General features: G+C 63.3%; 50 protein-coding genes and 1 tRNA gene. 38 read left to right on the forward strand and 13 right to left on the reverse strand.

Annotated features, from left to right (window positions below; translation table 11 throughout):
* The 5 genes from tig to L0G76_RS00965 form a co-directional block, all read left to right on the forward strand.
* Positions 1 to 1,316 (forward strand): trigger factor (gene tig / locus L0G76_RS00945; protein WP_304355560.1); only part of this gene is annotated, 1,316 nt, incomplete at its 5' end.
* A gap of 262 nt (positions 1,317 to 1,578) precedes the next feature.
* Positions 1,579 to 2,175: an ATP-dependent Clp protease proteolytic subunit gene (locus L0G76_RS00950; protein WP_304355606.1), complete on the forward strand. Its 597-nt coding sequence runs from the start codon at positions 1,579 to 1,581 to the stop codon at positions 2,173 to 2,175.
* A 26-nt stretch (positions 2,176 to 2,201) separates the two neighbouring features.
* Positions 2,202 to 2,843: an ATP-dependent Clp protease proteolytic subunit gene (locus L0G76_RS00955; protein ID WP_092101615.1), complete on the forward strand. Its 642-nt coding sequence runs from the start codon at positions 2,202 to 2,204 to the stop codon at positions 2,841 to 2,843.
* Between the two features lie 254 nt (positions 2,844 to 3,097).
* Positions 3,098 to 4,384: an ATP-dependent Clp protease ATP-binding subunit ClpX gene (gene clpX / locus L0G76_RS00960; RefSeq protein WP_304355561.1), complete on the forward strand. Its 1,287-nt coding sequence runs from the start codon at positions 3,098 to 3,100 to the stop codon at positions 4,382 to 4,384.
* Positions 4,385 to 4,397: 13 nt separating this feature from the next.
* Positions 4,398 to 5,687 carry an MFS transporter gene (locus L0G76_RS00965; RefSeq protein WP_304355562.1) on the forward strand — a complete coding sequence of 430 codons (1,290 nt, stop codon included), beginning with the start codon at positions 4,398 to 4,400 and terminating at the stop codon, positions 5,685 to 5,687.
* 125 nt (positions 5,688 to 5,812) lie between these two features.
* Here the strand turns inward: L0G76_RS00965 and L0G76_RS00970 are convergent, their stop codons facing one another.
* Positions 5,813 to 6,502 carry an AIM24 family protein gene (locus L0G76_RS00970; RefSeq protein WP_304355563.1) on the reverse strand — a complete coding sequence of 230 codons (690 nt, stop codon included), beginning with the start codon at positions 6,500 to 6,502 and terminating at the stop codon, positions 5,813 to 5,815.
* 140 nt (positions 6,503 to 6,642) lie between these two features.
* Positions 6,643 to 9,288 carry a valine--tRNA ligase gene (gene valS / locus L0G76_RS00975; RefSeq protein ID WP_304355564.1) on the reverse strand — a complete coding sequence of 882 codons (2,646 nt, stop codon included), beginning with the start codon at positions 9,286 to 9,288 and terminating at the stop codon, positions 6,643 to 6,645.
* A gap of 138 nt (positions 9,289 to 9,426) precedes the next feature.
* Here valS and L0G76_RS00980 point away from each other — a divergent pair, with 138 nt between their 5' ends.
* From L0G76_RS00980 to ndk, 6 genes are all read left to right on the forward strand, one after another.
* Positions 9,427 to 10,623, forward strand: a complete 1,197-nt coding sequence (locus L0G76_RS00980) for an acyltransferase (protein WP_304355565.1) — start codon at positions 9,427 to 9,429, stop codon at positions 10,621 to 10,623.
* Between the two features lie 141 nt (positions 10,624 to 10,764).
* Complete coding sequence (locus L0G76_RS00985; RefSeq protein WP_304355566.1) at positions 10,765 to 11,520, forward strand: SDR family oxidoreductase; 756 nt, start codon at positions 10,765 to 10,767, stop codon at positions 11,518 to 11,520.
* A gap of 313 nt (positions 11,521 to 11,833) precedes the next feature.
* Positions 11,834 to 15,100: an isoleucine--tRNA ligase gene (gene ileS, locus L0G76_RS00990; RefSeq protein ID WP_304355567.1), complete on the forward strand. Its 3,267-nt coding sequence runs from the start codon at positions 11,834 to 11,836 to the stop codon at positions 15,098 to 15,100.
* Complete coding sequence (locus tag L0G76_RS00995) at positions 15,097 to 16,485, forward strand: bifunctional folylpolyglutamate synthase/dihydrofolate synthase (RefSeq protein WP_304355568.1); 1,389 nt, start codon at positions 15,097 to 15,099, stop codon at positions 16,483 to 16,485. Before ileS ends, L0G76_RS00995 begins: the two co-directional genes overlap by 4 nt.
* Positions 16,486 to 16,488: 3 nt before the next feature.
* Positions 16,489 to 16,854, forward strand: coding sequence for a DUF4233 domain-containing protein (locus L0G76_RS01000; RefSeq protein ID WP_304355569.1), 366 nt, complete (start codon positions 16,489 to 16,491; stop codon positions 16,852 to 16,854).
* 82 nt (positions 16,855 to 16,936) lie between these two features.
* Complete coding sequence (gene ndk / locus L0G76_RS01005; RefSeq protein ID WP_304355570.1) at positions 16,937 to 17,350, forward strand: nucleoside-diphosphate kinase; 414 nt, start codon at positions 16,937 to 16,939, stop codon at positions 17,348 to 17,350.
* Between the two features lie 91 nt (positions 17,351 to 17,441).
* Here the strand turns inward: ndk and L0G76_RS01010 are convergent, their stop codons facing one another.
* The gene (locus L0G76_RS01010; RefSeq protein WP_304355571.1) at positions 17,442 to 18,092 is read right to left on the reverse strand and encodes a vitamin K epoxide reductase family protein; all 651 of its coding nucleotides are present in this window, start codon (positions 18,090 to 18,092) and stop codon (positions 17,442 to 17,444) included.
* 287 nt (positions 18,093 to 18,379) lie between these two features.
* Here L0G76_RS01010 and L0G76_RS01015 point away from each other — a divergent pair, with 287 nt between their 5' ends.
* The gene (locus L0G76_RS01015; protein ID WP_304355572.1) at positions 18,380 to 21,481 is read left to right on the forward strand and encodes an Rne/Rng family ribonuclease; all 3,102 of its coding nucleotides are present in this window, start codon (positions 18,380 to 18,382) and stop codon (positions 21,479 to 21,481) included.
* 110 nt (positions 21,482 to 21,591) lie between these two features.
* Here the strand turns inward: L0G76_RS01015 and L0G76_RS01020 are convergent, their stop codons facing one another.
* A complete protein-coding gene (locus tag L0G76_RS01020; protein ID WP_304355573.1) occupies positions 21,592 to 22,701 on the reverse strand; it encodes an SPFH domain-containing protein in 1,110 nt (369 codons plus the stop codon).
* 142 nt (positions 22,702 to 22,843) lie between these two features.
* Here L0G76_RS01020 and L0G76_RS01025 point away from each other — a divergent pair, with 142 nt between their 5' ends.
* The 12 genes from L0G76_RS01025 (at position 22,844) to L0G76_RS01080 (ending at position 32,859) form a co-directional block, all read left to right on the forward strand.
* The gene (locus L0G76_RS01025; RefSeq protein WP_304355574.1) at positions 22,844 to 24,376 is read left to right on the forward strand and encodes an alanine/glycine:cation symporter family protein; all 1,533 of its coding nucleotides are present in this window, start codon (positions 22,844 to 22,846) and stop codon (positions 24,374 to 24,376) included.
* 97 nt (positions 24,377 to 24,473) lie between these two features.
* The gene (locus tag L0G76_RS01030) at positions 24,474 to 24,788 is read left to right on the forward strand and encodes a chorismate mutase (protein WP_304355575.1); all 315 of its coding nucleotides are present in this window, start codon (positions 24,474 to 24,476) and stop codon (positions 24,786 to 24,788) included.
* A 176-nt stretch (positions 24,789 to 24,964) separates the two neighbouring features.
* Positions 24,965 to 25,273, forward strand: a complete 309-nt coding sequence (gene rplU, locus L0G76_RS01035; protein ID WP_304355576.1) for a 50S ribosomal protein L21 — start codon at positions 24,965 to 24,967, stop codon at positions 25,271 to 25,273.
* Between the two features lie 13 nt (positions 25,274 to 25,286).
* A complete protein-coding gene (rpmA, locus tag L0G76_RS01040) occupies positions 25,287 to 25,538 on the forward strand; it encodes a 50S ribosomal protein L27 (protein ID WP_009884168.1) in 252 nt (83 codons plus the stop codon).
* An 82-nt stretch (positions 25,539 to 25,620) separates the two neighbouring features.
* Complete coding sequence (gene obgE / locus L0G76_RS01045; protein WP_304355577.1) at positions 25,621 to 27,183, forward strand: GTPase ObgE; 1,563 nt, start codon at positions 25,621 to 25,623, stop codon at positions 27,181 to 27,183.
* Positions 27,180 to 28,346, forward strand: a complete 1,167-nt coding sequence (proB, locus tag L0G76_RS01050; RefSeq protein WP_304355578.1) for a glutamate 5-kinase — start codon at positions 27,180 to 27,182, stop codon at positions 28,344 to 28,346. Before obgE ends, proB begins: the two co-directional genes overlap by 4 nt.
* A 3-nt stretch (positions 28,347 to 28,349) precedes the next feature.
* A complete protein-coding gene (locus L0G76_RS01055) occupies positions 28,350 to 29,639 on the forward strand; it encodes a glutamate-5-semialdehyde dehydrogenase (protein WP_304355579.1) in 1,290 nt (429 codons plus the stop codon).
* A 151-nt stretch (positions 29,640 to 29,790) separates the two neighbouring features.
* A complete protein-coding gene (locus L0G76_RS01060) occupies positions 29,791 to 29,955 on the forward strand; it encodes a hypothetical protein (protein ID WP_304355580.1) in 165 nt (54 codons plus the stop codon).
* 1 nt (position 29,956) lies between these two features.
* Positions 29,957 to 30,562 carry a nicotinate-nucleotide adenylyltransferase gene (nadD, locus tag L0G76_RS01065; protein WP_304355581.1) on the forward strand — a complete coding sequence of 202 codons (606 nt, stop codon included), beginning with the start codon at positions 29,957 to 29,959 and terminating at the stop codon, positions 30,560 to 30,562.
* Positions 30,555 to 31,859: a hypothetical protein gene (locus L0G76_RS01070; protein ID WP_304355582.1), complete on the forward strand. Its 1,305-nt coding sequence runs from the start codon at positions 30,555 to 30,557 to the stop codon at positions 31,857 to 31,859. Before nadD ends, L0G76_RS01070 begins: the two co-directional genes overlap by 8 nt.
* Before the next feature lie 44 nt (positions 31,860 to 31,903).
* On the forward strand, positions 31,904 to 32,266 hold the full coding sequence (rsfS, locus tag L0G76_RS01075) for a ribosome silencing factor (RefSeq protein WP_304355583.1): 363 nt from the start codon (positions 31,904 to 31,906) through the stop codon (positions 32,264 to 32,266).
* Positions 32,263 to 32,859 (forward strand): histidine phosphatase family protein, encoded by a 597-nt coding sequence (locus L0G76_RS01080; RefSeq protein ID WP_304355584.1) that lies wholly within the window; start codon positions 32,263 to 32,265, stop codon positions 32,857 to 32,859. Before rsfS ends, L0G76_RS01080 begins: the two co-directional genes overlap by 4 nt.
* Before the next feature lie 94 nt (positions 32,860 to 32,953).
* Here L0G76_RS01080 and L0G76_RS01085 read toward each other — a convergent pair whose 3' ends face one another.
* Positions 32,954 to 34,084, reverse strand: coding sequence for a glycosyltransferase family 4 protein (locus L0G76_RS01085; protein ID WP_304355585.1), 1,131 nt, complete (start codon positions 34,082 to 34,084; stop codon positions 32,954 to 32,956).
* A gap of 151 nt (positions 34,085 to 34,235) precedes the next feature.
* Between L0G76_RS01085 and L0G76_RS01090 the strand changes: the two genes are divergently transcribed.
* Genes L0G76_RS01090 through L0G76_RS01115 form a run of 6 tightly spaced genes read left to right on the forward strand, consistent with a single transcriptional unit; the run spans position 34,236 to position 40,221 of the window.
* A complete protein-coding gene (locus tag L0G76_RS01090; RefSeq protein ID WP_304355586.1) occupies positions 34,236 to 37,310 on the forward strand; it encodes a DUF4040 family protein in 3,075 nt (1,024 codons plus the stop codon).
* Complete coding sequence (locus tag L0G76_RS01095) at positions 37,307 to 37,639, forward strand: sodium:proton antiporter (RefSeq protein ID WP_304355587.1); 333 nt, start codon at positions 37,307 to 37,309, stop codon at positions 37,637 to 37,639. Before L0G76_RS01090 ends, L0G76_RS01095 begins: the two co-directional genes overlap by 4 nt.
* The gene (locus L0G76_RS01100) at positions 37,636 to 39,153 is read left to right on the forward strand and encodes a monovalent cation/H+ antiporter subunit D family protein (RefSeq protein ID WP_304355588.1); all 1,518 of its coding nucleotides are present in this window, start codon (positions 37,636 to 37,638) and stop codon (positions 39,151 to 39,153) included. The genes L0G76_RS01095 and L0G76_RS01100 overlap by 4 nt, the downstream gene beginning before the upstream one ends.
* Positions 39,150 to 39,551, forward strand: a complete 402-nt coding sequence (locus L0G76_RS01105) for a Na+/H+ antiporter subunit E (RefSeq protein WP_369696153.1) — start codon at positions 39,150 to 39,152, stop codon at positions 39,549 to 39,551. The genes L0G76_RS01100 and L0G76_RS01105 overlap by 4 nt, the downstream gene beginning before the upstream one ends.
* Positions 39,548 to 39,808, forward strand: a complete 261-nt coding sequence (locus tag L0G76_RS01110) for a monovalent cation/H+ antiporter complex subunit F (protein ID WP_304355589.1) — start codon at positions 39,548 to 39,550, stop codon at positions 39,806 to 39,808. The genes L0G76_RS01105 and L0G76_RS01110 overlap by 4 nt, the downstream gene beginning before the upstream one ends.
* Entirely contained in the window at positions 39,808 to 40,221 is a 414-nt protein-coding gene (locus tag L0G76_RS01115; protein WP_304355590.1) for a cation:proton antiporter, read from the forward strand. Before L0G76_RS01110 ends, L0G76_RS01115 begins: the two co-directional genes overlap by 1 nt.
* On the opposite strand, the gene L0G76_RS01120 is transcribed toward L0G76_RS01115, so the two are convergent.
* Positions 40,218 to 40,940 carry an alpha-ketoglutarate-dependent dioxygenase AlkB family protein gene (locus L0G76_RS01120; protein WP_304355591.1) on the reverse strand — a complete coding sequence of 241 codons (723 nt, stop codon included), beginning with the start codon at positions 40,938 to 40,940 and terminating at the stop codon, positions 40,218 to 40,220. The two genes, L0G76_RS01115 and L0G76_RS01120, sit on opposite strands and share 4 nt — an antisense overlap.
* A 17-nt stretch (positions 40,941 to 40,957) precedes the next feature.
* Positions 40,958 to 42,166, reverse strand: a complete 1,209-nt coding sequence (locus tag L0G76_RS01125) for an NAD(P)/FAD-dependent oxidoreductase (protein WP_304355592.1) — start codon at positions 42,164 to 42,166, stop codon at positions 40,958 to 40,960.
* A gap of 138 nt (positions 42,167 to 42,304) precedes the next feature.
* On the opposite strand from L0G76_RS01125, the gene L0G76_RS01130 reads away from it, so the two are divergent.
* Together L0G76_RS01130 and L0G76_RS01135 are read left to right on the forward strand one after the other, a co-directional pair.
* A tRNA-Ala gene (locus L0G76_RS01130) sits at positions 42,305 to 42,377 on the forward strand.
* A gap of 37 nt (positions 42,378 to 42,414) precedes the next feature.
* On the forward strand, positions 42,415 to 42,762 hold the full coding sequence (locus L0G76_RS01135) for a DoxX family protein (RefSeq protein ID WP_304355593.1): 348 nt from the start codon (positions 42,415 to 42,417) through the stop codon (positions 42,760 to 42,762).
* Here the strand turns inward: L0G76_RS01135 and helR are convergent.
* Positions 42,754 to 44,910, reverse strand: a complete 2,157-nt coding sequence (gene helR / locus L0G76_RS01140) for an RNA polymerase recycling motor ATPase HelR (RefSeq protein WP_304355594.1) — start codon at positions 44,908 to 44,910, stop codon at positions 42,754 to 42,756. The two genes, L0G76_RS01135 and helR, sit on opposite strands and share 9 nt — an antisense overlap.
* A gap of 159 nt (positions 44,911 to 45,069) precedes the next feature.
* Here helR and L0G76_RS01145 point away from each other — a divergent pair, with 159 nt between their 5' ends.
* Positions 45,070 to 45,312, forward strand: a complete 243-nt coding sequence (locus L0G76_RS01145) for a family 1 glycosylhydrolase (RefSeq protein WP_304355595.1) — start codon at positions 45,070 to 45,072, stop codon at positions 45,310 to 45,312.
* 50 nt (positions 45,313 to 45,362) lie between these two features.
* On the opposite strand, the gene L0G76_RS01150 is transcribed toward L0G76_RS01145, so the two are convergent.
* The 4 genes from L0G76_RS01150 to L0G76_RS01165 form a co-directional block, all read right to left on the reverse strand.
* Entirely contained in the window at positions 45,363 to 45,914 is a 552-nt protein-coding gene (locus tag L0G76_RS01150) for a YdeI/OmpD-associated family protein (RefSeq protein WP_304355596.1), read from the reverse strand.
* 76 nt (positions 45,915 to 45,990) lie between these two features.
* A complete protein-coding gene (locus tag L0G76_RS01155; RefSeq protein WP_304355597.1) occupies positions 45,991 to 47,463 on the reverse strand; it encodes a 3-hydroxyacyl-CoA dehydrogenase NAD-binding domain-containing protein in 1,473 nt (490 codons plus the stop codon).
* On the reverse strand, positions 47,460 to 48,371 hold the full coding sequence (locus L0G76_RS01160; protein WP_304355598.1) for a beta-keto acid cleavage family enzyme: 912 nt from the start codon (positions 48,369 to 48,371) through the stop codon (positions 47,460 to 47,462). The genes L0G76_RS01155 and L0G76_RS01160 overlap by 4 nt, the downstream gene beginning before the upstream one ends.
* Positions 48,368 to 49,258 (reverse strand): TetR family transcriptional regulator C-terminal domain-containing protein, encoded by an 891-nt coding sequence (locus L0G76_RS01165; protein ID WP_304355599.1) that lies wholly within the window; start codon positions 49,256 to 49,258, stop codon positions 48,368 to 48,370. Before L0G76_RS01165 ends, L0G76_RS01160 begins: the two co-directional genes overlap by 4 nt.
* A gap of 201 nt (positions 49,259 to 49,459) precedes the next feature.
* On the opposite strand from L0G76_RS01165, the gene L0G76_RS01170 reads away from it, so the two are divergent.
* Complete coding sequence (locus L0G76_RS01170; protein WP_304355600.1) at positions 49,460 to 50,833, forward strand: pyridoxal phosphate-dependent decarboxylase family protein; 1,374 nt, start codon at positions 49,460 to 49,462, stop codon at positions 50,831 to 50,833.
* Positions 50,834 to 50,869: 36 nt separating this feature from the next.
* On the opposite strand, the gene yczE is transcribed toward L0G76_RS01170, so the two are convergent.
* Positions 50,870 to 51,535 (reverse strand): membrane protein YczE, encoded by a 666-nt coding sequence (gene yczE / locus L0G76_RS01175; RefSeq protein ID WP_304355601.1) that lies wholly within the window; start codon positions 51,533 to 51,535, stop codon positions 50,870 to 50,872.
* Between the two features lie 136 nt (positions 51,536 to 51,671).
* On the opposite strand from yczE, the gene yczR reads away from it, so the two are divergent.
* The 4 genes from yczR to L0G76_RS01195 all read left to right on the forward strand — a co-directional run.
* Positions 51,672 to 53,123: a MocR-like transcription factor YczR gene (gene yczR / locus L0G76_RS01180; RefSeq protein ID WP_304355602.1), complete on the forward strand. Its 1,452-nt coding sequence runs from the start codon at positions 51,672 to 51,674 to the stop codon at positions 53,121 to 53,123.
* Between the two features lie 23 nt (positions 53,124 to 53,146).
* Positions 53,147 to 53,938 (forward strand): YggS family pyridoxal phosphate-dependent enzyme, encoded by a 792-nt coding sequence (locus tag L0G76_RS01185; RefSeq protein WP_304355603.1) that lies wholly within the window; start codon positions 53,147 to 53,149, stop codon positions 53,936 to 53,938.
* A gap of 10 nt (positions 53,939 to 53,948) precedes the next feature.
* Positions 53,949 to 54,917 carry an arsenic resistance protein gene (locus L0G76_RS01190; RefSeq protein ID WP_304355604.1) on the forward strand — a complete coding sequence of 323 codons (969 nt, stop codon included), beginning with the start codon at positions 53,949 to 53,951 and terminating at the stop codon, positions 54,915 to 54,917.
* A gap of 32 nt (positions 54,918 to 54,949) precedes the next feature.
* On the forward strand, positions 54,950 to 56,177 hold a 1,228-nt coding region (locus L0G76_RS01195), incomplete at its 3' end, for an Ada metal-binding domain-containing protein (protein ID WP_304355605.1).

A 56,177-nucleotide genomic window follows, 5' to 3' on the forward strand; every position in this document is an offset into this window, starting at 1 on the left:
ACGCCGAACTCAAGCCGAGCATCGACGAGGCATACAAGACCATCGGTGGCCAGGTGACCATCCCCGGCTTCCGCCAGGGCAAGGTCCCTGCTCGAATCATCGATCAGCGCGTTGGTCGACCTGCAGTGATCCAGGAGGCCGTCAACAACGGTCTTGACGGGTTCTACCGCGAAGCCGTCGAAGAGAACGATCTCAAGCCGCTGGGCCAGCCCGAGGTTGAGATCTCAGAGGTCCCCGGCCTCGACGGCACCGAAGACGGCGACCTGACCTTCACGGTCGAGGTTGACGTTCGCCCGGCGATCGAACTGCCTGCCTACGACACCATCAGCGTCGAGGTCGACCCGATCGAGGTCACCGATGACGACGTCGATGCCGAACTCGAGCAGCTGCGTACCCGTTTCGGGACCCTGAGCTCCGTTGACCGTCCAGCAGCCAAGGACGACTTCGTGACCCTCGACCTCGTCGCCACCATCGACGGCGAAGAGATCGACACCGCCTCCGACATCTCCTACCAGGTCGGTGCCGGAACCATGCTCGATGGCATGGACGAAGCACTCGACGGACTGTCGGCAGACGAGACCACGACCTTCGAGACCACCTTTGCTGGTGGAGAGCACGCCGGCGAGACCGGTACAGTCTCCATCACGCTCAGCGCGGTCAAGGTTCGCGAACTGCCAGAGGCCGATGATGACTTCGCCCAGCTGGCCAGCGAATTCGACACCATTGATGAGCTGCGTGCGGATCTGCGTGAGCAGGCTGCCAAGCAGAAGGAGACCGACCAGGGTGCGCAGGCACGCGACAGGGTCCTCGAATCCCTGATCGAGACTCTCGACGTGCCGGTACCTGAAAAGGTCGTCACCGACGAGGTCGAGCGTCACCTCGAGTCCGAGAGCCGCCTGGACGATGATGAGCACCGCAAGGAGGTCACCGAGGAGACCGAGCGCAACCTGCGCACCCAGTTCATCCTCGACGCGATCGCCGAAGCCGAAGAGGTCGAGGTGACACAGCCCGAACTCATCGAGTACCTCATCTCTGCTTCACAGCAGTACGGCATGAACCCGAACGAGTTCGCGGAGATGCTCGACAGCTCCGGACAGGTCAACGCACTGGTCGGAGAGGTCACGCGCCGCAAGGCGCTTGCCGCCGCCCTCGCCGGAGCCGTCGTCAAGGACACCGAAGGCAATGTCGTCGACATGGAGGAGTTCACCTCTGCTCCTGAGGACGATGCAGCCGAAGAATCTGACGAATCGGCCGAGGGTGCTGACGAGGACGTCATCGAACCCGATGCAGTGACCGAAGGCGACAAAGCGAACTGACCTCGGTCCGCCTCGGCGGTGAGAAATCAGTGAACGGTGGGCACGGAATATTCCGTGCCCACCGTTTCACGTTGACTCTGCAGCCTGCACCTGGGTGCTTCAACGACCCCGTTCACTCCCAGCAGACGCGAGTGAATCCGATGAACGATCACGCTGATGGCGAACACAGGCGATCCGTCGGACTAAATTCGACCGATGAGCAGTTAGAGTCCATATCAAGCCAACCAAAGACCAACAGGAGTGAAACGTGAGCGCACACGAAATGACAGCGCCCGTCGGCCTCGACGCCGGTGGGGCAATGGGTCTCGACGACCATATTTTCAACCGTCTGCTCAAAGAGCGGATCATCTGGCTCGGTTCGGAAGTGCGTGACTCCAACGCCAACGCGATCTGTGCCCAGATGATGCTGCTGGCAGCAGAGGATCCAGACGCGGACATCTCGCTGTACATCAACTCCCCGGGTGGCTCCGTGACCGCGGGGATGGCGATCTACGACACCATGCAGTACATCAAGCCAGATGTCTCGACCGTCGCAATGGGAATGGCCGCATCGATGGGACAGTTCCTGCTGTCCTCCGGCGCACCCGGTAAACGGTACGCCACCCCTCACGCCCGCATTCTCATGCACCAGCCTCTGGGCGGCATCGGCGGCACAGCCACAGACATCAAGATCCAGGCCGAGCTCATCCTGCACATGAAGAAGCAGATGGCAGAGCTCACCGCCGAACAGACCGGCAAGACCCTGGAACAGATCCTCAAAGACAACGACCGCGACCACTGGTTCACCTCCGAAGAAGCGCTCGAATACGGCTTCATCGACAAGATGGTGGCCCGTTCGTCCGACGTCACCGACAACTGAGTGGGAGTCAAGGAAGAATGAATTCAATGAACTTTATGCCTGGGTCCACTGCCGGCAACATGCCGCAGTCCCGCTATGTCATGCCCCAGTTCGAAGAGCGGACTCCCTACGGCTTCAAGCGCCAGGATCCCTACACGAAGCTCTTCGACGATCGCGTCATCTTCCTGGGTGTCCAGGTTGACGACACGAGTGCCGACGACGTGATGGCCCAGCTGCTGGTCCTCGAATCGCAGGACCCGGACCGCGACATCACGCTCTACATCAACTCACCCGGTGGCTCGTTCACCGCTATGACGGCCATCTACGACACGATGCAGTACATCAAGCCGGAGATCCAGACGGTCTGCCTCGGTCAGGCCGCCTCCGCCGCCGCTGTTCTGCTCGCGGCCGGCACCCCGGGCAAGCGTTTGGCTCTGCCCAACGCCCGCGTCCTCATCCACCAGCCCGCGATGGAGGGCCAGGGTCAGGGACAGGCTTCGGACATCGAGATCCAGGCCGCAGAGGTCTTCCGGATGCGCCAATGGTTGGAGACGACTCTGTCGGGGCACTCCAACAAGTCTCCGGAGCAGGTCTCCAACGACATCGAACGTGATCTCTTCCTCACCGCCGAACAGGCGAAGGACTACGGCCTCGTCGACCAGGTGCTGACCTCTCGCAAGACGGTCTGAGACACACGACCATCTTCGGGTCCGGACAGTTGAATGATGCTGTCCGGGCCCGAAGCGGTCTGGGCTGCGAAGTTGCCACCGAGTGCGGCGCCGAGTAGTTTGGGCCTTCCCGAGAGCTTGGGTGTGATCGCGTTCTCCGACACACCGAATGACGTTTCTGGCCGGTCATGTCAGTCTCGTATGGGAAGCTATTGAGGTACAGGAAACACGAGCGGTAGAGTTGGGGCCAGGCGCCCCGGCGGAAGGTTGTGACAGTGGCTCGCAGTGCGGACGGAGCAGACCTGCTCAAATGTAACTTCTGTGGGAAATCACAGAAGCAGGTGCGGAAACTCATCGCCGGACCTGGGGTCTACATCTGCGATGAATGCATCGGTCTGTGCAACGAGATCATCGAAGAGGAACTCAGCGAAGGCACCTCAGAGCACGCCGAGATCGAACTGCCCAAGCCGCGCGAGATCTTCGATTTCCTGCAGGAATACGTCGTTGGTCAGGAGCCTGCGAAGAAGGCTCTGTCCGTTGCCGTGTACAACCACTACAAGCGCATCCGCTCCCTGCAGGGAGATGAGGAGACAAAGACTCTGGGTTCGGAGGATGCCGAGGTCGAGATCGCGAAATCCAATATCCTCCTCGTGGGGCCCACCGGTTCTGGAAAGACCTATCTGGCGCAGTCACTGGCGAAGCGGCTCGATGTTCCCTTCGCCGTTGCCGACGCCACAGCGCTGACCGAAGCAGGTTACGTCGGCGAAGACGTCGAGAACATTCTGCTCAAACTCATCCAAGCCGCGGACTTCGACATTCAGAAGGCCGAACACGGCATCATCTACATCGATGAGATCGACAAGATCGCGCGGAAATCGGAGAACCCCTCGATCACCAGAGACGTCTCCGGTGAAGGCGTGCAGCAGGCGCTGTTGAAAATCATCGAGGGAACCCAGGCCTCCGTCCCGCCGCAGGGCGGCCGCAAGCACCCACACCAGGACTTCCTGCAGATCGATACCACGAATGTGCTCTTCATCGTCGCGGGCGCCTTTGCAGGTATGGAAGAGATCGTCGCCGGCCGCAAGGGCAAACACGGCATCGGATTCGGAGCACTCCTGCAGTCGAAGAACGACGAAGAGGACCTCTACGCCGATATCCTCCCGGAAGATCTCCTGAAGTTCGGGCTGATCCCTGAGTTCATCGGACGTGTTCCGGTTCTGGCCACAGTTTCCACGCTCGATCGTGCGGCACTGATCTCGATTCTCACCGAACCGAAGAACGCCTTGGTCAAGCAATACCAGCGCATGTTCGAGTTCGACAACGTCGAACTCAAGTTCGAGACCGATGCGCTCGAGGCGATTTCGGACCTCGCGTTGCTGCGGGGGACCGGGGCACGGGGACTGCGGTCCATCCTGGAAGAGGTCCTGCAGTCGGTCATGTTCGATGTTCCCTCGCGAGAGGACATCGCCGAGGTGGTCGTGACCAAGGATGTCGTGGACAAGAATGTGGCCCCCACACTGGTGCCGCGCGAACAGTCACGGACGTCCAAGAAGTCGGCCTGACATGCCTGCGTAGATGAGGCTGTTCGCGGATACCAGACCCCTCAGATACGCCGACTTTCGCCGGCTCTGGTCGGCCAACATCGTCACTGTCATCGGTGCCCAGATGACTGTCGTCGCCATTCCGGCACAGATCTACCACATCACCGGGTCCTCCGGCTACGTGGGCCTCAGCGGCATCTTCGGACTGATTCCGCTCGTCGTGTTCGGTCTGTGGGGTGGCTCCCTGGCCGATGTCATCGACCGGCGCAAGCTGCTCATCATCTCCACGGTCGGTCTCATAGGTGCCAGTGCCCTGCTGGCTGTCATCGCAGTCATGGAGCTGGGCAACGTGTGGCTGCTGCTCTCGGTGTTCTCACTCCAACAGGCCTTCTTCGGCCTCAACCAGCCGGCCAAAGGCGCCCTTCTTCCGACCATCATTCCACTCGAGCTCCTCCCCGCCGCCAATTCCCTCAATATGACGGTCATGACCTTGGGTGCGGTGGCGGGCCCGGTCATCGGCGGTGCGCTGATCCCGGTCTTCGGCTACCAAATGCTCTACATCCTCGACGCACTGTTCCTGGCCACCACCCTCTACGCTGTGCTGAGGCTGCCTGCACTGGTGCCTCGGAAACAGCCCGATACACGGTCCGGTCTCAAAGGGGTCATCGACGGCTTCCGTTACCTGGGAACGAACACCGTCGTCATGGTTTCCCTGCTCGTCGACGTCATCGCCATGGTCTTCGGGATGCCGAGGGCGCTGTTCCCACAGATCGCCACCGAAACCTTCGGAGGCCCTCCGTCCGGCGGCATCGTCTTCTCACTGCTCTTCGCATCTCTGGCGGCGGGCAGCGCGCTGGCAGGAATCTTCTCGGGTTGGGTCTCACGCGTCGAACGGCAGGGCCTGGCCGTGATCATAGCGATCCTCGTCTGGGGTTCGGCCATGACACTGTTCGGGCTGTCCCTGGAGTTCGCCTCTGGGTTCTGGACGGCAGCGCTCATCGTGGCGCTGATCGGTCTGGCCATGGGCGGTGGTGCAGACATCATCTCCTCCGCCTTCCGGTCCACGATGCTGCAGGAAGCCGCCAGCGATGACATGCGTGGGCGCATGCAGGGCGTATTCATCGTCGTGGTCGCGGGTGGTCCGCGCATCGCAGATGTGCTGCACGGAACCGTCGCGGAGGTCACGACCACAGCCATCGCCACCGTCGGAGGAGGCCTCATCGTCATCGTGCTCGTCATCGCCTGTGCACTGATCTTCCCGACGTTCCGCCGGTACCGCGTGGATCGCGGGGGAGCGAACCGGTCACGGACACCCGTGACCTGAGCTCCAGCACAGCGCAACGCGGCCGAGGCAAGCCCGAGACGATCCGGTATATCATCGGGGCGTCTCGGGCTCGACATGCGCAGATGCTGGAACACTCTGTGCCAGAGTGCCTCAACCTGATCGGGCTAGGCTTGGGCGGAGTACACGGCGTTCTCAGCAGGCTGGACGACGACGAAGCCGGGACCGTGGAAGGCAAGCTGAACGGATTCCCCTGAGCCGCGCCCGAAGAAGGTCCCCACGCTGACGTCGGTCTTGATCTGCGGTGCCAGAGCCGAAGACCAGCACACGGCCGACTGCGGGTCGACGAAGGTCGGCTGCTGCGAGCAGTCGAGGACCATGGGGGAACCCTTGCAGCAGATGGCGGCAGTGCCCACACCGTTGAGCTCGAGGTTGAACAGTCCGGAGCCGCTGACCATGGCACCGACTCCGCCCTTGATCCTTTTGATCTCCCAGTTGAGGGCGTCGTCGAAGGCCAACAGGTTCGACGTGTTGACCGTCAGCGCATCCTGTTGTCCCTCCAACGACATCATGAAGATGTTCGATGCCTCGCGAGCGAAGAACACTTCGCCGTGGCCTTCAGCCTTCATGACGTTGCCGCCCTCACCCGTGGCGGCCTTCTTCATGAACTGTCCGACCGATTTCGAACCCTGGTGTGTGAACTGGACGTCGCCCTGGTAGGCGACCATGGCACCCTTCGTCGCGATCATGGGTGCGTTGGGGGTGATCACGGTACGCAGCATCTTGTTCGATTGCAGAGTCCAGCGTTCCTGGTTCTGGATCTCCGCATTCCGCTGCGAAAACAGTTCACTTCTCATAGTTCAAGGGCCTTTCATCCGTGAAGAAGTCCGATACTCCTTCAGCTGTCGAATCCATCGTATGTTCCCAGGCCCTCAAAGGCCCGGAGATTTCTGTTCTGATCCTGGAACAGAAATCTCCGGGAACGCGACGTGCGTGCTCAGTCCTGAGCGACGAAGTCGATGGCGGCAACCGTGATCTCTTCGCCCTTGTCCTCCGTGTCGAGATGCTGAACGCGTCCCGCAGCAGTCAAGTCGGCATGGGCGCTCTCGATCGCGGCAACGACAGGGGCCGGAGCATGAATGGTGAGGCTGCGCACCTGCGTCTTCTGGGAGACCTTCGCCTCGGTCTTCACCCGTCGGATCTCGGTGAGCACAGAGGCGACAGTGGCCAGCAGCTCGGGATCCACAGACGAACCAGGCTGTGTCAGCTGCTCGTCTCCTGGCCATGGTGACCTGTGCACAGATCCCGTCCGCCACCACGACCAGACCTCTTCGGTCACGAAGGGCATGATCGGAGCGAACAGGCGCAGCAGCACGTCGAGAGCAGTCGCGAGTGTGACATGGGCAGAGAGCTGGTCATCGTCGCCCGTGGAACCGTACGAGCGGTCCTTGACGAGTTCGACATAGTCGTCGGTGAACTCCCAGAAGAAGCTCTCCGCGGCACGCAGAGCGTGCGCATAGTCATAGGCCGCCATATGCGCCGAAGCGGTCTCGACCACATCGGCGAGCTTCTTCAGCAACGCCCGATCGAGATCATGGGTCACCGATCCGAGCTGACCGACAAGACCGGAATGCACACCCTGAGCCAGCGCGAACTTCGACGCGTTGAGCAGCTTCATAGCCAAACGGCGACCGATCTGCATCTGCGTCACGTCATAGGCCGTGTCGGCGCCGAGCTTGGCGCTGGCGGCCCAATAGCGCACCGCGTCGGGACCGAATCCCGGCTTCGCTTCGCCGAGGATGTCCGAAGGGACGACGACATTGCCCTTCGACTTCGACATCTTCTTGCGATCCGGGTCGAGGATCCACCCGGAGAGGCCGGCATGCTTCCAGGGCGCAGCATCATTGAGCGAGTTCGCCCGGACGACCGTCGAGAACAGCCAGGTGCGGATGATGTCATGGCCCTGAGGGCGCAGATCGAAGGGAAAGACCTTCGAGAAGAAGTCTTCGTCGCGGCTCCAACCACCCAGCAGCTGCGGGGTCAGAGATGAGGTCGCCCAGGTGTCGAGGACATCCGGATCGGCCGAAAAACCACCGGGGACGTCACGTTGGTCGGCGGTGAAGCCCGCCGGAACCTCGGCGATGGGGTCGGTCGGAAGGGACTCGGGGATGATCGGATCCGAGTAATCGGGCTCTCCAGCCGAATCCAAGCGATACCACAGTGGAATCGGGACACCGAAGTAGCGCTGTCGCGAGACCAACCAGTCGCCGTTGAGATTCTCCACCCAGTTCTCGTACCGGGAGCGCATGAACGCCGGATGCCACTCGATCTCGCGTCCGCGTGCGATGAGGGCGTCGCGGAGTTCGGCCGAACGACCGCCGTTGCGGATGTACCACTGGCGCGATGTGACGACTTCGAGGGGTTTGTCGCCCTTCTCATAGAACGGCACAGGGTGGGTGATGGCTTCGATGTCGCCGATGAGATCACCGGACTCGGAGAGCATCTCGGCGATCTCCTTGCGAGCGGTGAACGTTGTCTTTCCCGCCAGCTTCTCGTAGTTGGCGACGGCATCTGCCTTCGGCGACGCCGCGATCCAATCGGGGACCTCGAGATTGAGTCGACCGCCGCGGTTGATGACCGCGCGCGTCGGCAGGTCGAGCTCACGCCACCAGGTGACGTCGGTGAGGTCGCCGAAGGTGCACACCATGGCAATGCCGGTGCCCTTGTCCGACTTCGCGAGCTCGTGGGCGCGAACGTCGACACTGACTCCGAACAGAGGTGAGACGACCGTGGTTCCGAAGTGGGAGGTGTAACGCTCATCTGCGGGATGAGCCACGAGTGCCACAACGGCCGGGATCAGCTCCGGACGGGAGGTGAGGATCACGAGTGGTTCCGCCGAGGTGTCGGCGAGGCCGTCGGCATCTTCAGGGTAGAAGTTCACCTTGTGGTAGGCGCCGTCCTTCTCACGATCTTCGAGCTCGGCCTGCGCGACGGCAGTGCCGAAGGTGACGTCCCACATCGTCGGAGCATCCTGAGAGTAGGCATGACCGTTCGCCAGATCGGTGAGGAAGGCCTTCTGGCTGACGGAACGGGAGGTGTCATCGATGGTGCGGTAGGTATAGTTCCAATCCACGGACAGGCCCGTGGAGCGGAAGAGATCTTCGAAGACGTGCTCGTCCTCAGCCGAAAGCGTCTCGCAGAGTTCGATGAAGTTCTGGCGTGAGATCTTGACGAAGTCACGTGAGTTCTTCGCAGGCTTCGCCGGCGGCTCGAAGTTCGGATCGTAGCTCTGGGTGGGGTCGCAGGTGACCCCGTAGTAGTTCTGGACCCGCCGTTCCGTGGGCAGCCCATTGTCATCCCAGCCCAGGGGGTAGAACACGTTCTTGCCCTGCATGCGCTGATACCGGGCGATGATGTCGGTCTGAGTGTAGGAGAAGACGTGCCCGACGTGCAGCGACCCCGAGGCCGTGGGCGGGGGAGTGTCGATCGAATAGACCTGCTCGCGATTCGTATCGACGTCGAAGGCATAGACCCCGTTGTCGCTCCACGCGGCGTCCCATTTGTCCCGAAGTCCCTCAAGAGCCGGCTTGTCCGGCAGGTTCACTGACTCGTGCGTCGAGTCCGAAAAGGCAGGTGTGTTCATAGTTGCTGATTTTCTCACCCGGGAGGGCTGGGGCCAAACCGATCACATCTCGTGAGCGTACTTCGGTGCTGAGGCCGGAGGACACACGCTGAACGGAGTGTGAGACGCATCAGTGATCGACAATGAGAATATTGAGCCATGGCGCCCTTGGACAGAATCGGATCAGAGAACCTGCCGCCCACGTCGACCGCGTGGATGAACCCGGCCCGCGCGATCGCGATCGTGGCAGTCGTCGCGATCCATTCGCTGGGAACTGTCGTCGAAGAGAACTACCCGTCCCTGGGCCCCGATTGGTGGGTGGCCAATGGTTTCGATTCTGCCGCGCGTTGGTCGGTTCCGGTATTCATCATGATCGCGGGAGCACTGGCACTGGACCCGGCACGCGGCAGCCAGCCCCGCAGGTTCCTCAGCAAGCGTGTGTGGAGAATCGGGATCCCCCTCGTGTTCTGGACAGCCGTCTACGTCATCTTCAGGCGCTTCTATCTGCTCCCTGCCGACGATGGCTGGAACCCGGGACTCGCTATCCTGACCGGTTCCCCCTTCGTCCAGCTCTACTTTCTCTATGTGCTCGCCGGCCTGACGCTGCTGACACCGTTCTTCCGACTGCTCAGCGTCCACGGATCGCGGCGTCTGCAATGGGGAACAGGACTCATCTTCTTAGGAATCGGCATGCTCGACCAATTGGCGAGCATCATCTTCGACGTGGGTGAGGCCAATATCGCCACACGTTTTCTGCCGATGGCCGGCTTCTACATCCTCGGGTGGGTGCTGCGGGACGTGGTGCTGTCGTCTCGTGGGGTGATGCTGTCTTGGCTGGCGTTTGCCGGCTCGATTGCGATCACCATCGTGTGGGCCGGAATCGGCCCGGGCGAGAAGCCGTGGATCTTCCCCTACGAGTACCTCTCTCCGGGAGTGGTCGCAGCCTCACTGTCTGCCTACCTCCTGCTCCACCACCACATGAATACCGGTTTCCGGCTCCTGCACTGGTTCTACCCGTACTCTTTCGGGGTCTTCCTGCTCCACCCGCTCGTGCTCTACCCCATCCGCAACGCCATGGGTCTGCCTGCGACCGTCCCCGGCGTTCTCGTCCATGCGATCGCGATGCCGATCGTCTACACGATCATCTGCGTCGTCGTGACCTGGTTGGCGGTCAAGATCCCCGGCGTGCGCGCCGTCTTCGGTGAAGGGGGACCGCGCAATCCCCATTCGAAGCCGACGCCCAGGCCGCCGCGTGCGATGAAGAGGACCCAAGCACCGGTGTCAGCACAGACGCCCGAGCCTGACGAGACGAGCCATCCGGATCACAGGCCCGACCCGGGGCCCACCGGCGGTTAGCGTGTGAAGGCCTCTGCCCGCCTCGTGCGGACAACAGTAGACTGAGAACTCACCTCACCGATCGTGCCCACGATCGGGCGCGGCACCCCCAGGATCAGACGCGGCGCCGGGAACTACCCAGATGAATGGAGGAGTACAGCGATGGAGACACTCAGAGCAGTCGTGACAGGCGCGAGTTCGGGAATCGGCGCCGCAACCGTGCGCCGGCTGCGGGAGCAGGGTTGGGACGTCGTCGCCGTGGCACGGCGAGAAGAGAAGCTGCGTGCACTGTCGGAGGAGACCGGCGCCAGCTATCTCGTCGCCGACCTCACCGACGACGCCGCAGTCGCCGGTCTCGCCGGCGAAGTGCTGGCTGGGGGACCGGTGCATTCGCTGGTCGCCAATGCGGGAGCCGCCTTTGGCACCGATACCGTCGCCGAGGCCTCAGTTGACGGGTGGCGTGACATGTTCGACGTCAACGTCCTCGGAGTCCTTCGAGTCGTCAAGGCGTTTCTTCCCGCGCTGATCGAGTCAGGGCGCGGAGACATCGTCGTCATGTCCTCGACCGCCGGACACCAAGCCTACGAAGGGGGAGGCGGATACGTCGCGGCCAAGCACGGCACACACTCGATCGCCGCGACGCTGCGACTCGAACTCGCCGGCGAACCCGTGCGCGTGATCGAGATCGCCCCCGGTATGGTCGCCACCGAGGAATTCACCCTGAAGCGGGTCGGCGGCAGTCAGGACAAGGCCGACAAGGTCTACGAAGGCGTGGAGAACCCGCTCACCGCCGACGACGTCGCCGATGCCGTCGTCTACTCACTGACCCGACCGCACCACTTCAACGTCGACCTGATGGTGATCAGACCGATTGCGCAGGCCGCACAGCACAAAGTCGCTCGCAACAAGGGGCTCTGAGCTCGGGAGTCTGATGACGCGGACGGGCGAGTGGTCGACACCCCTGGGCAAGGTATACGATTGAGGGTGCAGTGATCCGGCCATCACCGGGGAGCATCCGGAAGAACAGTGCAATCATCTCTCGGCGACGACATCGGCCGGCGATAGGGCACCCAGTAGAACCGGGCGGTTGGACCCGTCATCACTCCGGCTATGAGCGATCCGCTGATCGTCCGTCGCACCCGACGGTCTTTCGGTGCGGATAAGCGAGGTGGTACCGCGGCAGACATGTCGTCCTCGTGACAGTGACCGCAGTGACTGAAAAAGGACGCTCATGACGCAACCGTTGTATCCCAAGGTGTCGACCTCGGCCTTCGGCCTCAGTGCCTCGCCGAACTTCCCGGCCATCGAGGACGCCGTGCTCGACTACTGGAAACAGGACGACACATTCCAAGCCTCGATCGATCAGCGCGACGCCGGCGAGAATGGTGAGAATGAGTTCGTCTTCTACGACGGTCCTCCCTTCGCCAACGGTCTGCCCCACTACGGTCACCTCCTGACCGGTTACGTCAAGGACGTCGTTCCCCGCTACCAGACGATGCGCGGCAAGAAGGTCGACCGCCGCTTCGGCTGGGACACCCACGGTCTTCCTGCCGAGCTCGAGGCCGAGCGTCAGCTGGGCATCACGGACAAGTCCGAGATCAGCGGCATGGGACTGGCCGCCTTCAACGACGCCTGCCGGTCCTCCGTCCTGAAATACACGCAGGAATGGGAAGAATACGTGACCCGGCAGGGACGCTGGGTCGACTTCGACAACGATTACAAGACGCTCAACGTCGAATACATGGAAAGCGTGATCTGGGCGTTCAAACAGCTCTGGGACAAAGGCCTCGTCTACGAGGGCTACCGTGTCCTGCCCTACTGCTGGAAAGACCAGACCCCACTGTCGAACCACGAGCTGCGGATGGACGACGACGTCTACAAATCGCGCCAGGATCCTGCCGTGACCATCGGGTACAAACTCAAGGACTCCGACGAGTGGGTCCTCATCTGGACGACGACACCGTGGACCGTCCCCTCCAACCAGGCTGTGGCCGTGAATCCTGAGATCCCGCTGGCGGCGGTCGTCGCCGGTGAAGACGGTGCGCAGGAGCTGCAGGGCAAGACTCTGATCCTCGCCGAGGCTCGCCTCGGCGCCTACGAGCGTGAGCTGGGGGAGAACCCCACGGTGCTGCGGACCTTCTCCGGCGGTGAGCTCCTCGGGCACGAGTACGAGCCGCCATTCCCGTACTTCGAAGGCCGCCAGGATGAGTTCGGCGAGCGGATGCACACCATCCTCGAAGCCGACTTCGTGACCACCGACGAAGGCACCGGAATCGTCCACCAGTCTCCGGCCTTCGGTGAAGAGGACAAGGACCTCACCGACTCCTACGGCATCACTGCGACCCGTCCGGTCGACGACGCCGGCTGCTTCGACTCCACTGTGGTCGACTACGCGGGCCAGCAGGTCTTCGACGCCAACAAGGCCATCATCAAGGACCTGCGCAACAGCACCGGTCCCTTGACCGGCCGTTCGGCTCTTCTCATCCGCCATGAATCCTATGAGCACTCGTACCCGCACTGCTGGCGTTGCCGCAATCCGCTGATCTACCGCGCAGTGTCCTCCTGGTTCGTGCGTGTCACCGAGTTCAAGGACCGGATGGTCGAGCTCAACGAGCAGATCAACTGGGTGCCCGACAACGTCAAGCACGGCCAGTTCGGCAGATGGCTCGAGAACGCCCGCGACTGGTCGATCTCCCGCAACCGCTTCTGGGGTTCACCGATCCCGGTGTGGACCTCTGATGACCCCACGTATCCGCGCACCGATGTGTATGGATCCTTGGCCGATATCGAAGCCGACTTCGGGCGTCTTCCGGTCAACGACCACGGTGAAGTCGACCTCCACCGCCCCTGGGTCGACGATCTGGTCCGGCCCAACCCCGATGATCCGACCGGTGCGTCGATGATGCGTCGCATCCCTGAGATCTTCGACGTCTGGTTCGACTCGGGATCGATGAGCTACGCTCAGGTCCACTACCCATTCGAGAACTCGGAATGGTTCGACAACCACTTCCCGGCCGACTTCATCGTCGAATATGTGGGACAGACTCGTGGCTGGTTCTACCTCCTGCATGTGCTCTCCACAGCGATCTTCGACCGACCCGCATTCACCAACTGCATCTCCCACGGCATCGTTCTGGGATCCGACGGAGCGAAGATGTCGAAGTCGCTGCGCAACTATCCTGACGTCAACGAGGTCTTCGATCGTGACGGCTCCGATGCGATGCGCTGGTTCCTCATGGCCTCCTCCATCCTGCGCGGCGGCAACCTCGTGGTCACAGAACAGGGCATCCGCGACGGAGTGCGACAGGTCGTTCTTCCGCTGTGGAACACCTGGCAGTTCTTCGCCACCTATTCCAACACCGCAGACGGGGCAGCCGGCCAGAAGGCCGGCTACCAGGCCGAAGCTCGTTACGACTCGAGCCAGGTCCTCGATCGGTACCTGCTGGCGAAGACCCACGACCTGATCGCACAGTTCTCAGATGCCATGGAAGGCCTTGACATCTGGGCAGCCTGCGAACTCGTCCGCAGCTACCTCGACATGCTCACCAACTGGTACGTGCGCCGGTCGCGGCGCCGCTTCTGGGACGGCACCGAGGCGACTCACGAGTCCTTCGACGTCTTCTACACCTGTCTCGAGGCCTTCTGCCGGGTCGCAGCCCCGCTGCTGCCATTCACCGTGGAAGAGATCTACCGCGGTCTCACCGGCCAGCGGTCGGTTCACCTGGCCGACTACCCGGATGCGGGTCTGTTTCCGGCCGACGACGAACTCGTCTCCGCGATGGATCTGACCCGGGACATCTGCTCAACGGCGTCGTCCGTGCGCAAGGCCAACAAGCTGCGGGTGCGCCTGCCCTTGGCCAAGCTCACCGTTGCCGATGACACCGACCTGGGCACCGATTTCACCGACATCATCTCTGATGAGCTCAATGTTCGTGAGGTCGAGGTGCTCGACGTCGCCGAGGCCGAAGCCGCAGGTTTCTCCTTGTCACAGACCCTTGTGGTCAATGCCCGCGCCGCCGGCCCCCGACTGGGCAAGCAGGTGCAGCAGGTGATCAGGGCCTCGAAGTCCGGCGACTGGTCGGTGGCCGACGACGGCACCGTCACCAGCGGAGGAATCGATCTGGTCGAGGGCGAGTACACCGTGGACTCCGTGGCCGAGTCGGGTACGGAGGGGATGGAGCTGGCAGCGCTGGACTCCGGCTTCCTGGCTCTCGACACCCGTGTCACCCCTGAGCTCGAAGCCGAAGGCATGGCCCGTGACACCGTCCGCGCTATTCAGGGAATCCGCAAACAGTTGGATCTGCACATCTCGGATCGGATCACGGTGACCATCGAGGCGGAGCCGGATCTGGCCGCCGCGCTGGGAGGCCACCGGGACCTCATCGCCGGCGAGACACTGGCGACTTCGCTCGATTTCGCTGCGGTTGACAGTGACGGACAGGTCTTCACTCCGGAGGAGCTGCCGGCCGGAACACGACTCGCTGTGAGCCGAGCATGAGCGCGGAGGAGCGCGACGAGCAGTCTGAGTCTCAGCTCGTCCGCGTGTACGCAGCATTGCTGGCGCGAGCGGGGGAGACCCAGATCGAGGTCCGACTCGATGCGACCCGCCGGGCGTGTGAACTCCTCGGTGACATTCATCAGGCGGCGCCGGTCATCACCGTCACCGGGACCAACGGCAAGACCTCGACCGCAGCGATGATCGACTCGATCGTGTCCGCCCACGACCTGCGGGTGGGCCGTTTCACCAGCCCGCATCTGCATTCGGTGACCGAGCGGATCTCTGTCGACGGAGGACCCGTGTCGGCTGAGGCATTCGTGCGCATCCACGATGAGATCTCACCGGTTCTCGAACTCGTCGACGCAGAGCTCGTCGCCGAGAGCCGCGGAAGGCTGACCTTCTTCGAAGCACTGACGGTGCTGGCCTTCGCTGTCTTCGCCGACGCCCCCGTCGACGTCGTCGTGACAGAAGTGGGAATGGGCGGCGAATGGGATTCGACGAACGTCGCCGATGCACAAGTCTGCGTCTTCACCACGATCGGACTCGACCATCAGACGTTCCTCGGCGACACACTCACCGAGATCGCCACCACCAAGGCCGGAATCCTCAATCGCAGTATCGATCCTTCTCCGGCCCCGAACCCGGTGGCTGTCATCGCCGAACAGGCAGACGAGGCCCAGACGGCTGTGGACGCCGAGGTGGAGCGTCGTCACGTTCTCGCCTTGACCGAGGAACGCAGCTTCCGTCTTCTCGACCGAACACGAGCGGTCGACGGGCAGCTCATCACCGTGCAGGGCATGCGCGATGTCTACACGGACATCTTCCTGCCTCTGCACGGCAGTCATCAGGCCCACAATGCCGCTGTGGCTCTGGTCGCGGCCGAGGCATTCCTCGGTGATGAGGACAAGCCGCTGGTCCTCGACACAGTGGCCGAAGGGCTGTCCCATGTGACGTCTCCCGGCCGTGCAGAGCTGGTCCGGACAGGTCCGGCAGTGGTCGTCGACGGGGCACACAACCCCGATGCCGCCCATGTGCTGGCCGAGACCATCACCGAGGCGTTCGACTTCGACTACACCGTGATGGTCTTGGCGATGTTCGCTGACAAGGACGTCCACGGTGTCCTGGAGGAGCTGCATCGCAGCGCCGATGCGTTCGTCGTCAGCGAGGCACTGAACTCCCGCGCGATGGATGCCCACGAGCTTGCCGAGGCGGCCCGCGAATGGGTCGATGAGGACTCGGTGATCGAGACGCCGGATCTCAACGCAGCCCTGATGAAGGCCATCGACCTGGCGAACAGCTCCGGGGCGACGAGCCCGGGGATCGTCGTCACCGGTTCACTGCACACCGTCGCAGAGGCCCGTCTGCTGCTCGGCAAGGAGGAGTGAGTCGTGAAATCGAAATTCCCCGTCCTCTGCGGCTCGATCCTCATCTGTGAGCTCTTCATCGTCTACTTCGCGGTGCTCACCGCCTACGGTCTCGAGGTGAAGGCCGCCGAGTCACTGTCTCTGGGCCAGCTTCTGCTCGGCGCTTCAGTGATCGCGGTTCTCGCGATCGTGTCTGCCGTGCTGCTGCCGCGGCGGATCGGACAGAAGCGCCCAGGCGTGGCACTGGGATGGGCCGTGCAGATCCTCCTGCTGGCCTCCGGGTTCATCGTCACTTCGATGTTCTTCGTCGCCGCGATCTTCATCGCCATGTGGGCGGTGACGGTGTACTGGTCGGCCAGGATCGACAGGGAAGTGGCTGAACGCGCCTGAACCGCCTCGGCGGCGGGACGCAGCGAACACAACGGCGGGTAAACTATGACCGCCGATCATTGCACAAACGAAAAGGACCGGAATGGAACGCACTCTCATCCTCATCAAGCCCGACGGCGTCGCACGAGGACTCGTGGGACAGATCCTCGCTCGCATCGAAGCCAAGGGATATGCCATCGACGCTCTGTCGCTGCGGACAGCGACCGCGGATGAACTCTCCGCGCATTACGCAGAGCATGAGGGCAAGCCCTTCTACCAGCCCCTCGTCGACTTCATGTCCGAAGGACCGATCGTCTCGCTCATCGCCTCCGGTCAGGGAGTGATCCCCGGGTTCCGCTCGCTGGCAGGGGCCACCGATCCCACGGCCGCGGCGCCGGGCACGATTCGCGGCGATCTGGGTCGCGACTGGGGAGAGAAGGTCCAGAAGAACCTCGTCCACGGCTCCGATTCGGTCGAATCGGCCGAACGTGAGATCGGAATCTGGTTCCCCGCCTGATCGATCTCAGCGCACGAGCGCGGGTGCCCTGCCGCAGATCTTCGCAAGGAGAGTCTGCGGCACGGCACCCGCGCTCTTTGTCATGTGCTGTTCAGAACATGGTCGAGAAGTAGTTCCAGAACTGAACGACGATGCATGCGGCGATGACGAGCATCCACAGAACGAAGATCGCGACGTTCTCCTTGGCCAGGACTCTGGCGATCGGATTCCGTGCGATCCCCGCGCCGAAATTGCCGGCGAGGGCGTTGTGGGCGGTCACGGCGACGAACATCGGAATCGTCATCGTCCACACCACCATGCACCACGGGCAGCCGACGCCGATGACGTAGATCGAGATGTAGAACAGGAACATGACGAGAACGGTGCCAAGTGCCAGCCCGATGTTGAGTCCGACCATGACCCATCCCGGAATCTTGGCCCCGGCGATGAGCAACACGCCGAGCAGGAACGGAAATATGAAAGCACCGATTCCCAGGAGCTGATTGGGGAACCCGAACAGCTGACTTTCGGCCGCTTCCATGACAGAACCGCAGGAGAAGAACGGGTTGAGGTCGCAGGAGAGCACGGCGTTCGGGTTCTCCAACTTCTCGTACTTCTCGACGGCAAGGGCGAAGGAAGCCAGGAAGCCCACGACGGATCCGACGATGAGGAAGATGCCGAGCGTCGTCGGCCGCAGCACCCAGGATCGGGCCAGCGGCACGTTGTCGATGTCGTCGTCAGGAAGAGTATCTGCGGTATTCACACTCCAAGAATGCCTCCCCGGGCACCGAGCGGCAAACGGGCGAACTGAGATTTGTCACAGACCGGGGTGACGCAGACCACAGAGACCTCGGTTCGGGCGAGGCACTTCGACTGATCTGTGACATAATGATGAGACGGATACTTGTTCTCACACCGAACAGGAGAAGTGCCTCCACCGAGTCGAGGGTACTACCTCGCAGGTCGACACCAAGAAGAGGCAGCACCGAGGGCCTACGCGCTGAGCGCGAGCCGGAAGTGCCATCCACAAGTTTCGGTCCGACTTGGACCATGCAAGGATCCGAAGATCCGTGGGGTGTGGACGGAGTCTTCGGTCTGGGAGAAATGATGAATGACGCGTCGAACGACGGAAGCGAAGCAACAGAGGGCATCCTCGCGGACCTTGCCAATCTGCAGCAGTCGGTGAACACAGCAGACTCCTCTCATGACGATGTCGACGACAGCATCAGAGAGAAGCTCGATGACATTGCAGAGGCCGCGGAGTCACTGCGCATTCCCGAGCCGAACGATGATGACTCGGACGATGACGATGAGGACGCCCCCGAGCCGAAACGCAGTCCACCGAAGAAGGCCCCTGACTCAGCGGCGAACAAGGGACTCGTCTTCGAGCAGTTCGTCCGGGACTCCGCTGACGATGCGCAGGACAGCGGCCGCGGCAGGGGCGAGAGCGATCACACTGACGCCGATGAGAACAGTTCCGCAGGCTCTGCCGCGGACGACGATTCCTCGGCTCCAGCCCCCGCATTCGATCCGCGCAACCCCTTCGCCGCACCGACTGCGCAACCCGCACCCGCCCCTGCCAGTGCCCCTGCCGTGCCACACGACGGCGGACTGATCTTCCAAGTGCCCAAGGCCGAGCTCGCTCAGCCCGTCCAGGTCGAGAACGACACCGACGATGATGACGAAGACTCGGACGACTCCGGGTCATCCGACGACGACAGGAACCACTCGAAGCACGACGGCTCCGACGACAACGATTCGAATGATTCCGGGGGCCGTCGCCGACGCCGCGGTGGCCGTGGCCGCCGCTCCCGCGGACGCGAGGACAATGGGAGTGACTCCGACGCGGACGATTCGTCGTCCACCGGAGACGATTCCTCCGACGATGATTCCGAGTCCCGCTCGAACAGTCATGAGTCGCGCTCCGGCAATCGCTCGGACAAGAAGACTCAGCAGGCAGACTCGAACAAGGCTGCAGATGCCAAACCCTCTGAGGACAAGCCCTCTGGCAAGCAGGCGGAGAAGTCCAACGACTCCGCCGATGACGATAGCGACGATGATGACGACAGCGGTTCTCGCCGTCGCCGCCGTCGTCGCTCGCGCTCACGCGGCACGGACAACGATGAAGTGACCTCGCTGAAGGGCTCAACTCGCCTGGAGGCCAAACGGCAGCGCCGTAAGGAAGGCCGCGAAGCCGGCCGCCGTCGACCCGTCATCACCGAGGCCGAATTCCTCGCCCGCCGTGAATCGGTCGATCGGACCATGCTGGTGCGTGAGAGCGGCGAACAGACACAGCTGGTCGTCGTGGAAGACGGGATCACCGTCGAGCACTACCTCAAGGAGAACCGTGCGCAGTCCTCCCTGATCGGCAATGTGTACCTCGGCAAGGTGCAGAACGTGCTTCCGAGCATGGAAGCCGCATTCATCGACATCGGCAAGGGCCGCAATGCTGTGCTCTACGCCGGAGAGGTCAATTGGGACGCTCTGGGCATGGACGGCAAGGCACGCCGCATCGAGGTCGCACTCAGCCCCGGCGACGCGGTTCTCGTTCAGGTCACCAAGGACCCGATCGGACACAAGGGTGCTCGGCTGACCAGCCAGATCTCCCTACCTGGACGTTTCCTCGTCTACGTGCCGGGAAACTCGATGACCGGCATCTCCCGCAAGCTGCCCGACGTTGAGCGCAACCGTTTGAAGAAGCTGCTCAAGGAACTCGTCGGTGACTCGAACGGAGTCATCGTGCGCACCGCTGCCGAAGGCGCGACCGACAAGGAACTCGGCAGAGACGTCGAACGACTGGCCAAACGATGGGAAACCATCGAGAAGAAGTCGAAGTCGACGAAGGTGCTGGCCCCTCAGCTCCTCTACAGCGAGCCGGATATGATCGTGCGGATCATTCGCGATGTCTTCAATGAAGACTTCTCATCCCTCGTCATCGACGGTGACGGCGCCTGGGACACCATTCACGAATATGTCGAGGCCGTGGCACCGGACCTTCTCGAACGCGTTCACCGCTACAGCGAGGACGAAGGCATCTTCGATCACTACCGGGTCGAAGAGCAGGTGCAGAAGGCGCTGCAGCGCACCGTGAACCTGCCATCGGGCGGCTCCCTGGTCATTGATCGGACCGAAGCAATGACGGTCATCGACGTCAACACCGGCAAGTTCACCGGTTCGGGTGGAAACCTTGAAGAGACCGTGACCCGCAACAACCTCGAGGCGGCTGAGGAAGTCATCCGGCAGGTGCGCCTGCGTGACATCGGCGGCATCATCGTCGTCGACTTCATCGACATGGTCCTCGAGTCGAACCGGGATCTCGTCGTGCGTCGACTCGTCGAGTGCCTGGGGCGTGACAGGACCAAGCATCAGGTCGCCGAGGTGACCTCTCTGGGTCTCGTGCAGATGACACGCAAGCGCATCGGCACCGGGCTCGCCGAGTCCCTGGTCAGTGCCGGGGCAGACCTGTCCGGCCGCGGGCTGTTGTTGCCGGGTTCGGAAGAGGACGGTTCGAAGGCACACCACGGCAATCGGTCATCGAACAGCGACAACTCGAACAGCAAACGTGATCGAAAGCGTCGCGGTGACAACAAGCCGTCGTCGAAGGCCAATGATTCCGCCGGCCAATCCGATGCCGCGACCAACGACGCCTCACGTTCGGCCGTCGCCGCCATCGCCAAGGCCACGCTGAAGAAGGGCGAGGCCGAGTCCAAAGACACCGGGAAGGCAAAGGACTCACCGTCGTCGACCGACTCCCAGTCATCGCCGAGCACCGACACCTATGACGAATCGCGGGGCGGCGAGTCCACCGACTCGAACGGCAGCGGCAAGTCCGGCCGGTCCCGTACCCGCGCGAGCAGGAAGCGGTCGAACGCACAGACTGCCGAAACGTCTGAGCCGGCGCAGGACCAAACTGCACAGGGCAAGTCGGCCCAGAACACGCCGGCTCAGGACAAGCCGGTGCAGGCAAACAAGCCGGAAGTCCCTGCTGCCGAGCTTCCGCTGATGATCGGAGCCGACACTGCGACCAAGGTTGCCACGGCCGAACCGGTCAAGGCAGCTCCGCGACGGAAGCCGGCCGCCAAGGCCGAACCCGAGAATGAGTCGGCCCAGGAGTCCTTGCCGACCTCGTTCGTCATCATCGGCGAAGACTGACCACATCGAATGCAGTTGTCTGACTGACACGAGCACACAGAGAAGAGGCGTCCCGCCACCGATCATTGCGATCGGCGGCGCGACGCCTCTTCAGTCTGTGCTGATGACGTTCAGCTGCCGGATTCCTGATTCCTCGTCGTGCTGATCGTCGGTTGAGCTGCCTGATCGCCGCAGAGGACGATCATCAGGTTCGACACGAGATCGCTGCGTTCGAGCTGACCGAGCTTGACGATTCCACGCCCCTCAATCTGCTCGATGGCGGTCTCGACCATGCCGACAGCACCTTCGACGATGAGCTGACGCGCTGCCACGACGGCCGTCGCCTGCTGGCGCTGGAGCATCGCACGCGCGATCTCAGCAGCGTACGCGAGCTGTGTGATGCGGGACTCGATGACGGTCACACCCGCGGCAGCTACACGTGCAGCGACCTCGTTGGACAGCTTCGACGTGATCTCATCGGCGTTGTCGCGCAAGGACATCCGGTTCGGGTCCGAGGAATCGTAGGCATAGGAGTTTGCGATGTGACGCACGGCGGTCTCAGCCTGAATGGCGACGAACTCTTCGAAGTCGTCGACCTCGAACAGGGCCTGAGCGGTGTCTTGCACCTGCCAGACGACCACGGCTCCGATTTCGATCGGATTGCCGTCGAGGTCGTTGACCTTGAGCGTGGAGGTTTCGTGATTCCGAATGCGTGTGGAGACCTGAATCTTCGAATACAGGGGGTTGACGAAGCGCAGACCCGACTGGCGCACAGTGCCGACGTACCTCCCGTAGAGCTGGAGGACGACAGCATTGCCCGGAGCCACAGAAGTGCATCCCTTGAACATGAACATCGCGGCGATGAAACAGAGCACGGCCACCACAATGAGGATGATCCCGACCACAGCCTGGGCAACGGTCATGATGAGGCCGAAGACCGCAAGCAGAAGTGCCAGAAGGAGCAGAACCACGGCACCGACGATGGCGAAGTAGCCGGAAACACCCCCGGCAGGGCTCTCCCTGACCCGTTCGCCCTCCGGCGAGGCGATTCGCCGGGGCGGGGCAGGCGAACCTCCGAGCGGCTGCTGTGGTCGCCACTGGTGTTGGGGTTGCTGCGAACCATTCTGCTGATCGGGGACGGGCTGCTGAGGTCGCCTCGGGTCGGGGCGTCCTCCGGGTTGGACTCCCGGCGGCGGCTGCGGCGGCGGGGGAGACCCGTGCTGGTTGGGGTTCTGAGTCATGCTCTCAGTCTAGGACACGGAGTGAGACGTGCATCTCATGAACGCCTTGCAGGTGTGACGCAGGTAACATTTGGATAACTGTATTCGAGTAGGGCGTATTAGTGCTTGCCACCTGCATGGGGGTACGGCAGGTTATTGCACCATGAACACTTTGCTACTGGCAGCAGATGCCCCCAAATCTCCAGTTGATGATGCGATCAACTCCTGGTTCGATCCGATCGCCACCTTCTTCGGCGGGATCATCTTCTTTCCCATCACCCTCGGCCCTATCTCATTCCCCTTCGTCGTCCTCTGGCTCATCGCTGCGGCACTGATCTTCAGCGTCTACTTCGGCTTCATCCAGTTCCGCGGATTCAAGGTCTCGCTCGATGTCATTCGAGGCAAATACTCTTCCAAGGACGATCCTGGCGAAATCACGCATTTCCAGGCGCTGGCCTCCGCGCTGTCAGGCACGGTCGGCCTCGGCAACATCGCCGGTGTCGGTGTGGCGATCGCCCTCGGCGGTCCCGGTGTCACCTTCTGGATGATCATCGCCGGTCTTCTCGGCATGTGCACCAAGTTCGTCGAGTGCACACTGGGCGTGAAATATCGTGAGATCGACGAAGACGGCACAGTCTATGGCGGCCCCTTCAAGTACCTGCCCATCGCGTTCCGCAAGTTCTCCAGGCCGGTGGCATCTGTGCTCACGGGGATCTTCGCTGTCTCCATCCTCATCTTCGGCGTCGTCGGCGGCGGAATGTTCCAGGCCAACCAGACCTTCGCGCAGGTCCGCGATGCCACAGGTGGAGCCGAGGGCTTCCTCGGCGGGGCCTGGGCGTCATTGATCTTCGGAATCATCTTCGCCGTTCTGGTCGGTCTCGTCATCCTCGGCGGAATCCGGTCGATCGCACACGTCACCGACAAGCTCGTCCCCGCCATGGGCATCTTCTACGTGCTTTCCTGCCTCCTCGTTCTGGGCATCAACTTCCCTCAGATCCCTCAGGCATTCGGCGAGATCATCTCGGGCGCGTTCAATCCGCAGGGAATCGCCGGCGGCATCGTCGGCGTCATGATCATCGGCTTCCAGCGCTCGGCCTTCTCCAACGAGGCCGGCATCGGCTCGGCACCCATCGCCCACTCCGCAGTCAAGACGCGTCGGCCCATCTCGGAAGGCTTCGTTGCATTGCTCGAGCCCTTCGTCGACACGGTCATCGTCTGCACCATGACCGCACTGACCATCATCGTCGCGAACCAGCCCTCCTACACCAATGATCTCGGTGAGGGTGAGATCGGCGGCGTGGCCCTGGCCTCGGATGCCTTCTCCACTGTCGCGAGCTGGTACCCGGTGCTCCTCGCGATCGCGGTGGCCCTCTTCGCGTTCTCCACACTCATCACCTGGGCCTACTACGGTGAGCGGGCCTGGGCCTACCTGTTCGGCAAGTCGAACGGTGCGGCCACAGTCTTCCGCGTCCTCGTCTGCGTGTTCGTAGTCATCGGCTGCATCGCCAGCTTCAGCAAGGTCGTCGAGTTCGCCGATGCCGCACTGTTCCTCTGCGCGTTCATCAACATCCTCGGCCTCTACATGCTGATGCCGGTGGTGAAGAAGGAGATGAAGAAGTACCTGGCCGATCGCAAGGCGGGTATACTCAACGATCCCGACACCAAGGACGCCGTTCCTGTGAACCAGCCGGCCTGAGTCCGGCAGCCCTCTGAAGCCGATCCCGTGCCTTTGCGCGGGATCGGCTTCTGCGCGGCGGCTGAGGAACAGCGCAAGTCTCGATAGACTGGTGCACGTGGATCAGATCAACGACAAGACACGTGCCCAGGAGCGACTGTTGGAACTGCGCGGAAGCATTGACAACATTGACGCAGCGCTCATCCATCTGCTCGCCGAGAGGTTCAAGCTCACAGAGACGGTCGGCGAGCTGAAGGCCGACCACGGCCTGCCTCCCGCCGATCCCGAGCGAGAGGGCAGGCAGGTCGCGCACCTTCGCGAATTGGCTGAAGACGCGCACCTGGACCCCGAATTCGCAGAGAAGTTCCTGACCTTCATCGTCGCCGAGGTGATCCGTCATCACGAAAGGATCGCTGAGACCCGAGAAGCCTGAGATCAGAGGCCCTCACGGTTTGCCGAACGTCGGTCGAATCCATTAGACTGGGTCGTCGGTGCGCACGACGCACCACGGCTGGTGATTCCTCTCAATGGGACACCCGAGGAAATCCTTCTTCGGGAGCCAAGGGATCAACCGCCGTTCGTTTGTGTATGAACAGAAAGGGTTCGACCATGGTCTATGCCATTGTCCGTGCCGGTGGCCATCAGGAAAAGGTCAGCGTCGGAGACATCATCACAGTCAACCGAGTGAAGGCGAAGGCAGGGGAGAGCGTCGATCTCGATGCCGTCCTGCTCGTCGATGGTGAGACTGTCACGACCGACGTCGATGCCCTATCGAAGGTTGCGGTCAGCGCTGAGGTCGTCAACGAACTCCGCGGCCCCAAGATCATCATTCAGAAATACAAGAACAAGACCGGTTACAAGAAGCGTCAGGGCCACCGCCAGGACCTCACCCGTCTGAAGATCACGAACATCAAGTAAGAGGAGACTTCACATGTCAAGCAAAAAGGGAGTCAGCTCGTCCCGCAACGGTCGCGACTCGAACCCGCAGTACCTCGGTGTGAAGCGCTTCGGCGGACAGGTTGTCAAAGCCGGAGAGATCATCGTTCGCCAGCGCGGAACCAAGTTCCACCCAGGTGCCAACGTCGGACGCGGCGGAGACGACACGCTCTTCGCCCTGTCGGCAGGAGCCGTGGAATTCGGCAAACGCAATGGTCGTAAGATCGTCAACATCGTCGGCGCTTGATCGACGAGTTCTGTTTTTCCCCTCATAGGGGTCCATGAAGGGTGAGTCTCGAGACTCACCCTTCATCTGATATAAGGACATTATGGCCACCGAGTTCATAGATCGTGTCACAGTCCACCTTTCCGCCGGAGACGGTGGCAACGGATGCGCCTCGATCAGGCGCGAGAAATTCAAACCTCTCGGCGGACCTGACGGCGCCGACGGAGGGCAGGGCGGCGACATCAAGTTCGTCGTCGACTCACAGACCACCACGCTGCTCCCGCTGCACCACCGTCCGCACCTGAACGCGAACGACGGCGGCATCGGCAAGGGTGACCTGCGCCATGGTGCAGACGGCGGCGACCTCATCATCGCCGTTCCCGACGGCACGGTCGTGAAGAACCAGAACGGCGACATCATCGCCGACCTCGTCGATGCCGGGACCGAATACGTCGCCGCCGCGGGCGGTCGCGGCGGACTCGGCAATGCTGCGTTGGCCTCATCGAAGCGCAAGGCCCCGGGTTTCGCGCTGTTGGGCGAACCGGGCGAATCATTGAGCCTGGTCCTTGAACTCAAGACCATCGCGGACATCGCACTCGTCGGATACCCCTCAGCCGGCAAGTCAAGTCTCATCGCCGCGCTGTCGGAGGCCAAACCGAAGATCGCGGACTATCCGTTCACCACACTCGTGCCCAACCTCGGCGTGGTTCAGGCCGGAGATGTTCGCTACACGATCGCCGATGTTCCGGGCCTCATCCCCGGAGCCTCCGAAGGCAAGGGCCTGGGCCTCGAATTCCTCCGTCACGTCGAACGCTGTGCAGCGCTGATCCATGTCGTCGACATGGCGACCTGGGAACCGGGACGTGATCCCGTCTCGGACCTGACGATCATCGAGTCGGAGCTGGCCGCATATGCGGTCGACCTCGACGACGGAAGCGGACTGCTCCCGCTGTCCGAACGTCCCAAACTCGTCGCGCTCAACAAGGTCGACATCCCCGACGGCCACGACCTGGCCGACATCGTCCGCCCCGATCTGGAGGCCGCCGGGTATCGCGTGTTCGAGATCTCCGCAGTCAGCCACACCGGCCTGCGAGAGCTGTCCTTCGCAATGGCCGAGCTCGTCTCAGCCGAGCGTGAGCGTCGTGCCGAATTCGAGGCGACCCCGCAGCGTGTCGTCATCCGTCCCAAGGCTGTTGACGACCGCGGGTTCGAAGTCCGGGCGGAAAAGGACGCCGAGGGACCCATCTTCCGTGTTGTGGGCGTCAAACCCGAACGATGGGTGCGGCAGACCGACTTCTCCAATGACGAGGCAGTCGGCTACCTGTCCGATCGTCTCGATCGGCTCGGCGTCGAAGATTCGCTGTTCAAAGCCGGCGCGAAGCCTGGCGACACGATCGTCGTCGGCGGAGACGACGGCGTCGTCTTCGATTGGGATCCAACAAGTGTCGGCGGCGCCGAACTGCTCGGTAACCGCGGCACCGACCTTCGCCTGGATGAAGACGCCCGTTCCACTCGCAAGGAACGCAAGGCCGCATTCCACGATCGGATGGATGCGAAGGCCGCCGTGCGTGCCGAGTTCGAAGAGGAACGGGTTGCCGAGCGTGCCCAACGCGGCCGCGAAGGAGCCGGTCGTCCCACCTCAGACGCCGAGTCCGGTCAGGAATGAGCGAACACCAGTCCTCCGACTCCGGCAGCATCTCGGTGCGCACCGATATCGCAGCAGCCCGACGCATCGTGATCAAGGTCGGCTCCTCGTCCCTGACCACCCTCGACGGGGGGTTGGACGAGGCCAAGCTGATCGCGCTGACCGATGTGATCGGAGCTCACCGTGCCGCCGGTCACGAGGTCATCCTCGTGTCCTCCGGTGCGATCGCGGCCGGCCTCGAACCGATGGGGCTGAACAAACGGCCCGGTGACCTTGCCACTCAGCAGGCAGCTGCCGGAGTCGGTCAGGGACTCCTCATGGCTGCCTACACGCGGGCGCTGGGCCGTTACGATCTGGTGCCCGGGCAGGTCCTGCTTTCGGCAGATGACCTGATCCGACGCACTCGGTACAAGAACGCCCAGCGCGCCATCGACAAGCTTCTCGCGCTCGGCACGATGCCGATCGTCAATGAGAACGATGCCGTGGCGACCGAAGAGATCCGGTTCGGTGACAATGACCGTTTGGCCGCGCTTGTCGCGCACCTCTCACACGCAGACGCCCTCGTGCTTCTCTCCGACGTCGACGCCCTGTATTCGGGACCACCGAACCTGCCCGAATCGGTGCGCATCGAACAGGTCTCCTCCATCGCCGACCTCGGCGATATCGCCATCGGGGGAACCGGCGCTGCCGGCACCGGCACGGGTGGCATGGCAACGAAGGTCGAAGCCGCTCTCATGGTGGCCGACTCGGGGATACCCGCGGTGCTGACCTCGGCAGAGAGGATCTCCGGGGTCCTCGGCGGCGAACACGTGGGAACGTGGTTCTCCGTGACACACAAACGTCGCGGCACCAGATTGCTCTGGCTGCGACATCTGGCCCGCACCTTCGGGTCGGTGACCATCGACAACGGCGCCGAATCCGCAGTGCTCTCGCGCGGGACCTCACTGCTGGCAGCCGGCGTCACCGGGGTGACCGGCGAATTCGAAGCGGGAGACCCCATCGAGATCAGAAACCTCGACGATGAGGTCATCGCTCGTGGCATGACCAACTTCTCTGCGCACGAACTCCCCGCGATGTTCGGCTTGACCACGGACGAACTTGGCACCCGGCTGGGAAATGACTACCGTAAAGAAGTCATCCATCGCAATGATCTCGTACTCACTCACGTGAGCGGGGGGAGATAGTCCATGACCGCTGTATCCGAGATACATCCGAAGACCGTTCGGGGTGTCACCAGAGTCGTCAGGAACGCCAAGAGCGCCGCCGCTCGCCTGGCGACCTCGTCGACTGCAGAGAAGGACGCCGGGCTTCGCGCGATCGCAGACGCCCTGCGCGAGAATTCGGCACGCATCGTCAAAGCCAATGAGGCAGACATCGCGGCCGGCGTCGAAAACGGAATGAACGAGGGTCTCCTCGACCGTCTGCGACTCGACCACGATCGCATCGAAGCCATCGCCGCATCTGTGGGAACCATCATCGATCTTGAAGACCCGGTGGGCAACGTCGTCGTGGGACGGGTACTGCCCAACGGCATCCGTGTGACCCAGAACCGTGTTCCGATGGGGGTGGTCGGCGCAATCTACGAAGCTCGCCCCAACGTCACCGTCGACATCGCGATCCTCGCACTCAAAGCAGGCAATGCCACTGTCCTGCGCGGAGGGGCCGCGGCCCAGAACTCCAACGCCGAGATCGTCTCGGTGCTGCGTAAAGCCATGGAGTCAGCCGGACTTCCCGCGGATTCGATCAATGGCATCGACCAATACGGACGCGACGGCGCCAGCGTGCTCATGAATTCCCGTGACTACGTCGATCTCCTCATCCCACGCGGTGGCGCCGAACTCATCAACACCGTTGTGCAGGATTCGCTGGTACCGGTCATCGAGACCGGAATCGGCAACGTCCACATGTTCATCGACTCCTCTGCCACGGTCAAGAGCTCCGTCGACCTGGTGGTCAACTCGAAGACACATCGGCCCAGTGTCTGCAACTCGCTCGAGACCCTGTTGGTGCATGAGAAGGCGGCCAAACGCGTCCTGCCCAAGATCCTGGAGCGCCTCGACAAAGCAGGCGTCGTTCTGCACGCGGACACTACGGTCTCGGCATTGGCGCCGGAGTCGATGAAGGTTAAACGTGTCTCCCGGCGCGACTGGGCGAAAGAATACCTCGACCTCGAACTCGCAGTGAAGGTCGTTTCCGGGATAGACGAAGCCATCGATCATATCCGCGCCTACTCCTCAGGCCACACCGAGGTGATCGTGACCAAGGACATCGACAATGCAGAGACATTCGTCACGGCCATCGATGCCGCAGCGGTCGGAGTCAACGTGTCCACACGCTTCACCGATGGGGGAGAGCTCGGCTTCGGCGCAGAGGTGGGGATCTCGACCCAGAAGCTCCACGCGCGCGGACCGATGGGTGTCGAACAGCTGACGACGACGAAATGGGTCATGATGGGCAATGGGCAGATCCGCAGCTGACCCAGCCCCGGTCCGAGAGCACCGATGGTGAACTCGGACTGCACTCATATTCATGTCGATGCCCATTTGTCACACCGTTCATGAGAAACTGAAGGCATAAGCACTGCGACGCAGACGGACTGCGTCACCATCATCGAGAAGGAGAGAGCACGTGAACGCAGCCCTGTTGACCACCGTTGCCGAAGGCGCGGAGAAGGTAGCCCACCACACCGAATTGCCGATGGATCCGATCTTCTACGGACTCATCACCCTCGCGATCTTCCTCTCGATGGCAGCTGTGACCCGGTCGTGGAAGGGCATCTCCAACCGCCACTGATATGGCACGACATACACGCAGGGTCGGTGTCATGGGTGGCACCTTCGACCCCATTCATCACGGTCACCTGGTAGCAGCCAGTGAGGTGGCGTCGACCTTCGATCTCGACGAAGTCGTGTTCGTGCCCACGGGACGTCCGTATCAGAAGGACGCCGGCGAAGTCACGAGCGCCGAACATCGGTATCTGATGACGGTCATCGCAACCGCGTCGAACCCGCGCTTCACCGTTTCTCGTGTCGACGTCGATCGTCCCGGCCCCACCTACACCATCGACACGCTTCGTGACTTGGCGACGAGCTACGGATCCCACACGGAGATGTTCTTCATCACCGGCGCGGACGCTTTGGCTCAGATCCTGACGTGGAAGAATGTAGATGAGCTGTTTTCCTTGGCCCACTTCGTCGGAGTGAGCCGGCCGGGACACGAACTTCGCAGTGAGGGTCTTCCGGTGGACCGTTTTAGCCTGCTGCAGATCCCTGCACTGTCGATCTCGTCCACGGATTGCAGACTACGGGTGATGGATGGGGCGCCTGTCTGGTATCTCGTGCCGGACGGGGTCGTTCAGTACATCGCGAAATACGAGTTGTACAGGAGTGAAAATGGCTGAGGAGCAGTTCACGTCACGTCGTGCAAGGCGAGAAGCCGAGCGGCTGGCTGCAGATCAGGCGTTCGAAGCACGAGAGTCACCTGAGCAGCCGGGCGAACCGTCATCGAACAATCGGGGCGACCTGCTCAACCCTCCGCCCGCTCCGGCCCCGGAACCCGAACCACGAGCCACTGCCCCCGAACCCGAGCCGAGCAGCGGCGAAGATCCCCTCGATCCCCAGCAAGCCCCTTTGCCCCATTTCGATTCCCGCACTGCTCGAAAGAACTACCTGCGCGAACACGGACTGTCCCAGAACGGTGACGTCTCCACCGGAGCAATCCCAGTCATTGCGGGACCCGATGAGACCTCACCCGAGGAATCAGGCGAAGGCACGACCGCTGAAGACGAATCCTTCGACACCGCAGGATTCGGCGGATCCGCCGACGAAGTCGCCGCCCGGGACTTCGAATCTCCTGTCACCGCCGACTCGGCGCCGCGCCCCACCGCCCTCGACGGTGGCGCCCACGACGCACTGTCCCAACCCTTTGAGGATCTGGACGCCGCAGCGTCAGCGACAGACCCGCCCTCGGCACCTGCCCCAACTGCGCGAGAGGACGACGCCCCGTCTCCGCGACAGGACGACGCCCCGTCGTCGGCACCAGAGCCGTCGGCGCGGTCGGCAGCTGAGCCGAAGGGTCCGGAGTCATCGGCAATCGACGACGACGGACGTGACGATGACTTCAACGACGCGAGCGGCGCGACTGCTCGCTCGCGACGCATGCCCATCGTGCAGCCGCCGAGCAGCTCGGGCGTGCGGGTCGTCACGGCAGCCTCGGCTCAGATTCCAGAGGTCGATAGTGCCGAGACGACCACCGACGCTGCTGCCGAAGAATCTCGGAGCCGCGGACCCGACTCCAGCGCGGTCCGAGACGAAAAGACGGCAACCACCGGCGAGCCAACCCATTCCGATGCGCCTGTGGACGAAGCCGACTCCGCATCCGGGACGGGCGCTGCTGAAGGAACCGGGGGTGGGGGCGCCGGTTCCACGTCCGACGATGCGGCGCGCGCTCTTGCCGCCAACCCGGAGACTCGTCCCATGGAGACTGTGCCGGAGGCCTGGGCGCTGCCCAATCCTGACTATGAGGACGAAGAAACCGAGAACCCTCCGGGGACTCGCATTCGCGCCAGCGAGGTCACCGGTCACGACGGTCGGATCCTTGTTGGCGAAGAACCATCCAAAGTACCCTATGTAGTGTTGGGTGTCGCTGCGCTCTTCGCAGTCGCACTCATCGTCATTGCACTGGTCATGTTGCTGTAATCATCTGAAAGGCTCTAGTGAGCGAGATCGCTGAATCAACCCAAATGCTGAGGACCGCCGCGCGCGCGGCCGATGAGAAGCTCGGCACCGATCAGGTGGCCCTTGATGTGAGTGCCACTCTCTACATCACTGATGCCTTCCTGATCATCTCCGCGGAAAACGATCGGCAGATCGGATCAATCGTCGATGCTGTCGAAGAAGCCCTGCAGACGACCTATGGTCACACGCCGCTGCGTCGTGAGGGTCGGGGGAGCGGCGATTGGGTTCTCCTCGACTTCGGCGACATCGTCGTCCACGTCTTCTCGCACGAGCAGCGCGAGTACTACGCGCTCGAACGCCTGTGGAAGGACTGCCCGGTCATCGACCTGGAGTTGCCGGAACATTCAGGCGCCGACGACGCCCAATGACCAGGACTGTGATCTTCTGGCGCCATGGTCAGACCGACTACAACGTCGAGCGCCGGTTCCAAGGTCAGTCCGACATCCCGCTCAATGAGGTGGGCCGGACTCAGGCCGCACAGGCAGCAAGCTATCTCAGCGAGCTCCGCCCCGAATGCATCGTGTCCTCCGACCTCTCACGGGCCGCCGACACGGCCGACGAACTGGCCTCACTGCTCACCGTCGACGTCACACGGGATGAGCGTCTGCGTGAAACTGCCTTCGGACAGTGGGAGGGTTGCACCCGTGACGAGATCAGCGCCTCCTGGCCCCACGAACTCGAACAGTGGCTCAGCGGTGCCGATATGACCCCGCCCGGAGGCGAATCCCGCTCCGAATCGGGCCGACGCGTCGCCTCGGCGATCACCGACATCGTCGAACACTCAGAGGCTGAGACCATTGCCATCGTCGCTCATGGTGCTGTCCTGCGGGCAGCCGCAGAACTGCTGCTGGGCATGGACGGCCCCGGGCGGCTGGCCGTCCTGGGCAACTGCGGGCATGGCGAATTCGGCTTCACCGGAAGCAATTGGGTCCTCCGCAGCTGGGGGACAGTCCCCTCCTGACGCGCGTAATGAGCTCCTGACGCTCGCTCTGCGCTCCGCAGGCCGCGGTCCGATGCCCGCAAGGCGGTGGCCGATGCCCGCAGACCGGCGGTGCTCACTGTCGTAGAGCGTGAACCGAGCGGATCATGCCCACCAGAGCCTGAGCCGATGAGTCCCAGTCGAAGGACTCTGCCTGCCTCTGCCCTGCCGCCGAGGCTTCGGACCACAGTTCGGCATCGGTGAGGCGGTCGATCGCAGCCGCCACGGCAGCAGCGTCATCGGGGTCGAAGTACACGGCGGCGTCCGCGGCGATCTCGTGGAAGATCGGAATGTCCGAGATCGCCACCGGCACACCTTGGGCCATCGCCTCGATGACAGGCAACCCGAACCCCTCCTCCTGAGAGGCCGTGACGAGAGCGGTCGCGCCCTCGAGCAGATCCGCATACTCCTCGTCGGTCACGCCACGGTGGAAGATCACCTTCGCCCGGTCGGGGATCAGCGCACGCAGCGCGGCTTCCCGTCTGCCGTCGATGCGACTGGCGACGTGCAGGGTCCATCCCGGCAGATGCTGCAGCGAGCGGATGAGGGTTTCGACGTTCTTGTACGGCAGGAACGATCCCATGTACACGATCGACCGTGCGTCATGCCTGTTCACGGGGCGGACTCCGGCCACAGCAACCTCGGCGGCATTGGACACCACGGTCACCGGCTTCGACGACAGACGATGATCGGCGATGAGCGCCTTCGTCGTCTCACTTACTGCCGCGATCGCATCGGCACGGCCCAGCAGCAGGCGCTGGGGGGCGAAGCTGAGGTGATAGGCCCGCCACAGCAGCCGAACAGCCGTCGGGAGATCGGCCGGGGGGAGGGGATGCGAGTAGTAGATGAGGTCGTGGACGGTGAGGATGAGACCGTAGCTGCGTCCCGTCGATCCCATCACCTGCATGGTGGAGAAGACCACATCGGCACCGAGGGCGTTGAGCTTCCTCGCGATGAACACCTCCCGTGGGGAGGTGGGCGAATTGAGCTTGATCCACCGACAGTCCGGGAGGAGCCCGAGCTGCGCTTCATCGCTGATGATGGCCGTGACCTCGATCCGGGTTCCCTCCACGGCGCCGAGCAGGGCCTCCAGCAGGCACGAACCGTAGCGGGAGATGCCATCATGATGGGTCGTCCGGGTGAAGCGGGCATCGAAGAAGACACGGATCGTTTCGCTCGTCTGAGGGCTGCTTGTGCTTTTGCTCATGGAACTCCGAGTCGATAGTCTGGTCATCTGTAAGTCTGCGTCTGATCGAGACCGCGTTCATTGTGACGACCGGTCAGACTGCGTTCATTGTGACGAAGGGTCAGTGAGTGAAGGAAGCATCACCTGCGTCCGGGGCCCTGAGGCCTCGATCATGATCCTAACGGTTGTCGCTCTCGGCGCCCTCATCATCGTCACGCCCATCATCACTCGCTGGCTGGGCCGAGCCAGCGGATGGCTCCTGGCAGTCGCCTACCTCGGCATCGCCGGCATATTCACCCCCACCGCCGCCGAGGTGATGACCGGGGCCACCCCGGAAGTGACCTACGAGTGGATTCCCACCCTCGGAGTCGAGCTGGCCCTGCGCGCCGACGGCATCGGGGTCATCTTCACCTACATCGCCCTGATCATCGGCGCAATCGTCTTCGTCTATTCGACGGCGTACCTGTCCCGCGGGCGGAACACGAGCTTCTACTGGCTGATGGTGATCTTCACCTTCTCGATGGTGATGCTCGTCCTCAGCAACGACCTCCTGGTGCTGTTCGTCTGCTGGGAGCTGACATCCCTGGCCTCCTTCTTCCTCATCGCCCGCTCCGGCTCGCCTGCCCAAGGGCCCTCGCTGCGCACCATGCTCATCACCTTCCTCGGCGGACTGTCTCTGCTGGTGGCTACCGGTGTCATCATCGCCGTGACCGGCACCACGAACGTCCACGAGGCACTGAGTTCGCCGGCCTGGTCGGGCCAAGCGCCGGTGACGACGCTCGTCGCGATCCTCATTGCGGTCGCGGCGATGACCAAATCGGCTCAGTTCCCCTTCCACTCCTGGCTGCCCGACGCCATGGCCGCGGCCACTCCGGTATCGGCCTATCTGCATGCGGCCGCGGTTGTCAAGGCCGGCATCTTCCTCCTGCTGCGCTTCTCACCCGCCTTCCACGCCACCCCGGCATGGAACACATTGCTCATCGTCGCGGGTCTCACCACCGCCTGCATCGGCGGTTGGTTCGCTCTCAACCAATACGACGTCAAGAAGCTGATGGCCTATTCCACGGTCTCGCAGCTGGGTCTCATCACCGCGGTGATCGGCATCGGTTCGGAAGCAGCGATCGCCGGCGCCACCCTCCACATCATCGCCCATGCACTGTTCAAGTCGGGCCTGTTCATGATGGTCGGCGTCGTCGACCACCTCACCGGAACCCGCGAACTGACCCGGATCCCACAACTGATGCGCGCAGCACCGGCGTCCTTCATCGTGATGATCGTCGGCTGCGCCTCGATGTCAGGCATACCTCCGCTGCTCGGCTTCGTCTCGAAGGAAGCGCTCTTCACTGCTTTCGGCGACACTCCCGGGGCGGCCTGGACGGGCTGGGCGGCGCTGCTGGTGGCCGTCGGTGCTTCGGTGCTCACCTTCGCCTACTGTGCCAAGACTGTGTGGGGAGCGTTCATCGACGGCAAGCACGTGGAGCGGGCGAGACTGGGGCACGGGTCTCCTGTCATGCTCGTGGCTGCGGCCGTGCCGATCCTCGCTTCGATTCCGCTGAGCTTCGTACTGTTCGCCTTCGACAACCCCATCAGTCAAGCTGTCCGTGCCGCCCTCCTCGAGTCAACCGAGCCGGTCCACCTTGCGCTGTGGCACGGCCTGAATGCGGAGCTCATCGCCTCGGTGCTGATCATCGTGATCGGGGTGATCATCATCGTCAACCGCTCGCGCGTCTTCGCGTTCTTCCACCGAGCCACACTCGGCTTCGACGGTGCCGACGTCATCAGCGGTCTCACCTGGGCACTGCGTCGGGCCGGAAGAGGCTTGGGCGTCTTCGTCAAACCGATGAATTCCGGACCTTACCTGGCAATGTCGCTGGGCGGTCTCGCCCTTCTCGCCTTCTCCGCCGTGCCGGTCATCTACCCGGAGCTGCCACCGCTGCAGGAAGGGCTGTGGCGGCCCATCGACATCGTTCTCCTCGTTCTCATCACCACGGCCGTCCTGGTCGTCTGCACCTCGCACTCCCGTCTGACCACCGTGGTTGCACTCTCGGGCATCGGTATCCTCGCCACGGTGCAGATTCTGGCTCTCGGGGCTCCGGACGTGACTCTCACCCAACTGTTGGTCGAAGCGATGACGATCATCGTCATCATGCTCGTGCTGCAGAAGCTTCCTCGTTCGTTCTGGAAGTTTCCGAAGCGGCTGCAGGGCGCACGGGCGATCTTCGCGATCATCGTGGGTCTCGCTGCCACAGTTCTGACCCTGGCTCTGAACGGACGTCGAGAACGGTCCGACCTCGGTCTGTACTACATTGACAACGCCCCCGACATCAGCGGCGGAAACAACATCGTCAACACCATCCTCGTCGAATTCCGCGCCTTGGATACACTCGGAGAGCTCACCGTCCTCGGCATGGCCGGAATCGCGATCGTCGCCGTGATGTCGACGGTCAAGGACAAGTTCATCGATCCGCCCGCAGAGAACATTCCCGAACCGCCGCGGCGGGCCTGGGTCTCGATCCGGCCCCGCGGCTCGACCGCCTATCGAGCCGTCCATGAGGCATGGCCCAATGTGATACCGCCCAAACTCATGATCAAGGTGCTCGGCCCATTGCTGGCGATCACCTCACTCGTGATCTTCTGGCGCGGACACAACGAACCCGGCGGGGGCTTCATCGCCGCGCTGATCGGCTCGGCGGTCATCGGACTGCTGTACATGTCGACGGCCAAGGACCGTGCGATCGGTCCGCCGAAGGCGCCGCTGTACCTGATCGGGTCCGGCGTCGGCACGGCGGTGGCCACCGGTTTCATCGGGCTCATCTTCGCCGGCTCCTTCCTCAAGCCGATGCACGGCTACTTCCTGGGTCAGCACTTCACGACGTCGATGATCTTCGACCTCGGAGTGTACCTGGCCGTGCTCGGACTGATTCTGCTGTCGTTCAACCTCCTCGGCGTCTCGGACTCGGCGGCCACGCCCGCCGGGGATGACGTCCTCACCAACGGCATCATCCATCGTGACGTCGAACTCACCCGCGAGCGTGCCGACGAGCTGATATACGGAGAGCTGAGCGGACCGATGGACGCGATCAGAGGGGAACGACCGTCTCGCGACCGCCGGTCGAAGGCCGGCGACCCGGATGCGAAGGTGAGGGCATCATCGACCCATATCCTTCACGGCGATGCTCCCATCGAGCGGTCGAGAGGCAATGAACCGGAGCAGTCGCGAACAGATGCACAGGAGGGTGCGAAATGATTCTTGCCCTCACGATCGGAGTGCTCACCGCGGGCGGCGTGTATCTGATGATGCAGCGGTCCATGGTCCGAGGCGTCTTCGGACTCACGCTCATCTCCCATGCTGCGAACTTCATCCTGCTCTCCGCAGGAGTCAGCGCCTGGCGGGTCGAACCCCTGAGCAATCGCGGTGACCAGAGCCTCGCTGCCGACCCGCTGCCGCAGGCCTTCGTGCTCACCGCCATCGTCATCACCCTGGCGGTGACGATCTTCATGCTCGCCCTGTCCGTGCTCGGCCACGACGACGATCAGAAACGAGCCCCTGAGACAGGGGAGGAACGCGAATCATGAATCCGGCATTCCTGCTCCTGCTCATCGGTGTGCCGCTCCTGGCATCAGCCCTGAGCGTGCTCATCACCTCCCGCACCGTCGACCGCATCCTGCTGCTGGCGGCCCCGAGCTTCGTCGGCATCTCCGGCATCGTGCTGCTCTTCGTCCACCAACAGCAGCCGGTTCTCGCCCACTCCGTCGGCGGCTACGTCCCCGGGCTGGCGATCCCCTTCGTCTCCGACACTTTCACCGCCCTGATGCTGGTCCTGACCTCCCTCACAGCTGTCGTGAGCTGCATCTTCCTGATCACGACCGGTGAGGACCAGTACCGTTTCGTTCCCGCCCTGATCCTGATGATGCTCACCGGTGTCTACGGTGCACTGCTGACAGGGGATCTCTTCAACTTCTTCGTCTTCATCGAGGTTATGGTGCTGCCGGCCTACGCGCTCATCGCGGTGACCGGAACCTGGCGCCGCCTCGGCGTGGGTCGCATGTATGTCATGGTCAACCTGCTGACCTCGACGATTCTGCTCATCGGTGTCGGCTTCGTGTACGGTTCCGCCGGCACCGTGAACATTGCGATCCTGGCCCAGATGGGAGCACCGACCGGGCAGGGAGCGCTGGCCATCGGCGTCGTCCTCTTCGCCTTGATCATCAAGGCCGGAGGCGCACCGTTCCACGGTTGGCTGGTCCGCAGCTATCCGAATACCTCGGCGGGTATGATGGCGTTGTTCTCGAGCCTCCACTCGAAGGTCGCCCTCTACGCGATCTACCGGATCTACACCACGATGTACGGCGAACCTGCTGCCTGGGTCAACGTCATCGTCATCATCGCCATCGCCAGCATCCTCATCGGTTCTCTGTCCGGAATCGGGCAGAACAGGGTCCGCAACGTCCTCGCCTTCCAGATGACGAGCGGCATCGGACACATTCTGCTCGGTGTGGTGCTCCTGACCTCGACGGCATTGGGCGCCGGCGCCTTCTACATGGTCCACCACATGATCACGATGTCGGGCCTTCTGCTCATCATGGGAGCGGTCGAACAGACCTACGGCAGCGGCTCGTTCAAGAAGCTGACCGGGCTGGCCGGCCGAGAGAGGTGGGCGACGATCCTGATGATCCTCGGCCTGTTCTCACTCATCGGCCTCCCACCGACCTCCGGGCTATGGGGAAAGGTCGGATTGATCACGGCCGCCACCGGCAGCGGAGACACGCTGGGCTGGTGGCTGGTCGCGGCGATCGTGATCGGCGCCCTCATCAGTCTGCTCGCCCTTCAGCGCATGTGGCGCAACACCTTCTGGGGGCCGCCGATGCAGTCCTACCGGCCCGATTCGGCTGAGACCGGCCGCGCCCCGGCTGAGTCCATTCCACAGAGCGTCCGGATTCCGTCACGACTGCTCATTCCGGGAACCATCATGATCGGAGTGTCCGTGGCCATCTTCGCCTACCCGGAGCCGCTGCTCGACATCACCGCCCGCGCCGCAGCCGGGCTGCTCGACCACGGCGCCTACATCGAGGCGGTGACGACGCCATGATGCGCCTCATCCACGGCATCTCCTACCTCGCCTATATCTGGTGGGCGATCGTCACCGGATCGGCCACGGTCGTGTCCCGTCTGTTCCTGCCGGGCAGGCTGTACGCTCAGCCGATGATCGTCGAGGTCCCGCTGAGGTGCGTCACCGACCTCGAGGTGACCCTGTTCGCCTCGTCGATCACGATCACACCCGGCACACTCGTTGCGGCCATCGCCGCAGGCACCTCCACACAGCCACCGGTGCTCTTCGTCCACGCCCTGTTCGAAGATTCGGAGGTTTCCGCGCTGGAGGGACTCTACGACATGGAGTCACGTCTGCTCGCGATGACCCGGGGGCGGGCTCCCACGGGTGCCGCAAACACCGTCATCGAGGTCGAACAGGAGGAAGGACGCCCATGAGCATCGTCGTCAGCATCTGCAGCATCATCCTCGCCGCGGCCGTCATCGTGGGTCTGGTGCGAGTCCTCACGGCCAAGGACCTGGGGTCGCGGGCGATCGTCAGCGATCTCATGTACTTCTCCGCCATCGCCATGCTCACGATGTTCGGAATCATCGTGTCCTCGTCGATCGTCCTCGACGCGATCTTCCTGTCGTCCATGGTCGGCATTCTCGCCACCATCGCACTGTCGAGGATCCTCACCAGGGGGTTGCGTTGATGAATGATGCTGTGGCGATCACCCTGGTCGGTGTCTTCGGAATCGTCGGGTCTCTGCTCATGCTGTTCTCCGCGATCGCAATGTTCCGCGTTCGTGATGCACTGTCCCGGATCAATGTCTTCTCACCGGCCACCGGCCTCGGAATGCCTCTGATCGTGGCGGCAGCCTACGTCTATGACCTCCATGCGGAGGGATTCAGGTGGGGCTCACTGCTCATGGCCGTCGTGGCTGTGGCGTGCCTGATCATCGTCTCGTCCGTGGGCAGCAACACGCTCGCGCGTGCCAGCGTTCTGTCCGGACAGCCCGTCTACCGCAAGACCGTGCCCAATCGGCTGGCGTCGCCGCCGGCAGAAGTCGTCGACGAGGACCCCGATGCACCGGAGGAGCCCGAGGAGACCCCAGACAGGAGCTAATCCCTGCCGGTGGTGCGCATCGTGATGTTGATCCTGCCCCCGCCGAGGTGGTCCAGTCGCCCGTGCTCCGGTGCCGTGGCCTCATGGATCTTCGTCACCCCGTGATAGGCAAAGCGGGCGGGCCCACCGAAGACGAAGGCATCGCCTGAGGCCAGGCGAATGTCCTCAAAGGGCCTGTTGCGGTTGACGGTGTTGCCGAAGCGGAAGACACATGTGTCACCCAGGGAGAGTGACACGACGGGAGCCGGATCGAACTCGTCCTTGTCCTGGTGCATGCCCATCTTCGCCCGGGCGTCGTAGTAGTTGACCAGTGCCACGTCGGGGCAGTAGGCCTCGGGCACGAGACCCCACAGACTCGGGGCGGCTTCGGGGAAGTCTGGATCCTCGGTGACCACCTCGGCGGCAGAGGAGACGACCTGGCGACCCAGGCGAGTCATCCAGTCCGGAAACGAGAGCACTCGCTCGCCATTGACATCGCGAGCGTGGCGGTCGTAGCGGCCCGGCTGCCAATGCCAGCCGAGGCCGATGGTGCTCACACTCATCGGATGCCCCGCGATTGACGTCGCATGTGCCGGCACCGGTCCCGACTGCCATTTCGCGTACTGCCTGATGATCCAGGCTTGTGCCGCCTCGTCGAGGAATCTGGGGAGCCAGACCGCCCCCGGTGCGATGACACGGGGACGGCGGTCGAAGGCCTCGTCGGCGAACAGTGACTCCATGACGGGTGGAGCAGAACTCAGAGTTCCGTGAGTTCGATGGACTCATCCTGCAGGCGTGCGGCGGACACGCTCGTGCCGATGAGTGCGCGCAGTTCGTCCCCGACGTCCCAGATGTTGACGTTCATCGCCGCGGTGACTGTTCCGCCGCGTGTCCAGAACACGATGAATTCGCCGCTCGCCTTGTCGCCGCGGATGACGACGTCGTCGTCACTGAGGCCGTGGCCGACGTACTCCATGCCGAGATCGTACTGGTCGGTGTAGAAGTAGGGTTCCCAGTCGTATTCCCTGTCCCCACCGGTGATGGTTGTTGCTGCGACTTCGGCTTGGCGCACGGCATTGTCCCAGTGTTCGACACGCAATCGCTGGTTGAGCAGGGTGTTCTGGGCTGCGGCGATGTCGCCGATGGCGAGGATATTGGGGTCGCTCGAGCGCATGTGCGCATCGACGATGACGCCGTCATCGGTGTCCAGACCGGCGGAAACGGCAAGGTCGATGGTGGGGTCCGCACCGATTCCCACGACGACGAGATCGGCAGGCAGGTCTCCGGCACTGGTCGTCACGGATTCGACGGCCTTCGTTCCGGAGAATCCGGTCGTATCCGCATCGGTGACGAACTCGACCCCGTTGGCCCGGTGCAGGTCTTCGAAGTGCTGACCGATTTCCGTTCCGAGAACAGACTTCAGCGGGGGAGACGACCGCAGGACGACCGTGACATCACAGCCGGCGTTCTGGGCCGCCGCCGCGACTTCGAGCCCGATCCAGCCGCCGCCGATGATGACGACCTTGTTGCCCTGGCCGAACTGCGAACGGATGGCAACAGCATCACCGGCATCGCGAAGGGTGTGGATATTGCCCAGATCAGCCCCCGCCACGTCCAAGGTTCGCGGAGTGGACCCGGTGGCCAGGATGACCTGTCCGTAGGAAATGGTCTCTCCATCGTCGAGAGTGATGCTCTGCCTCTTCGGGTCCAGTTCGGTCACGCCGGTGCCGAAGAATGTGGTCACATCGTGGGCGGGATACCAGTCCTCACCGCGCAGTGCCGACTCTTCGGGATCGGAACCTTCGAGCATGACCTTCTTGGACAGATCAGGACGGTAATAGGGCGCTGCCGGATCGGCACCGATGAGAGCGATCGATGCAGTGTAGCCGCCGTCTCGCAGAGCCTCGACTGCGGTTCCGCCGCCGATTCCGGTGCCGATGATGACAGTTCCGAACTCCTGGGCCATTGCCTGTCCTTTCGCGAGGAGATTTCTTCCACCTTGTACCGGCTCTCCCGGAGAGTCAACCGATCACGTTGAAGGGCTCGCGCTGGTGGGGCACCGTTTTGTGCAGCACGGGACCTTCGGCGTAAAGTGATGAGGGAAGGGGCTTTAGCTCAGTTGGTAGAGCGTTTCGTTCGCAATGAAAAGGTCAGGGGTTCGATTCCCCTAAGCTCCACAGAGGTGATTTCGACATGAACTGGCAGACATTGACCATGACTGGTCTTCTGGGTGCCGCCGGTATCACTCACTTCCTCCGACCACAGACCTTCGACTCGATCGTTCCGCCCCGACTGGGCGATCCACGATTCCTCACCTACGCCAGTGGTGCCGCCGAACTCGGATGCGCGACTCTGCTCGCGCTGCCACCCACACGCCGACTCGGCGGCCTTGCCGCCACGGCACTCATGATCGCGGTCTACCCTGCCAACATCTACACGGTGCAGAAGCACTGGCGCAGACCGCGAGCCCGCGCCATCGCCCTGGCGCGTCTGCCGCTGCAGGTCCCACTCGTGTGGATGTCGTGGAACATCGCCGACGATCGGTCCGGAGCCTCACGCTGACGACTTGCCCGTCGCGATGACCAGCTCCGCGGTGGCGCGGGTCATCGACACATAGCGGTCCACCCCGGCTTGCACGCCGGTGCCGAAGCTCTCCGGGTCAACGAGGATCACCAGGTCGAACTCGAGTCCCTTGACCGCAGCCGGGGCCAGGACCCTGACCCGATCACTCGCTGTGAGACTCCACGAGTCCGGTGACACGGTGATCACGCACACGATTCCCTCGTCGTGGTCGGCCAGCCAGGCATTGACCAACGAGGGGACCTCGTTCACCGAGGAATGTGCGACCGGAGCCCCCGATTCTCGGACGGATTGGGGAACATTGGCGTGGGGGAGCACGCTGCGGATCACCGGCTCCGCCTCGGCCATCACCTCGGCGGGGGTGCGGTAGTTGATGCTCAGGTGAACCTGGGTGATGTCGAGATGGAAGTCGTGCAGCCGTTCGTCCCAGGTCTGGGCGAACCCATGCCGGGACTGCGCCCGGTCACCGACGATGGTGACGCTCCGCGACGGGCACCGGGCGAAGAGCATATGCCACAGAGAGTCGGTGAGTTCCTGCGCCTCGTCGACGATGATGTGGCCGAACGGTCCGGCCAGACGGTCAGGTGCGACTGCCTCCCGTCCGGTCGGATCGTCCAGTGCACCGGTCATATCATCACCCCTGAGCATCGTCATGGGCATCAGTTCGCTGTCATCAGCGGCGATGAGATCCTCGATGACGTCGGCCATGCGATCCTGTTGCGCAGCGGCTTCCGACTCGGAACGCCGTCTCGTTTTCAGATCGGTCGGGTCGCCGATGCGGCGTCTGGCCGCGTCGAGGAGCGGGACATCGGATTGCGTCCACGCCCTGGCCTCGGCGCGCTGTAGACACGCCACCTCGGCTTCGCTCAGGTTCGGTGCCGCCAAAGACAGGTAGGCGGGGACGCTGAACAGGTCTCCCACAATGTCCGAGGGGTCAAGGATTGGCCAGGCGGCAGTGAGGTTGCCTCGCAGCTCGGGATCCTGACTGAGGAAGCGGCGGACCTCGTCCGGTTCCGCGTCCTCGACGGCGTCGATGACGATCTCCGTGAGGATTCCCAGCAGTTCGTCCCAGACCTGGTCGCGCGCCGTGTTGTGCTCGACGTCGGAGTCGACCGAGGCGAATGCGGCCGACCATTCTCTCGGCCCGACCATGATTTCGCCCCACAAGGTGTCGACGGCGACGGGCGCTGTCGGCGGTTCTTCGTAGATGCTCACTGCTCGTGCGATCACTGCGTCGGGCTCTAGGATTCCCTGGAGGCGAGCGCTGTCCTCGTCCTCGATTTCGGTGGCGGTCTCCGGAACCAGATCATCGAGCGTGCACAGTCGGACACCGTCCTCGCCGAGACGGGGCAGCACGTCATCGACATAGGACAGAAATGCCGGGTTGGGGCCGACGAAGAGCAGCCCTCCACCGCTGGAGATGCGAGGCTCGGAATAGAGGAGGTAGGCGGCACGATGCAGGGCGACCACGGTCTTGCCGGTGCCCGGCCCGCCGTCGACGACCAGCGGCCCGGTGGCAGGAGCTCGGATGATCGAGTCCTGGTCGGCTTGGATGGTGGAGAGAACATCATGCATCTTCTCCGAACGGCTCGTGCCCAGAGAGGCGATGAACGCGGCCTGGTCGTCCAGGGACGTGGTGTCGTCGACCGTCGCCGAGGTGAATCCCTCGTCCCAGTAGTCCGTGATCCGACCGTTCGACCAGCGATAGCGGCGACGTGAGGACAAGCCCATGGGAGAAGCGAGTGTGGCGGCGAAGAACGGCTCGGCCAGGGGAGCCCGCCAATCGATGAGCAGGGTGTCTCCATAATCGTCGCGCAGTCCCATTCGGCCGATGTAGACGATCTCACCCGAGTCGGCGAAGATCATTCGGCCCAGGCACATGTCGAGGCCGAAACGACGCAGCAGAGTCAGTTCGGAGGTCAGCCTGTGGATGGCACTATCACGCTCGAGCGCGGCCTCGCCTGATCCTCCCGGCGAGCGCCGCAGCTGGTCGAGCCGAGAGTCGATTGCGGCGAGTTCACGGTCCAGCCGTGCGGCGATGGCGGCGAAGTGGCGGTCGTCGTCGGCGATGAGATTCGGGTCGGTCTTGGCCCAGAGCCGGGAGGGCAGATCAAAAGTGGTGTCAGGCAAGGGGACTCCATGGTCGGAACAGACGATCGGAACAGTGAAAGCACCATTGTTCACCCCGACCAGGGCCTTGCGGCAAGGCCCTGTCCGTGGCATATTCTGATAACGGCAGGGGCATCGATTGTGGGCCCACGGGCATTGCGTACTGTGCGTGGTCTGCGCTTGTCTGCCGCGACCGCTGCCTTCCAGATCGTGGGAGCACGGAGGGTGGACGAACGCGGACGCTCCATCTGGGACGACTTCGTGGATGATCCCAGCAACGTCATCGACGGCAGCAGCGCCGACCCCGGGTCCGACAGCTATCACCGCAGCGCCGAAGATGCAGCACTCCTGTCCGCACTCGGCGTCGACCGTTACCGGTTCTCGATCTCCTGGGTCCGAATCATCCCGCCGATCGTGGCCTGAGTCCGACCGCCGTGGGTGGGGCTGCTGCTGGTACCGAGCACAGTCGGGTGTCAGGAGATGCCGAGGAGCTTCCCGCTCTTCGCAAGCTCAGGATCGGTGCAGGAGGCCAGATCGAAGCAGCAGGGTCGACGCTTCCCCGACTCCAGCTTCGAGATCGCAACCTCCACACGCCGGGCTCGAGTCTCTGCGTTCTTCGCCGCCTGGATCCACCGCACCCACTCCCACCGCGCCATCGGCGTCAGGCCCGCCCAGACCTCGGTGAGCTCGGGTGCGTCCTCGAGCGCAGCGCCGAAATCATCGGGAATCGATGTCTCCGGCCAATCCTTCGTCGGAGTCACCGACACGTCCACGGTGTCGGCCTCCTCCGCATCCAGAGCAGCGGAGAGTTGCTGGCTGACATTGATCCAGTGCCCGCGCATGCCGTCGGGTTCGATCACCGTCGTGAATTCGACGCCGCCCACCGTCCCTTGGGCGGCGACCTGACCGCGGGAGGGCAGCTTCGCACTGGCATCGGCGGGCAGGCGCAGGATCGGCCTGTCGTTGATGACCGCAAGCTGCGTGGAGAATTCGATGACCGTTGGGGTGCTCTTGCTTGTGCTCATGGTCACCAGAATAGCCTCCGCCCGGACGGGTGGCTTCTCGAATCCTGACGGATCCCCGACGCAGCCTGTGTCGGACTCAACCCAGTGCTCGACCGACCCACTCGGGAGACTCGCGCCGAATCCGCCCGATGCGTTCCATCACCTCGTCGGAGAACGGAGCAGTCGAGCCCTGCTCTTGGTTCACATGCAGCCCGATGATCTCTTCTGTGGCGACGAGCTGCCCTCCGACTCGCATTTCATAGGCCAGATGCAGTTTCTTGGGTCCGGCGGACACGAGTTTCGCACCGACCTCCAAATGAGCACCCAGCGAGACCTCGTCGAGGTAACGGATATGGGATTCGACCGTGTAGAGCGAGGTGCAGTTCGCCTCGCGATGGGCCTTGTCGAGTCCGATCTGATCCATCACCTGGTTCGTGGCGAAACCGAAGACCAGGACGTAGAAGGCCTCCGACATGTGGCCGTTGTAGTCAATCCACTCTGAGGCGACCTCGGTCCGGTAGGGGTCGAGTTCGATCGGTGCCGGTCGTTCGGGTTCTGCCCTGGTGCCCTCCGCCGAGGTGGGCTGCAGTGCCGCTCCATGTGCACCGTCGAGACCGGCGGTGAGCCTGCGCAATGCGATGATGCCCGCGTCTCGGTGGGCGACGAGGTCGGGAATCGACTTGTCTCCTGCCGCGACATCACAGCCGGCCACGACGTCGTCGCGCAGCTTCGGGGTGAGCTCCGGGGCGTCCAACCGGGTCCAGGGGGATTTCAGAGAGGGACCGAAGTGGTCGAGCATATGTGCCATCCCCCCTTCACCGCCCGCCAGGTGGAAAGTGAGCATCGGGCCCTGGAACGGCCAGCGCAGACCGGGACCGTCGGTGATGGAACGGTCGATCTGCTCCACCGTCGCCTCACCGTGGTCGATCATGTGCAGGGCTTCTCGCCATTGCGCCTCTTGGAGGCGGTTGGCGATGAAACCGGGGACTTCGTGATCCATCCTGATCACGGACTTGCCGATGCGGGTGTAGAAGTCCGCGGCCCAATCGACGGCCGAGGCTGCGGTGGATTCTCCGCCGACGACTTCGACCAGGGGAATGAGATACGGCGGGTTGAACGGGTGACCGACGACGAGTCGCTCCGGGTGAGCAGCGTCCAGGGCCATCTCGGTCATGCTGTAACCCGAGGTGGAGGAGCCGATGACCACGTGTTCGTCACACACAGCATCGATGCTCGCCAGGAGGCTGCGTTTGAGTTCGAGGCTCTCCGGTGCCGACTCCTGGACGAAGCCGGTACCGGCCACCGCTTCGGCGAGATCGGTGTGAACCGTCCATGCGTCCTTGTTCGCACCTTCGACCATGTCGAGTTCGGCCAGGGCGGGCCAGGCCGCCTCGATGAGGCGGTTCAGCTTGTCCGCCGCATCGGGCGCCGGGTCCCAGACCCGGACCGTGAAGCCCTGCGCGAGGAAATAGGCGGCCCACCCTCCGCCGATAGTGCCGGCTCCGATGCAGGTGACTGTGGTGATGGAGTCGAGGTCGGGGTAGGACGGATCAGAGGCAGCGGCGCTCACAGGTCGCTGCCCGTCACGATCGGTGTCTGCACCCGCAGATCCAGAATCCGGCGGGCCTCGTCCGGTGTTGCCACCTCGGCGCCGAGGCCCTCGATGATGTCGACCGCACGCTCAGTCAGCGAAGCATTGGTGGCCTTGACTCCCTTGGCCAGGTACAGGTTGTCCTCGAGTCCGACCCTGGCATGACCTCCGGCAAGCACGGATTGGGCCACCCAGGGCAGCTGATTGCGACCGATGGCGAAGGAGGTGAACTGCGCACCGGCGGGCAGCATGTTCACCATCGCCGTCAGGAGCCCGGCATCGACCGGAGCGCCATAGGGGACCCCCATGCACAGCTGGTAGAGCGGCGGGGGGTCGATGAGTCCTTCCTCGACGAGCACGTTGGCGAACCACAGGTTGCCGGTGTCGAAGATCTCGAGCTCGGGTCGAACGCCCAGAGTCTGAATCTTCTTCGAGCCCTCGCGCAGCATGTCGGGCGTGGACACGTAGATGTTCGACCCGTCGCCGAAGTTCAGGGAACCGCAGTCGAGGGTGCAGATCTCGGGCAGCAGCTCCTCGACGTGGGGGAGTCGTTCGAGGGCATTGACGAGGTCCGTGCCCGGCATGTGTGTGGTCGGATCCTGCGGATCGACGACGAGGTCTCCGCCCATGCCGGCGGTGAGGTTGATGACGGGGTCGACGTCGGAGGCGCGGATGAGGCGCACGACCTCCCGGTAGTGGGCGACCTCGCGGGAGCCCTGCTTGGTGTCGAGGTCACGCACGTGGATGTGCACGACCGAGGCACCGGCACGAGCGGCGGCGATCGCATCGTCGGCGATCTCTCGCGGAGTGACCGGGACGTGTTCGCTCTTGTTCGCCGTGTCGCCGGCGCCGGTGACGGCGCAGGTGAGAATGACCTTGCGATTCATGATGACTCCTCATCAGAGTTGGGGTTGACTATTGCATGTTTGAGATAGCTGGAGAGACGGCGCCGGAAAGTCGCGGCATCCATGATTCCGGTGAGCACCTTGACCCCGAGCCCGTCGAGCAGGGACGTCAGTTCATCGGCCATTGCCTCGCTGTCGCCCGGGCGGAACTGTCCATCGGCCTGGCCGGCTTCGATGGTGGCGCGCACTGTCTGCGACCAGCGTTCGTAGTGCGCCGGGTAATCGGAGCCATAGGGGTCTTCAAGGCCGAGCCTGGCCCAGGTTTGGAGCCAGATGGACCATTCGCTGCGTGCAGTGCGGCCGATGGGCGACTGCAGCTCGAGCAGACGTTCGAGCCTGCGGTGCGGGTTGGGGACGTCGCCGAGCCAGGCGATCTGGCGATCGAACGCGAGTTTGACCGAATAGTCGAGCGTCGCGTCGAAGAGGTCGGACTTTCCATCGAAATAGTAGTGAATGCTCGCGTTCGAGACTCCGGCAGCCTCAGCGATGTCGGCGATCCGCACCGTTTCGTACCCATGGCGGGCGAACAGGTCCCATGCAGTCTCCACGATGAACCTGCGCGGTGAGGAATCCGGCGCCGGCCCACGGGTCGGGTCGGATCCCGATCGAAAGCGCAGAGGGGTCGCCGACACCTGTGATTCGTCACCGAGCAGCCACCTGACAGTCACTCCGGTTGCAGTGGCCAGACCGAGCAGCTCCGCGGTGCCGAATCTGCGACGACCTGACAGGGACTTCGACAGTTTGGTCTCATCGATCCCGATGCTCGCGGCCACCTGCCGCTGAGACAGTTCACTGCTCCGCAGTGCCTCTTTGGCCCGCTGCGCCGTGATGCCCAGCTCGCCGGCGCCGGTTCCATTGCGATCCGTCATGGCCCCCAACCTATCGTCTGTATGCGCGAATCGCAAGCCGCGTGGGCGTGGAGTCAGAACTTGCGATCCGTGATATGGGCGAAGCGGTGCCACATTCGGCCCCGCACGAGAGCGACGAGCGCGACGAGCAGAGAAGGAACGGATACTCTCGAAGTGATGAACCGACAGTCCGATCACGCCGATCCCACACCGGAGGAGCCCATGAACGACAATCTCCATTCCCGTATGCACGTCGTCTCCGACGAGACCCGAAACCTCGTCAATCTCGTTCTCGACTACTCACGGCGACGCACCTTGGCCGTCGACACGCCGCTCGACCATCCGACGACCGAGACGGAACTCAAACGACTGGCCGGTCCGACCATCACCGAGGACGGTGTCGGCTCGTCTCGTGCCCTGGCGATCTTCGAGCACATCTTCGCCCCCGCCTGCATCACCACCGATCACCCGAAGTACCTGTCCTTTATTCCGAGTGCCCCGACGAAGGCCGCCGTGGCATTCGATCTGGTCGTCTCCGCCAGCGCGCTCTACGGAGGATCCTGGCTCGAAGGGGCCGGCGTCGTCCACGCGGAGAACGAGGTCCTGACATGGCTGGCCGGTGAGTTCGGGCTCCCAGAGAACGCCGGCGGAGTCTTCGTCCAAGGCGGCACGATCGGCAACCTCTCGGCCCTCGTTGCGGCACGTGATGCGCGCAAGGCCCAGCTCGGCGACGAGAAGCCGGGACGTTGGGTCATCGTGTGCAGTGCCGAAGCACACTCCTCGGTCGCCTCGGCGGCCGCCGTGATGGACGTCGATGTGGCGCCCGTGGCCACCGGCGACGACGGGATACTGCGGCCCGAGGGCGTCCGGGCCGCCCTCGAAGAACATGGTGAAGCGGTCATCGCCGTGGTCGCGACCTCGGGAACGACGAACTTCGGCACCATCGACGACATCGCCGGCATCGCCGCGCTCAAGGACGAGTTCGACTTCTGGCTCCACATCGACGGTGCCTATGGGCTGGCCGCCATGCTCTCACCCCTGGCACGACACAAGTTCGCCGGGGTCGAGTCGGCAGACTCGGTCATCGTCGATCCGCACAAGTGGTTGTTCGCACCATTTGATGCATGTGCGCTCATCTACCGCGATCCCACTCTGGGACGGCGAGCGCACACCCAACGCGCCGAATACCTGGACACGCTCACCGAGTCACAGGAGTGGAGCCCCTCGGACTACGCCATTCAGCTCACCCGCCGTCCGCGCGGACTGCCCCTGTGGTATTCACTGGCCAGCTATGGAGCCGAGACCTACCGCGAGGCCATCGGCCACTCGATCGAACTGGCGATGCAGATCGGGTCCGAGGTCAAGAAGCGCCCGAACCTCAGGCTCGTCCGTGAGCCCGAGCTCTCGGTCGTCGTCTTCGAACGCGACGGGTGGGGCCGTGAGGACTATCAGCAGTGGTCGGACCGACTGCTCGAGGACCAGCGGGCATTCGTCGTGCCCAGCTCGCATCAGGGACGCCCCAACGCACGGTTCGCCATCGTCAACCCGCTCACGACCTTCGAGGACCTCGTCGATATTCTCGACACCATGGAGTGATGGACCCAGCTGCGTCCTGCAGGCCCAGCGTCAGCCTCAGGCCCGGCGTCGGGGCTTGAGTTCGACGGTGAAGGTGGGCAGGAGGAACTGTGTGATCGGTCCGATGCCCACGGCATAGAGTGCGGTGCCGATGCCGAAGACGCCGCCGAGCAGCCAGCCCACGATGACCACGCTGACTTCGATGAGGGTGCGCACCAGTCGGATCGATCTGCCGGTGACCCGTGACAGCCCTGTCATGAGGCCGTCGCGGGGGCCGGGGCCGAACTGTGAGCCGATGTACATCGCCGAGGCGACTCCGTTGAGGACGATGCCGCCGAGGAGGAGCCCGATGTTCCACCCCAGCTCCTCGGGCTGGGGCAGGAACAGTCGTGTGAGGTCGAGGGACGGTCCGATGAGGAGCGCGTTGAGCACCGTCCCGAGCCCGGGCTGCTGCTTGAGCGGGATCCAGATGAGCAGGACGAGGAACGAGGTGATCGTGACGATGGTCCCGAATGTCAGCGGCAGGTGCTTGATGATGCCCGAGTGGAGGACGTCCCAGGGCATCATGCCCAGCCCGGACGTCACGATCATAGCCATCGACGCACCGTAGAGGTAGAGGCCGAAAAGCAGCTGCGGCAGTCGGCGGGGGAGTCGGCCGCTCTTGAGCTGCTGGATGGGGCCGATATTCGCGAGTTCGCGCTTCGGCACGGGTGTCGATGACATCGTAGGTCTTTCCGGTTCGATCTGGCTGATACCACCATCATGTCCCTAACTGGCTTTGTAAAAAAGATCCAATTGGAAGAAAGTGGTCATATCACCATCGACACGGTGGATGAGTCGTCGACACAGCGAGGCTGCCATGAGCGCACCAGTGATGAGCGGAACCCGGTTGGCAGGCATCATCGGCACCGGTCCGTGGCCCGGGCCGGCCTACGATTCGCTGACGGCTGGGATCTCCCGTGCCATCGGCGATGGCCGCATCCCGGTCGGAGCCAGGCTGCCCAGTGAACGGGAGGTCGCCGCCGCGACCGGTCTGTCTCGGACGACGACCACCCGTGCCTTCGCGAAGCTGCGTGAACAGGGCTTCGTCCTCACCCGGCGCGGCTCCGGAAGCGTGGTTCAGCTGCCGGAGGTGCCCGGCGGGCGCATCGATCATCTCCTGACCCCGGCGGGTGCGAACGAGGCGGAGATCGATCTCACCTGCACCGCCTCGGTGGCGCCGCCCTGGCTGCTGGGCGCCTATGAACGTGCGGTCGCACAGGTCCACGCCTATCTGCCCGGGACCGGCTACTACCCCTCGGGGCTGCCCGTGCTCAAGGAGCTGATCGCTGAGAGATACACGGCCCGCGGTGTCCGCACCGATCCCGATCAGATCCTCATCACGTCGGGAGCCTTTGGAGCCGTGTCCATCGCCGTGCGCGCACTCAACGAGGGCCGGGGCCGGGTGCTCATCGAAAGCCCGACCTATCCGAATGCGATCGCGACCTTGGAAGGCGCCGGTGCCTCCCTGATTCCCTATCCTCTCGAGCTGGGAGACGAGGGGCATCACTGGGACATCGACGCCATGGATCACATCGCACGCCAGACGCGTGTGCGTTCGGCCTACCTCATCCCCGACTTCCATAACCCCACCGGAGCACTCCTGACCGAGGAGCAGCGACCCGAACTCGGGGCCATGCTCAGGCGCAATGCCATGGTGCCCATCTTCGACGAGTCCCTGGTCGAGCTCGGCCTCGACGGTGATCCCACACCGACGCCGATGGCGGCCTTCGTGCCCGATTCGATCACGGCCGGCAGCACCAGCAAGATCTTCTGGGGCGGCCTGCGCGTGGGGTGGATGCGCATCCCTGCCCACCGCATCGATTCGATGGCGTCCACGCGTCTCAGCCTCGACCTCGGCGCTCCTGTGCTCGAACAGCTCGTGGCCGTCGAACTCCTGCGCGACCACGAGACCATCGTCGGCGAATACCGTGAGAAGCTGCGCGCGGCCAGGGACGGTCTCGCTGCCCAGGTGCGCACCTATCTTCCAACGTGGCAGGTCATCGTGCCCAGCGGCGGAATGGCCCTGTGGTGTCGACTGCCCGAGGACCGTTCTGGTGCCCTTGCCATCGCCGCGCGGGAACACGGACTCGGGTTGGTCGCCGGACCCAATTTCGCCCCGGCCGGGGGACTGGACCGGTGGATCCGTCTGCCCTACACAGTCTCCGAGACGCAACTGGACGAGGTCGGCCCCCGCCTGGCCGCTGCATGGGACGACGCTCTGACGTACACCGACCGTGTTCCGGCAGGACGGGCCCGGACCGTCGCCTGAGACAGTCTGGCTACCATGAGGATATGGACGAGGATATGGATGCGAACGAGGGACTCAACCACGACGGACAGTATTCGACGGCGACAACGGCGGAGGATTTCAGGATCAACATCGCCGAGGTGAATCGGCGTATCGAGTCTGCGGCCCATCGTGTCGGCCGGGACCCCAGCGAGATCGAACTGCTGCCGGTGAGCAAGACGGTCCCGCAGGAGAGGATCCGCGAAGCCGTTGCCGCCGGCTGCCACAAGCTCGGCGAGAACAAGGTTCAGGAGGCCCACCGGAAGTCCGGTGAGATGGCCGACCTGACCATCGATTGGGCGGTGATCGGGCATCTGCAGTCGAACAAGGCTCGTGATGTTGCGACGTTCGCTTCGGAATTCCAGGCCCTCGACAGGCTCAAGGTCGCTGCTGCTCTTGACCGACGGCTGCACGCGGCAGGCCGGCGCCTCGACGTCTATGTCCAGGTCAACACCTCCGCCGAGGAGTCGAAGTTCGGGATGCCGCCGGAAGAGCTGCTCGGCTTCCTGCGGGAGCTGCCGCAGTTTTCTGCCCTGAATGTGCAGGGTGTGATGACCCTCGCGGTGTTCTCCTCCGACATCGACCGTGTTCGCACCTGCTTCCAGCGTCTGCGGACGCTGCGGGATCGGATCCGGGAGACCGACCCCGATCTGATCGGCGCGGGAAAACTGTCGATGGGTATGTCCGGGGACTACGAAGTGGCGATCGAAGAGGGAGCGGACTGCGTCCGGGTGGGGCAGGCCATCTTCGGCAAGCGGGCACTGCCCGACAGCCACTACTGGCCTGAGAACGGCTGAATCCTCCGACGTGCTCGCATCACTGACCAAACATCAGGTTCTCTGGTACCTCACGGCCATACTCACAGGGGCCCTCCTCGGGCTGGCCCTGCCGGCAGCGGCAACGCTGGCCACCACTGCGATCACGCCCTGCCTCATCGCACTTCTGTTCGTGACATTCCTCGACATTCCCTTCGATGCAGTCCGAGATTCATTCACAGACATGAAGTTCCTCGGCGCCGTTGCACTGGCGAATTTTCTCATTGTTCCGCTCGTCGTCGCCGGCCTCCACATCATGATGCCCCTGGATGAGACGGTCGTCGTGCCCGTCCTCATCGTCCTGCTCACTCCCTGCATCGACTACGTCCTGGTCTTCACCAGACTGGCCGGCGGAGCCGATGCGAGTCTGCTCGCACTGACTCCGGTGCTCATGCTCGTCCAGATCATCGCGCTGCCGGTCTATCTGTGGATCATTCTGGGCGAGGCCGCGGCCGTTGCGATCACCCCCGGCCCTTTCGTCACCGCGCTGGTCATCTTCATCATTCTGCCGCTGGGCGCATCCCTCGCTCTCCGCCTCCTGGCCCGCCGATCTGCAGTCGTGGATCGCTCCGCCCAGGTCGTGTCGACGTCTATGGTCCCGCTGATGATGCTCACCTTGGCCGTGATCGCCGCCGCGCAGGTGCCGCTGGTCGCCCCGCACCTGCCGGAGTTGGGCGGGGCCATCGCGACCTTCGTCGTGTTCGCGATCATCATGACCGTCCTCGGCTGGGTCCTCGCTCGGCTGCTTCCGGTGACCGTGGGACTGGGGCGAGCGCTGATCTTCACCGGCGTGACACGCAACTCCCTCGTCATGCTTCCGATCGTGCGCGCCATCACCGCCGACGGCATCGGGCCGGCGGCAATCGTCGCGCAGACAATAGTCGAGCTTGTCGTCATGCTCATCCTCGTCCGTGTGGTGCCGCGTATCCTCCCGGGAGCTGCTGTGTCCGAAAACCGCTAGTATTGTCTCGGATTCGGAAGCAGAATGGTCATATGCTCACCACAGATCAGTGCTACCAGGCAGTGGCCGGGCGCGACAGACGCTTCGACGGAATGTTCTTCACTGCGGTGTCCTCGACCGGCATCTTCTGTCGCCCGTCCTGCCCGGCGAGGACTCCTCTGCGCAAGAACGTCGATTTCTACCGGACCGCGGCGGCAGCAGCGGAGGCGGGCTTCCGGGCCTGCAAGCGGTGCCGGCCCGATGCCAGCCCGAATTCGCCGGAATGGGATATACGGGCCGACGTCACGGGCCGTGCCATGAGACTCATCCAGGACGGCCTCGTCGATCGGTCTGGGATCTCGGGTCTCGCCTCGGCGCTGGGATACAGTCCACGCCAATTGGGACGGGTGCTGCAATCGGAACTCGGGGTCGGCCCGCTCGCCATCGCCCGCACCGAACGTGTGAGGACGGCTCGCACTCTCGTCGAATCGACGAGGCTGTCGATGAGCGAGATCGCCTTCGCCGCCGGATTCTCAAGCATCCGTCAGTTCAACGACACCTTCCGCGCCGTCTACTCATCCAGCCCGAGGGATCTGCGCAGCGGTGCCGGAGAAGTGCACGGCGGACAGAGCATCGTCGTCCGCCTCGCGTACCGTCCACCTCTCGACCATGCTCACCTGTTCAGGTACCTGGGCGTGCGCGCGATCGATGGTGTCGAGGACGTCAGCGAGGACCGCTACACCCGTTCACTGCGCTTGGCACATGGGCCGGCAGTGCTGACATTGACTCCGGGATGCGGGGACTTCATCGAATGTCACCTCCGGTTGGCAGACACCCGCGACCTCGGAAGCGCGGTGGCCAGGGCCAGACGAATCCTCGACCTCGACGCCGATCCCGGCGCCGTGCGTGCGACCCTGACGGACGCGGGACTCTCCGAACTCAGCGACACCTGCCCGGGAATCCGCTCCCCGGGCACCGGCGACCCGGTCGAGCTCGCCATTCGCACCGTCCTGGGGCAGCAGATCTCGGTCGTCGCCGCACAGACCCATCTGAATCGCCTGGTGACCGCCTTCGGACAGGACCTTCCTGAAGACCTGAGGGTCGACTCCGTCGACCGAGTGTTCCCCACGGCAGCGGCAATCGCAGAGATCCCTGATGAGCATTGGTCGCTGCCGGGGCGCAGGATCGACACGCTCCGGACGTTGAGCACCCAGCTGGCAGAGGGGTCGATCGACCTGGGGCCCGGCTGTGATCGCACCGAGGTCGACGAGCGCCTGCTTG

Origin of the sequence: Brevibacterium picturae, from assembly GCF_030453725.1 — a bacterium.
Taxonomy (GTDB): Bacteria; Actinomycetota; Actinomycetes; order Actinomycetales; family Brevibacteriaceae; genus Brevibacterium; species Brevibacterium sandarakinum_A.

What these genes read in the sequence shown, in the direction of transcription:
- ileS (WP_304355567.1), top strand. Translation starts at nt 11,834, where the DNA reads ATGACGCAACCGTTGTATCCCAAGGTGTCGACCTCGGCCTTCGGCCTC.
- yczR (WP_304355602.1), top strand. Translation starts at nt 51,672, where the DNA reads ATGAGCGCACCAGTGATGAGCGGAACCCGGTTGGCAGGCATCATCGGC.
- L0G76_RS00955 (WP_092101615.1), top strand. Translation starts at nt 2,202, where the DNA reads ATGAACTTTATGCCTGGGTCCACTGCCGGCAACATGCCGCAGTCCCGC.
- nadD (WP_304355581.1), top strand. Translation starts at nt 29,957, where the DNA reads ATGGCACGACATACACGCAGGGTCGGTGTCATGGGTGGCACCTTCGAC.
- rpmA (WP_009884168.1), top strand. Translation starts at nt 25,287, where the DNA reads ATGTCAAGCAAAAAGGGAGTCAGCTCGTCCCGCAACGGTCGCGACTCG.
- L0G76_RS00985 (WP_304355566.1), top strand. Translation starts at nt 10,765, where the DNA reads ATGGAGACACTCAGAGCAGTCGTGACAGGCGCGAGTTCGGGAATCGGC.
- L0G76_RS01095 (WP_304355587.1), top strand. Translation starts at nt 37,307, where the DNA reads ATGATTCTTGCCCTCACGATCGGAGTGCTCACCGCGGGCGGCGTGTAT.
- L0G76_RS01115 (WP_304355590.1), top strand. Translation starts at nt 39,808, where the DNA reads ATGAATGATGCTGTGGCGATCACCCTGGTCGGTGTCTTCGGAATCGTC.
- L0G76_RS01055 (WP_304355579.1), top strand. Translation starts at nt 28,350, where the DNA reads ATGACCGCTGTATCCGAGATACATCCGAAGACCGTTCGGGGTGTCACC.
- rsfS (WP_304355583.1), top strand. Translation starts at nt 31,904, where the DNA reads ATGCTGAGGACCGCCGCGCGCGCGGCCGATGAGAAGCTCGGCACCGAT.
- proB (WP_304355578.1), top strand. Translation starts at nt 27,180, where the DNA reads ATGAGCGAACACCAGTCCTCCGACTCCGGCAGCATCTCGGTGCGCACC.
- L0G76_RS00950 (WP_304355606.1), top strand. Translation starts at nt 1,579, where the DNA reads ATGACAGCGCCCGTCGGCCTCGACGCCGGTGGGGCAATGGGTCTCGAC.
- L0G76_RS01135 (WP_304355593.1), top strand. Translation starts at nt 42,415, where the DNA reads ATGACTGGTCTTCTGGGTGCCGCCGGTATCACTCACTTCCTCCGACCA.
- L0G76_RS00970 (WP_304355563.1), bottom strand. Translation starts at nt 6,502, where the DNA reads ATGAGAAGTGAACTGTTTTCGCAGCGGAATGCGGAGATCCAGAACCAG.
- L0G76_RS01015 (WP_304355572.1), top strand. Translation starts at nt 18,380, where the DNA reads ATGCAAGGATCCGAAGATCCGTGGGGTGTGGACGGAGTCTTCGGTCTG.
- L0G76_RS01185 (WP_304355603.1), top strand. Translation starts at nt 53,147, where the DNA reads ATGGACGAGGATATGGATGCGAACGAGGGACTCAACCACGACGGACAG.
- ndk (WP_304355570.1), top strand. Translation starts at nt 16,937, where the DNA reads ATGGAACGCACTCTCATCCTCATCAAGCCCGACGGCGTCGCACGAGGA.
- valS (WP_304355564.1), bottom strand. Translation starts at nt 9,288, where the DNA reads ATGAACACACCTGCCTTTTCGGACTCGACGCACGAGTCAGTGAACCTG.
- L0G76_RS01025 (WP_304355574.1), top strand. Translation starts at nt 22,844, where the DNA reads ATGAACACTTTGCTACTGGCAGCAGATGCCCCCAAATCTCCAGTTGAT.
- L0G76_RS01090 (WP_304355586.1), top strand. Translation starts at nt 34,236, where the DNA reads ATGATCCTAACGGTTGTCGCTCTCGGCGCCCTCATCATCGTCACGCCC.
- L0G76_RS01105 (WP_369696153.1), top strand. Translation starts at nt 39,150, where the DNA reads ATGATGCGCCTCATCCACGGCATCTCCTACCTCGCCTATATCTGGTGG.
- L0G76_RS01110 (WP_304355589.1), top strand. Translation starts at nt 39,548, where the DNA reads ATGAGCATCGTCGTCAGCATCTGCAGCATCATCCTCGCCGCGGCCGTC.
- L0G76_RS01020 (WP_304355573.1), bottom strand. Translation starts at nt 22,701, where the DNA reads ATGACTCAGAACCCCAACCAGCACGGGTCTCCCCCGCCGCCGCAGCCG.
- rplU (WP_304355576.1), top strand. Translation starts at nt 24,965, where the DNA reads ATGGTCTATGCCATTGTCCGTGCCGGTGGCCATCAGGAAAAGGTCAGC.
- L0G76_RS01170 (WP_304355600.1), top strand. Translation starts at nt 49,460, where the DNA reads ATGAACGACAATCTCCATTCCCGTATGCACGTCGTCTCCGACGAGACC.
- L0G76_RS01160 (WP_304355598.1), bottom strand. Translation starts at nt 48,371, where the DNA reads ATGAATCGCAAGGTCATTCTCACCTGCGCCGTCACCGGCGCCGGCGAC.
- L0G76_RS01120 (WP_304355591.1), bottom strand. Translation starts at nt 40,940, where the DNA reads ATGGAGTCACTGTTCGCCGACGAGGCCTTCGACCGCCGTCCCCGTGTC.
- L0G76_RS01080 (WP_304355584.1), top strand. Translation starts at nt 32,263, where the DNA reads ATGACCAGGACTGTGATCTTCTGGCGCCATGGTCAGACCGACTACAAC.
- obgE (WP_304355577.1), top strand. Translation starts at nt 25,621, where the DNA reads ATGGCCACCGAGTTCATAGATCGTGTCACAGTCCACCTTTCCGCCGGA.
- L0G76_RS00965 (WP_304355562.1), top strand. Translation starts at nt 4,398, where the DNA reads ATGAGGCTGTTCGCGGATACCAGACCCCTCAGATACGCCGACTTTCGC.
- L0G76_RS01100 (WP_304355588.1), top strand. Translation starts at nt 37,636, where the DNA reads ATGAATCCGGCATTCCTGCTCCTGCTCATCGGTGTGCCGCTCCTGGCA.
- L0G76_RS01085 (WP_304355585.1), bottom strand. Translation starts at nt 34,084, where the DNA reads ATGAGCAAAAGCACAAGCAGCCCTCAGACGAGCGAAACGATCCGTGTC.
- L0G76_RS01125 (WP_304355592.1), bottom strand. Translation starts at nt 42,166, where the DNA reads ATGGCCCAGGAGTTCGGAACTGTCATCATCGGCACCGGAATCGGCGGC.
- L0G76_RS01150 (WP_304355596.1), bottom strand. Translation starts at nt 45,914, where the DNA reads ATGAGCACAAGCAAGAGCACCCCAACGGTCATCGAATTCTCCACGCAG.
- L0G76_RS00980 (WP_304355565.1), top strand. Translation starts at nt 9,427, where the DNA reads ATGGCGCCCTTGGACAGAATCGGATCAGAGAACCTGCCGCCCACGTCG.
- L0G76_RS01165 (WP_304355599.1), bottom strand. Translation starts at nt 49,258, where the DNA reads ATGACGGATCGCAATGGAACCGGCGCCGGCGAGCTGGGCATCACGGCG.
- yczE (WP_304355601.1), bottom strand. Translation starts at nt 51,535, where the DNA reads ATGTCATCGACACCCGTGCCGAAGCGCGAACTCGCGAATATCGGCCCC.
- L0G76_RS00995 (WP_304355568.1), top strand. Translation starts at nt 15,097, where the DNA reads ATGAGCGCGGAGGAGCGCGACGAGCAGTCTGAGTCTCAGCTCGTCCGC.
- L0G76_RS01070 (WP_304355582.1), top strand. Translation starts at nt 30,555, where the DNA reads ATGGCTGAGGAGCAGTTCACGTCACGTCGTGCAAGGCGAGAAGCCGAG.